General features: G+C 45.5%; 46 protein-coding genes, 1 tRNA gene, 1 pseudogene and 1 riboswitch (1 of these 49 running past the window's edge). Of the genes and pseudogenes, 25 read left to right on the plus strand and 23 right to left on the minus strand.

Translation table 11 applies throughout. The features are described 5' to 3' along the window. Positions 1–373 (plus strand): annotated as a pseudogene (locus tag OH455_RS16170) (hypothetical protein); the annotation flags it as partial. Between the two features lie 114 nt (positions 374–487). On the opposite strand, the gene OH455_RS16175 reads toward OH455_RS16170, so the two are convergent. Further along, positions 488–1,420, minus strand: coding sequence for a LysR family transcriptional regulator (locus OH455_RS16175; RefSeq protein ID WP_269982080.1), 933 nt, complete (start codon positions 1,418–1,420; stop codon positions 488–490). Between the two features lie 117 nt (positions 1,421–1,537). On the opposite strand from OH455_RS16175, the gene OH455_RS16180 reads away from it, so the two are divergent. Both OH455_RS16180 and OH455_RS16185 read left to right on the plus strand, forming a co-directional pair. Then, on the plus strand, positions 1,538–1,756 hold the full coding sequence (locus OH455_RS16180) for a hypothetical protein (protein WP_206375350.1): 219 nt from the start codon (positions 1,538–1,540) through the stop codon (positions 1,754–1,756). Positions 1,757–1,759: 3 nt separating this feature from the next. Next, positions 1,760–2,692, plus strand: coding sequence for a sodium-dependent bicarbonate transport family permease (locus OH455_RS16185; protein WP_045974978.1), 933 nt, complete (start codon positions 1,760–1,762; stop codon positions 2,690–2,692). Between the two features lie 312 nt (positions 2,693–3,004). Here the strand turns inward: OH455_RS16185 and OH455_RS16190 are convergent, their stop codons facing one another. From OH455_RS16190 to OH455_RS16200, 3 genes are all read right to left on the minus strand, one after another. After that, positions 3,005–5,401: a phosphoethanolamine transferase gene (locus OH455_RS16190; protein WP_269982081.1), complete on the minus strand. Its 2,397-nt coding sequence runs from the start codon at positions 5,399–5,401 to the stop codon at positions 3,005–3,007. A gap of 300 nt (positions 5,402–5,701) precedes the next feature. After that, a complete protein-coding gene (locus tag OH455_RS16195; protein ID WP_269982082.1) occupies positions 5,702–6,184 on the minus strand; it encodes an NUDIX domain-containing protein in 483 nt (160 codons plus the stop codon). 9 nt (positions 6,185–6,193) lie between these two features. Next, positions 6,194–7,120 carry a histone deacetylase family protein gene (locus OH455_RS16200; protein WP_206371169.1) on the minus strand — a complete coding sequence of 309 codons (927 nt, stop codon included), beginning with the start codon at positions 7,118–7,120 and terminating at the stop codon, positions 6,194–6,196. A gap of 258 nt (positions 7,121–7,378) precedes the next feature. Here OH455_RS16200 and OH455_RS16205 point away from each other — a divergent pair, with 258 nt between their 5' ends. Next, positions 7,379–8,059, plus strand: a complete 681-nt coding sequence (locus tag OH455_RS16205; RefSeq protein WP_269982083.1) for an SDR family oxidoreductase — start codon at positions 7,379–7,381, stop codon at positions 8,057–8,059. A 266-nt stretch (positions 8,060–8,325) separates the two neighbouring features. Then, complete coding sequence (locus OH455_RS16210; protein ID WP_269982084.1) at positions 8,326–8,493, plus strand: helix-turn-helix domain-containing protein; 168 nt, start codon at positions 8,326–8,328, stop codon at positions 8,491–8,493. Here OH455_RS16210 and OH455_RS16215 read toward each other — a convergent pair. Together OH455_RS16215 and OH455_RS16220 are read right to left on the minus strand one after the other, a co-directional pair. Further along, positions 8,490–10,454, minus strand: coding sequence for a DNA topoisomerase III (locus OH455_RS16215; RefSeq protein ID WP_269982085.1), 1,965 nt, complete (start codon positions 10,452–10,454; stop codon positions 8,490–8,492). The two genes, OH455_RS16210 and OH455_RS16215, sit on opposite strands and share 4 nt — an antisense overlap. Positions 10,455–10,547: 93 nt before the next feature. Further along, positions 10,548–10,883, minus strand: coding sequence for a Grx4 family monothiol glutaredoxin (locus tag OH455_RS16220; protein ID WP_045974984.1), 336 nt, complete (start codon positions 10,881–10,883; stop codon positions 10,548–10,550). Between the two features lie 254 nt (positions 10,884–11,137). Between OH455_RS16220 and sodB the strand changes: the two genes are divergently transcribed. The 3 genes from sodB (at position 11,138) to OH455_RS16235 (ending at position 13,225) form a co-directional block, all read left to right on the plus strand. Then, positions 11,138–11,722 (plus strand): superoxide dismutase [Fe], encoded by a 585-nt coding sequence (gene sodB, locus OH455_RS16225; protein ID WP_269982086.1) that lies wholly within the window; start codon positions 11,138–11,140, stop codon positions 11,720–11,722. Between the two features lie 132 nt (positions 11,723–11,854). Continuing rightward, positions 11,855–12,364, plus strand: coding sequence for a VC2046/SO_2500 family protein (locus OH455_RS16230; protein WP_269982087.1), 510 nt, complete (start codon positions 11,855–11,857; stop codon positions 12,362–12,364). 198 nt (positions 12,365–12,562) lie between these two features. Then, a complete protein-coding gene (locus OH455_RS16235; RefSeq protein WP_206375341.1) occupies positions 12,563–13,225 on the plus strand; it encodes an SDR family oxidoreductase in 663 nt (220 codons plus the stop codon). A 1-nt stretch (position 13,226) separates the two neighbouring features. On the opposite strand, the gene OH455_RS16240 is transcribed toward OH455_RS16235, so the two are convergent. Continuing rightward, positions 13,227–13,691: a low molecular weight protein-tyrosine-phosphatase gene (locus OH455_RS16240; protein WP_269982088.1), complete on the minus strand. Its 465-nt coding sequence runs from the start codon at positions 13,689–13,691 to the stop codon at positions 13,227–13,229. Between the two features lie 493 nt (positions 13,692–14,184). On the opposite strand from OH455_RS16240, the gene folK reads away from it, so the two are divergent. The 5 genes from folK (at position 14,185) to cobO (ending at position 17,187) form a co-directional block, all read left to right on the plus strand. Further along, entirely contained in the window at positions 14,185–14,697 is a 513-nt protein-coding gene (gene folK / locus OH455_RS16245; protein WP_269982089.1) for a 2-amino-4-hydroxy-6-hydroxymethyldihydropteridine diphosphokinase, read from the plus strand. Between the two features lie 89 nt (positions 14,698–14,786). Further along, entirely contained in the window at positions 14,787–15,158 is a 372-nt protein-coding gene (folX, locus tag OH455_RS16250; RefSeq protein WP_206371160.1) for a dihydroneopterin triphosphate 2'-epimerase, read from the plus strand. Positions 15,159–15,160: 2 nt separating this feature from the next. After that, positions 15,161–15,799, plus strand: coding sequence for a GTP cyclohydrolase I FolE (gene folE, locus OH455_RS16255; RefSeq protein WP_045974991.1), 639 nt, complete (start codon positions 15,161–15,163; stop codon positions 15,797–15,799). Continuing rightward, positions 15,796–16,509, plus strand: a complete 714-nt coding sequence (gene folM / locus OH455_RS16260) for a dihydromonapterin reductase (RefSeq protein ID WP_269982090.1) — start codon at positions 15,796–15,798, stop codon at positions 16,507–16,509. Before folE ends, folM begins: the two co-directional genes overlap by 4 nt. 72 nt (positions 16,510–16,581) lie before the next feature. Further along, on the plus strand, positions 16,582–17,187 hold the full coding sequence (cobO, locus tag OH455_RS16265) for a cob(I)yrinic acid a,c-diamide adenosyltransferase (RefSeq protein ID WP_045974993.1): 606 nt from the start codon (positions 16,582–16,584) through the stop codon (positions 17,185–17,187). Between the two features lie 175 nt (positions 17,188–17,362). On the opposite strand, the gene OH455_RS16270 is transcribed toward cobO, so the two are convergent. From OH455_RS16270 to apbC, 3 genes are all read right to left on the minus strand, one after another. Further along, the gene (locus tag OH455_RS16270) at positions 17,363–19,555 is read right to left on the minus strand and encodes an AsmA family protein (RefSeq protein ID WP_269982091.1); all 2,193 of its coding nucleotides are present in this window, start codon (positions 19,553–19,555) and stop codon (positions 17,363–17,365) included. Positions 19,556–19,702: 147 nt separating this feature from the next. Beyond that, positions 19,703–20,344 carry a uridine kinase gene (udk, locus tag OH455_RS16275; RefSeq protein WP_045974995.1) on the minus strand — a complete coding sequence of 214 codons (642 nt, stop codon included), beginning with the start codon at positions 20,342–20,344 and terminating at the stop codon, positions 19,703–19,705. Between the two features lie 232 nt (positions 20,345–20,576). Next, on the minus strand, positions 20,577–21,650 hold the full coding sequence (apbC, locus tag OH455_RS16280; RefSeq protein ID WP_269982092.1) for an iron-sulfur cluster carrier protein ApbC: 1,074 nt from the start codon (positions 21,648–21,650) through the stop codon (positions 20,577–20,579). Between the two features lie 155 nt (positions 21,651–21,805). Between apbC and metG the strand changes: the two genes are divergently transcribed. The 4 genes from metG to OH455_RS16300 all read left to right on the plus strand — a co-directional run bounded on the left by metG (position 21,806) and on the right by OH455_RS16300 (position 28,058). Beyond that, on the plus strand, positions 21,806–23,866 hold the full coding sequence (gene metG, locus OH455_RS16285; protein ID WP_269982129.1) for a methionine--tRNA ligase: 2,061 nt from the start codon (positions 21,806–21,808) through the stop codon (positions 23,864–23,866). Positions 23,867–24,056: 190 nt separating this feature from the next. Further along, entirely contained in the window at positions 24,057–25,139 is a 1,083-nt protein-coding gene (locus tag OH455_RS16290; protein ID WP_269982093.1) for a hypothetical protein, read from the plus strand. Then, positions 25,136–27,043: a DUF3857 domain-containing protein gene (locus tag OH455_RS16295; protein WP_269982094.1), complete on the plus strand. Its 1,908-nt coding sequence runs from the start codon at positions 25,136–25,138 to the stop codon at positions 27,041–27,043. Before OH455_RS16290 ends, OH455_RS16295 begins: the two co-directional genes overlap by 4 nt. Positions 27,044–27,245: 202 nt before the next feature. After that, positions 27,246–28,058, plus strand: a complete 813-nt coding sequence (locus OH455_RS16300; protein ID WP_269982095.1) for a hypothetical protein — start codon at positions 27,246–27,248, stop codon at positions 28,056–28,058. 83 nt (positions 28,059–28,141) lie between these two features. On the opposite strand, the gene udp is transcribed toward OH455_RS16300, so the two are convergent. The 10 genes from udp to moaA all read right to left on the minus strand — a co-directional run bounded on the left by udp (position 28,142) and on the right by moaA (position 36,767). Then, a complete protein-coding gene (udp, locus tag OH455_RS16305; RefSeq protein WP_045974999.1) occupies positions 28,142–28,900 on the minus strand; it encodes a uridine phosphorylase in 759 nt (252 codons plus the stop codon). Positions 28,901–29,167: 267 nt separating this feature from the next. Further along, entirely contained in the window at positions 29,168–31,474 is a 2,307-nt protein-coding gene (locus tag OH455_RS16310) for a zinc/cadmium/mercury/lead-transporting ATPase (RefSeq protein ID WP_269982096.1), read from the minus strand. Between the two features lie 57 nt (positions 31,475–31,531). Continuing rightward, complete coding sequence (locus OH455_RS16315; RefSeq protein ID WP_269982097.1) at positions 31,532–32,998, minus strand: MATE family efflux transporter; 1,467 nt, start codon at positions 32,996–32,998, stop codon at positions 31,532–31,534. 81 nt (positions 32,999–33,079) lie between these two features. Further along, on the minus strand, positions 33,080–33,496 hold the full coding sequence (locus OH455_RS16320; RefSeq protein ID WP_045975002.1) for a CBS domain-containing protein: 417 nt from the start codon (positions 33,494–33,496) through the stop codon (positions 33,080–33,082). 114 nt (positions 33,497–33,610) lie between these two features. Next, positions 33,611–33,808, minus strand: coding sequence for a nitrate/nitrite transporter NrtS (gene nrtS, locus OH455_RS16325; protein ID WP_420896012.1), 198 nt, complete (start codon positions 33,806–33,808; stop codon positions 33,611–33,613). A 176-nt stretch (positions 33,809–33,984) separates the two neighbouring features. Then, positions 33,985–34,440: a molybdopterin synthase catalytic subunit MoaE gene (moaE, locus tag OH455_RS16330; RefSeq protein ID WP_269982130.1), complete on the minus strand. Its 456-nt coding sequence runs from the start codon at positions 34,438–34,440 to the stop codon at positions 33,985–33,987. After that, complete coding sequence (moaD, locus tag OH455_RS16335; protein ID WP_269982098.1) at positions 34,440–34,685, minus strand: molybdopterin synthase sulfur carrier subunit; 246 nt, start codon at positions 34,683–34,685, stop codon at positions 34,440–34,442. Before moaD ends, moaE begins: the two co-directional genes overlap by 1 nt. Further along, on the minus strand, positions 34,682–35,161 hold the full coding sequence (moaC, locus tag OH455_RS16340; protein WP_269982099.1) for a cyclic pyranopterin monophosphate synthase MoaC: 480 nt from the start codon (positions 35,159–35,161) through the stop codon (positions 34,682–34,684). The genes moaD and moaC overlap by 4 nt, the downstream gene beginning before the upstream one ends. 16 nt (positions 35,162–35,177) lie before the next feature. Next, entirely contained in the window at positions 35,178–35,690 is a 513-nt protein-coding gene (gene moaB, locus OH455_RS16345; RefSeq protein ID WP_269982100.1) for a molybdenum cofactor biosynthesis protein B, read from the minus strand. A gap of 87 nt (positions 35,691–35,777) precedes the next feature. Then, positions 35,778–36,767: a GTP 3',8-cyclase MoaA gene (gene moaA, locus OH455_RS16350; protein WP_269982101.1), complete on the minus strand. Its 990-nt coding sequence runs from the start codon at positions 36,765–36,767 to the stop codon at positions 35,778–35,780. Next, positions 36,756–36,893, minus strand: a riboswitch (molybdenum cofactor riboswitch). Its footprint overlaps the gene before it by 12 nt. Before the next feature lie 179 nt (positions 36,894–37,072). On the opposite strand from moaA, the gene yvcK reads away from it, so the two are divergent. After that, the gene (yvcK, locus tag OH455_RS16355; RefSeq protein ID WP_269982102.1) at positions 37,073–37,960 is read left to right on the plus strand and encodes a uridine diphosphate-N-acetylglucosamine-binding protein YvcK; all 888 of its coding nucleotides are present in this window, start codon (positions 37,073–37,075) and stop codon (positions 37,958–37,960) included. Here the strand turns inward: yvcK and luxU are convergent. The 3 genes from luxU to uvrB form a co-directional block, all read right to left on the minus strand. Then, the gene (luxU, locus tag OH455_RS16360; RefSeq protein ID WP_269982103.1) at positions 37,946–38,287 is read right to left on the minus strand and encodes a quorum-sensing phosphorelay protein LuxU; all 342 of its coding nucleotides are present in this window, start codon (positions 38,285–38,287) and stop codon (positions 37,946–37,948) included. The two genes, yvcK and luxU, sit on opposite strands and share 15 nt — an antisense overlap. A gap of 6 nt (positions 38,288–38,293) precedes the next feature. Next, positions 38,294–39,688: a quorum-sensing sigma-54 dependent transcriptional regulator LuxO gene (luxO, locus tag OH455_RS16365; protein ID WP_045975011.1), complete on the minus strand. Its 1,395-nt coding sequence runs from the start codon at positions 39,686–39,688 to the stop codon at positions 38,294–38,296. Positions 39,689–39,937: 249 nt separating this feature from the next. Then, complete coding sequence (gene uvrB, locus OH455_RS16370; protein ID WP_269982104.1) at positions 39,938–41,968, minus strand: excinuclease ABC subunit UvrB; 2,031 nt, start codon at positions 41,966–41,968, stop codon at positions 39,938–39,940. Between the two features lie 553 nt (positions 41,969–42,521). Here uvrB and OH455_RS16375 point away from each other — a divergent pair. The 7 genes from OH455_RS16375 to OH455_RS16405 all read left to right on the plus strand — a co-directional run. Then, a tRNA-Asn gene (locus OH455_RS16375) sits at positions 42,522–42,597 on the plus strand. A 719-nt stretch (positions 42,598–43,316) separates the two neighbouring features. After that, positions 43,317–44,294, plus strand: a complete 978-nt coding sequence (locus OH455_RS16380; protein WP_269982105.1) for a helix-turn-helix transcriptional regulator — start codon at positions 43,317–43,319, stop codon at positions 44,292–44,294. Between the two features lie 158 nt (positions 44,295–44,452). Then, on the plus strand, positions 44,453–45,415 hold the full coding sequence (locus OH455_RS16385; protein WP_269982106.1) for a helix-turn-helix transcriptional regulator: 963 nt from the start codon (positions 44,453–44,455) through the stop codon (positions 45,413–45,415). A gap of 260 nt (positions 45,416–45,675) precedes the next feature. Further along, a complete protein-coding gene (locus tag OH455_RS16390) occupies positions 45,676–47,643 on the plus strand; it encodes a TonB-dependent receptor (protein WP_269982107.1) in 1,968 nt (655 codons plus the stop codon). A gap of 4 nt (positions 47,644–47,647) precedes the next feature. Next, positions 47,648–48,907, plus strand: a complete 1,260-nt coding sequence (locus tag OH455_RS16395) for an MFS transporter (protein ID WP_269982108.1) — start codon at positions 47,648–47,650, stop codon at positions 48,905–48,907. A gap of 108 nt (positions 48,908–49,015) precedes the next feature. Next, positions 49,016–55,165 carry a non-ribosomal peptide synthetase gene (locus tag OH455_RS16400; protein ID WP_269982109.1) on the plus strand — a complete coding sequence of 2,050 codons (6,150 nt, stop codon included), beginning with the start codon at positions 49,016–49,018 and terminating at the stop codon, positions 55,163–55,165. Between the two features lie 55 nt (positions 55,166–55,220). Further along, positions 55,221–57,671, plus strand: partial view of a non-ribosomal peptide synthetase/type I polyketide synthase gene (locus OH455_RS16405; RefSeq protein WP_269982110.1) — the start only. 9,528 nt of this gene lie beyond the right edge of the window; 2,451 of the gene's 11,979 nt are visible here — the first part of the coding sequence; the start codon lies at positions 55,221–55,223; its stop codon lies beyond the right edge, outside the window.

Below are 57,671 nucleotides of genomic sequence, written 5' to 3' on the forward strand. Positions count from 1 at the left end.
TTACGTGGGCGTAGCTATTTCGATTATTGGGGTGGTGCTGGTAGGGCCGATGATGTTTGTTGGTGCCGGCGCCGGGCTGTTATTGTCGTTTAAAATGGCCGGAGTGGTCAATAGACCTAGGCAGCGAGTGTTGCCATTTCACTCTCTGCTTAACTATCAATTCTACATTGCAGGCATCCGATATAAAAACAACCTTGTTCAATGGCATATGTTCCCAATGATCGAAATGGATTACGGTGATGATGAGAAAGCAAGAGACCTTTACAACCTTAAACAAAACTTTTACTTCTTAAGTTATGCCGCTTCGCATGAAGAGCAAGCTCAAATAGTGAAACTCCTAGCCTCCTTTATTACCATTGTCGAGGAAGAGTAAATTTTCACAGGTTCCCTAAACAGGGAGCCTGTGTGCGTACTGGGGGTTCAGCGATTGTTGGTGAATCACAAAGCCGGAACCTTAATTGAATTAATTTATCAGCTTTGTAACAGTTTAAAGCTGACTGACTTTCTGCATTATCTCTCTGCCTTCAGTCTCTACATAGTTGAGGAAAACTTTAGCGAGTGGTGATAAAGGTGTATTTTTCGCCCAGTAAAACGACCATTTAGTTTTAATGGGTAAGGATTCCACGTTAACCACTTTTACATTGTAGACGTTACCAAAAGCCAAAGTATGTGCCGACAGAATCGAAACACCCAGTCGCGATAAGACCGAGTGAATGATGGCTTCGTTACTGGCTATAGTCATTTTAATGTTGGGCTGATACGGGTGGTCTTTAAAGAATGCTTCTGTTGCATATCTTGTCCCTGAGCCAACCTCACGAATGAGAAAATCCTCCTCACAGAATTCTTGCAGCGAAACGTTCTTTTTTTGGGCAAAAGGATGACTGGCTTCTGCGATCGCAACGAGATCGTTTGACATGAATTCTATCTTTTCAAGCTCCTGGCTGTCTGGTAAATGGCTAAACACGTAAAAGTCATCGACTCCATTTTCAAAACGATCAATAACTTGCTGCCTGTTGGCTATCGTGAGCTGAATATCTATCCCCGGATAGCGCTCACGAAATGGCCCCAGTAGGTGCGGTGTGAAATACTTGGCCGTCGTGGTAACAGCCAACCTCAGGGTTCCTGATTCCAGTCCCCTCAAACTGGAAAGAAGCATGTCCAATTCTTCGCAACTGTGTAGTATTTTTTTTGCCGTTTCTACCGTTGCCAGACCAGCATCGGTAAACTTCATTTTTTTGCCTACCTGTTGATAAAGTGGCAAACCGATCGCTTCTGTTAGCTTTTTTAGCTGCATAGAAACCGTCGGCTGAGTTAAAAACAGCGTCTCTGTTGCCGATTTTATGCTGCCCCCTTCATAAACTGCGAGCAAAATTTCCAACTGACGAAACGTTCCGATATATGCGTGTAGCCTGGACGCCATAATCCCTCCGACAACAACTGACAATATAGATAAAAGTAGATTATTTTCATTAATATTATCTATTTTAATCTATTAAAGTTTAAAAGTAACATGCTCTGAAAATTTAAGGAGACTGTTATGAATTATCGAAATATGGCCCTGTCAGCGATCACTATTGTTATGTTGACTATGTTTTATTTTTACGGTGTATCAATAGGTTATAAGCCATCTGGCTTCGTCGCTATCGCCGTAGCACTGATGGGGTTCACCTCGTTGAACGCAGTCATATCTTGTATACGTAAAATGGGGTTCAGTACTCACACAGTAGCTGTGCCGTACTTGAGCAAGGGCAAATAAATTATGGTCATAGATGCGGTCGTTGCATTTTTCATTCTCGGTATCGTCATTCAATTGGTGGGAGCTAAGATCCCATTCCCCGAAAATCTGTATAAAGCGCTCAGTCTGGTTTTAATGATCGCCATTGGTCTCAAGGGAGGCATAGCGCTGCAAAAGCATCTTGACCCCGACCTTCTCACTATGTCAGTGGCGGTAGTGGCATTTGGCCTTACTATTCCATTAGTGGCTTATCCAATACTTAGGTTTTTCGGTCAGTTGGATAACATCAATGCTGGTGCGATTGCAGCCCATTACGGTTCTGTAAGTGTCGCAACCTATGCCGTCGCAGTCGCCTTACTAGAGGCAGGAAACATCAGTTATGAAGCTTACTTCCCACTTTTTGTCGTTTTACTCGAAATGCCCGCCATTCTGGTCGGTCTTTTATTAGCAAAAGGAAGCCTGAGGCATATCAACACGACCTTTATCCGCAAGGAACTAATCGCTAACCCAAGTATTCTTCTTATGATGGGTAGCTTAATCATCGGCTATATTGGAGGGGAAAGTGTACACAAACTCTCTCCATTGTTTATAGAACTGTTCTCTGGTGTATTAGCTTTGTTCCTGTTGAAAATGGGCCTAACGGCTGGCAAACAGTTAACTGCGTTGAAAAAAAATAGCCTGTTTTTAATCAGCTTTGCGGTTTTGATGCCAATGCTCGGAGGTATCGCAGGTACAGCCCTTGGCCTAGCACTACAATTAAGTGCCGGAGGCATTACCCTAATGGCAGTATTGGGAGCCAGTGCTTCTTATATCGCCGTACCAGCAGCGATGAAAGAGAGTTTACCGGAAGCGAACTCGGGCATGTCGATTACCGCGTCACTTGGGATCACTTTCCCTTTCAACGTTTTGTTTAATGTCCCTTTCTTTATTGCCGTTGGACAGCACTTGGGCAGCTAATTTGTGCGTGCTTTAACCTGAGGTGATGAGGGTTTTCATCACCCTGTTTCAATAGACCAAGACGGCGGTAAATCTAAAACTTTGCGCGCCGCTTGGTCGGGCTGTATGTTCGAAGGGTTTCAGGCCACCTACTATCATCCACACAATACCACCCAATCTATAGCTGATTGAGTTCTTCCTGATCGCCATGATAGCGGGAAGTGAGATAGAAGAATGCGGCAGTTCTTTAGGTGTATGTCCTTAATTTCCTAATTTCCTGCAATCGAATCTGTAAGTGTATTCGCCCTCGGATAGGAGCCTATTAAATATCGGTTAAAGTCGAAACCGGGTAGTATGAATGACGATCACATTCTCAAACCCTTGGTTTGCTCCAAGCTTTTCGAGCTTTTTCAATAAAGCGCTGTCCTTGGCCTTAAGGGGGGTCCAAGTATTCATCTTAAGCCCCAACGGTTTAATGATGCTATCAAGCAAATACTTGTCTACAAACTCAAACAGAGATATATCATAGCTCAAGGATCGCATCTGCTGAGACTTTAGTTGGTCTTGAAGTTGGCTCACATAAGCTAGGGTCTGCTCTTGGCTAGTTAGTCTCTGAGGTAATGAGGTTGGTAGGTAATAACTGGTTTTCCACCCCTTTTCACTAAGCTCTGAGATCCTAGGAGAAATCGAAGAGGTTTCGATCAGAGTTCTTCTTTTAAGCTGATATCGGCTATCAAGGTTTTCCAGAGTCTCAAGTACGAAAGAGAGGTTCTGCTCATTAATATTCTTGATGTCAAACCAGAGCGCTTCAAAATATCGACTTTCATACGCTAAATACGCTTCTAGACTCTGACCAGTTAAGGTTTCATGATCATGCCCAACTTGCATGATTCCATCACTAATAATTAAATCTAATTCTATACGTTGAAAGCCTTGATGTTTGGCGTCGTCCATCGCCCCAATAGTATTGACTCGATGCGCCATCAAGTTTTTATTTTTGTTAAGATTAACCTTGGTTTTATGCCGTGATAAGCTCGAGATTGGCAGGCTGGCATGCAGAGTTTTCGCTTGGTGGAGCGGCAAGGAGTAGCGGTCTGACCCTATATCGAGGTGTTCTGCTTTTAGATCGCTATTGATTTTGGTGATACCAAGTAGATAGTCAAACAATAGGTCATTAGTAAAGACTTTATCTTGATTGCTTTCAAGGTTAGGCCTTGGCTCTTTGCTCCAAACCAGAAAAGGGATTTCAGCCATTGTCTCTTTAAACCGTCGAGAATCGTGACCTAACTTTTCAAATACTTCTTCTCCATGGTCGGAGAAAAAGGTCATTGAGGAGAAGTGAGGTGTATTGGAAACCAATTCATAAACCTGAGACAGGATCCGGTCGGCAAATGCTACCGTTTCATCATAGCAGTCGTTTTGTTTGCCCTTGTATAAATAATTAGGAGCTGGTGGAAGAGAACGTGCTTGCCCTTTTATTCGGTCACAATATGCAATATGACTTCCCATCATATGCAGAACGATGAAATGGTTTTTATTGAGGTCTTGCGTCGCTAGATAACCTCGCAGTTCATCTATCAAGGCATCGTCCTGCTTTCGGCTAAAGTCGGATCTACCAACATTGGTATTAATAAACCGAACATAGTCACTTTCAAAAGCAAGTGCGGATACGTGGTTGTCCCATTCACCAGCTGACATTTGATTGCTGATCCAAGCCGTTTGAAACCCTACTTGATTAAGCACATCAATAAGCGATGCACTGGCAAAGTAATCGAGTTGGTTATATTGATTACTCTGAGTAAGAGCTAGGGTTAGTACCTCCATGGTATGGGTGTGATTAGAATACGCATACTGCAATTGAATAGGCTGTGATTGTGCTATCCATGGTGTCGTTTCTCTACGATAGCCATAATTAAACATATGAAATCTAGAAAGCGATTCACCAATAACCAATAGATGCAGACTATTCTCACTACTTGTAGTAACGCTATATTTGGATGCTGAAGATTTTCGTTTATCAATAACGGCGCGAAGTTGTTCAAGCTCAAAGTAATACTGCTCGATATGACTCAGGACATTGCTAAAGCCTTTGAACGTATTTGGTTGCAAGAGTGAAAAGAAACTCAAAGGAATGAGTACCAGTGCAAACAATGGCGAGTTGGCTCGTTTCTTATTGACTGAATAGCGCAACCAGAACCCTGTCAGCACAACACTTATTGCAAGTATAATGAATGCTTTGGGCTCTGCTATATAACCAAGAAATTCCGATGCTTCTTGAGTGTTCGTTTGAAGCAGAGCAAAAACGAATTCCTTATCCAAACTGCCGTAGTAAAGACCTGTCAGTAGAATCACAACTGAGCTAATTACAAATATCGTAACAAGCACTCTACTAGCTATTCGAAGCAACCCATATTCTGATTGGCTAGATAGATACAGCAACAACCAAGTATTACTGATGATCACAAAGGAGCTGAGTTCGAGTTTGACAGCAAGTAGCTCTTTATAAGCGGATACACTAAGCAGGTTGAGCAGGAAAGTAATGAACAACAACTTAAGTTTACATGAGTAAAGCAAGCAGCAAGCAAGCCATAAAACGCCACTGCAAGCAACAAGGCCTTGCATGAATAAAGAGGCAGAATTGACGTAGCGTACATTTGTGACTAGCAACGCAGTAAACAAGATCAAGAATAACAATTGTGGCAAGCGTGAGATAAAGCTTGAAAGAGACATATCCATACATCCCGTTATTTTCTTGGCGTTTTAAGTATTGGAGCAATTTCACCCATGGGGTACATCAGCAATTGTAGTCAATAATGGCTTACACTAACTTGTGAATACACGCGTGACCAAACTTTAAACTCAATATGCTCTTTTAATACTCCTAGTTGGTTGACCTTATTGACATCTTTTATTCCATCGACAAAGCAGATGATAAGCATCATGGTTTTCATGCAAGCCAGCCTTCAAAGCCCTATCCGAAGGGCTAAGGCTTTCAGGACACCTGCTACCATCCACACAATACCACCCAATCTATAGCTGATTGAGTTCTTCCTGATCGCCTTGCGCGTAACTACCAAGATGAGTAGAAAAACTCTTGGTCTTAATCAGTTCCAGTACTTTATCTTTAAGCTCTTTCGGATACATACGTTTGTCGTTCAGTTCAGATAATGGCACCCATTGCACAGACTGGATGTATTCTTCATCGTTAAGCCCTGCAAGGTTCTCGATATGAGGCTCGCCATGATAGCGTGAGACATGATAGAAGAATTCGGAGTGATAACGGTTTCTGTGTGTTTCAAGAAACTCACGTACACAAATCAGTTCTCCGGCTTCAATATCTAGCCCAGACTCTTCTTTAAATTCTCTCACGACACAATCTTTTGAGCTTCTGTCGCCCTCTTCCATGCCACCACCCGGTGGGATCCAATACTCTCCTGTAAAGTCTCTGACTTTCAAAAGCAGTATCGCGTCATTGTCGATGAGTATACCTGCCGCCCGAATTCTCTGTTCCATTGTAAACCTTTATTGATTGCCATAGACCTGAAAGGCCGCATTAAGTAACTGCATGTGGATCGGTACCAATTCACTGTGATCCGTTCGATAACCGCCTCCAACAACACAACCTATCGGAAGTGAGTTTGTCTTTGCCAGCTCAAACATGGCAACGTCTCTTTGGTAAATAGCTTGAGTAGAAACATTGAAGTAACCCAGCTCGTCGTCTTGATGGATGTCCACGCCCGCATCATAAAGGATCAAATCCGGTTGATGCAGATTGATCGCCATTTCGACAACTGAGACAAACGAGCTAAGAAACTCTTCATCACAGGTTTCACGGGGTAAAGCCACATCCATATCTGAGTCTGGTTTGCGAGCAGGAAAGTTTTTATCACAATGAAAAGAGAGCGTTACTATGTCATCGTGATCGGCACATAATGTCGCTGTTCCATCACCATGGTGAACGTCACTATCAACAATCAGCACTTTGTCGATACTTTCATAGGTTAATGCTCGTTTCGCCGCCAAAACCAAATCATTGAGTAAACAAAAACCACTGCCAAAATCATAATGCGCATGGTGATATCCGCCACTTAGGTGGATAGCCACACCATATTCAATCGCTTTTTCAGCCGTCAGGCAAGTTCCACCTGCCGAGGTCAACGTACGTTCAATAAGGCACTCACTCCACGGAAAACCAATACGTCGCATCCGAGCTGCAGGCAAGTGGCCAGAAAACAGTTCAGACACGTATTGCTTACAATGCGTTTTAATCACTTCATCAGGGGTCAACGCTTGGGGCTTACAATAGTGAAAAAATGTTCGCCACTGCTCGTCACGAAAACGCACTTTTTCGATTTCATTGAATAACAGTCGGTACTTATGGATCGGGTATCGGTGACCTTGAGGTAACGGCAGCTCTGAGTAGATGGAGTGATAAATCAGTGGAATCATTGATATCCGTCGATATTTGAGTTTTTAGTATGGTAACAAGTTGCATCATGGTTTCAAATCACCTTAAATGATAATAATTTTCATTTAAGTGGTTTGAGATTTTGCATCGTCTGAAACTGTTTGTACTGCTAGGAGTCATCGTCGGTTCAGTAGGCGCTATATCTTTGTTTTCACTGATACTGTTCTCTGCATGGTGGCTGGTTGATTTTACGTTGACCGCTTAGCAAAATAGCCTAAATACTTTTACAGGAGTTCTCCATGAAAACTGTTCTAATCACCGGAGCTAACCGTGGTATCGGGCTGAGCTTAGTCAAAAACTATCTTGCTCAAGGCTGGCAGGTTCACGCAACCTATCGCTCAGAGAAAAGCTCGCAGGAGCTCCTTGAGCTGGAAGGTGACAACCTGACGTGTCATCTGTTCGACGTGACGGATTGTCAAGGTCTGAGTGAGTTCGCCAACGCTCTACCAGCACTTGATGTACTGATCAATAATGCCGGCTATTACGGGCCAAAAGGGTACAGCTTTGGTCATACCGATATCGACGAGTGGCGCAAAGTACTTGAAATTAACACCATCGCGCCACTCAAACTCGTTGAAGCACTTTTCCCCAATCTACAAAGAGGTCAGCTCAAAAAGATCGCCTGCCTCTCTTCTAAAGTGGGTAGCATGACGGAAAATACGTCGGGTGGTGGTTATATTTATCGCTCATCCAAAGCCGCGCTTAACTCGGTAGTGAAAAGCCTGAGTAACGACCTTTCCAGTCAAGGTTTCACCGTTTTAGCGCTTCACCCAGGTTGGGTACAAACAGAAATGGGCGGACCAAACGCGTTAATTGATACGCAAACCTCTGCCGCGGGACTGGTTGAAGTGATCGAGAGCGCCGATATCAGCCGCTCTGGTAAATTTATCAACTATGATGGCAGCGCACTTCCTTGGTAATATCTAAATCAACAAAAAGTATCACTTTTCACTAACATTAGATTGAATGTGATACTTTAAGGCCCAACAATTCAGATTGAGCTCGTTAAACTGACACTAAATCAGCCCAAGCATCACTGACACAAACTATCACCCAGTACCTTTCCATCGCTTCAGCAGACGATCATTCTCTTGAAGGAGTTGCTGATCATTTTGGTATGAGCCGGGCAACGCTGATCCGAAAGCTTAAACTGGAAGGTAGTCAGTATCGGCAATTACTGGCGTAGGTGCGCCTTAGCCATGCATTGCAATTGATGCAAAAACATCCATATGATGGCTACCAGTTAGCGCAAATGTGCGGTTATCAGTCGGAGGAGCGCTTCCGTCAGCGCTTTAGAGAAAAGTTTGGCGTCACACCAAGAAAGTATCAACGAACTATCGGCAACAAGCATTAACTGCTCTTACGACGCGTGGTCGCACGTTTCTGGCCACCAGCTTTCGCACTGCTTCTCCGCTTACGCTTAAAGGCTGGTCGTTCCACCTTAGGAAGATGACGTAGCGACTCAGGCACTTCGCCGCCTTTGACTTGCTGCATTAAACCGTCAATACGCGTTTGCAATGCCTGCATAAATGGGCTGTAGGCTTGATTACGTTCAGCCATTCCTTGAAGCTGATGTTCCCAATGTGCCGTCATATCGGGATAAGTGGACTCGGAAGGCAATGCATGCACTAGCCCTCTTCCCGCTGGTGAACTGAGGATTGTTTTGCCCTGTCGTTGCAGCAGTTGACGCTTAAACAGCGTATCCAAAATCCCTGCGCGAGTCGCTTCGGTACCTAGGCCATCGGTTTCTTTGAGGATTTTTTTCAGCTCTTTGTCTTCAACAAAACGGGCAATGCCTGTCATCGCTTGGAGTAACGTCGCTTCAGTAAAGTGCTTGGGCGGCTCAGTTTTACGGTCTTTAATCTCGCCTTCGCGACAAGTCAGCACTGTGCCTTCATCAAGCGGGGGAACCGCGTCAACGCCTGTGTCGTCATCGTCCACTTTTCCCATTAACGCTTTCCAACCAGCCGATACAAGCTGGCGACCTTTGGCAATAAAAGTCCCGCCAGCAATGTCAAACACCAGCTTCGCCTCTGCATAAACCGCAGCTGGATAAAACTGCATTAGATACTGGCGAGCAATTTGCTGATAGATTTTCATCTCATTACCTGACAGCGCATTAACGGAAGCCTTTTTAGGTGTGGGAATGATCGCGTGGTGCGCGTCCACTTTTTTATCATTCCATGCTTTGGATTTGAGGCTTAAATTGGCACCATGAACCGCCTGACCTAGCTCGTTACAGTTATTCGATATCGCATCACAGACACTGTTGGCTTGTCCATAATGTTCCAGCGGCAGGTATCGGCAGTCCGACCTAGGGTAAGTAATGAGCTTGTGCTTTTCATACAAAGATTGACAGGTATCTAAGACCTGTTGAGCACTCATACCAAAACGCTTGGCAGCGTCAATCTGTAACGCAGAAAGAGAATAAGGCAAAGGAGCCGATTGCTTAGTTTGTTTTTGCTCCGACTCGACCACCTTGGCAGGCTGATTCGTAATGCGATTGGCAACATTCTCGACCAGTTTACGATTGAGAACCCGCCCCTCTTCATCTTGCCAAGGCTTACATGCTTCACTCGGTTTCCAGCGAGCACGGATATCAAACGCACTATTGCCATCCTGATAGGGGATCAGGGCATGCAAGGTAAAATAGTCACGAGGAACGAAGTTCTCGATCTCTTCATCACGACGAACCACCAACCCAAGCACGGGCGTCTGAACTCTGCCGACTGACAACACCCCCTGATAGCCCGCTTTTTGCCCCAGTAGCGTATAAGCGCGGGACATATTCATCCCATACAGCCAGTCAGCTCGGGAGCGAGCAAGAGCGGAGACCGAAAGAGGAATAAACTCGCGGTTACTGCGCATCTGATTTAGCGCGCGCTTAACTGCTGGTAAGTTGAGGTCGCTAATCAATAAGCGTTGCGTGGCTTCTTTTTTCGTCTTACTGACTTTGCAGTAATCCAACACTTCATCCACCAACAACTGACCTTCACGATCCGGATCGCCAGCATGAACGATTTCAGACGCCTCTTTGAGTAGTTTCTTAACTACTGTCAGTTGTTTAGAAGCCGACTTGCGAGGACGTAATTGCCAGTGCTCAGGAACGATTGGCAAATCAGCCAGATTCCATTTTTTGTATCTGTCATCGTAGGCGTCTGGCTCTACCTGCTCTAGCAAGTGGCCAATACACCAGGTCACCACGTCGCCATTTCCACAACGAATAAAGCCTTGATCTTTCTTCTGCGGACTAGGCAGGGCCGCAGCGATAGCTCGACCCAAGCTCGGTTTTTCAGCAATAAACAGACGTGACATAAAACTTAATCAGGCAGATACAATAAGGGCCACATTATCGAATGTGGCCCTTAAAAATCAAGAAAAACTGTAAATTTAGACAGTGGTTTTCAGTTATTCTTCATCCGTACCAGCGCGCTCGGCTGCTTCTTTGATAAGAGGCTGAAGTTCACCTTTCTGGAACATCTCAATAATGATGTCACAACCACCAATCAGCTCACCTTCAACCCAAAGCTGTGGGAATGTCGGCCATTGTGCGTAGGCAGGTAGCTCAGCACGGATATCTGGGTTTTGTAGAATATCTACGTAAGCGAACTTTTCACCACACGCCATTAGTGCTTGTGATGCCTGAGATGAGAAGCCGCAGCTAGGTAGCTTTGGAGAACCTTTCATGTAAAGAAGGATAGCGTTCTCTTCGATTTGTTGTTTGATTTTGTCGATGGTTTCCATTACTTCCTCTTCATGGAGTGACTGCCAGTGATTCGCCCATTTTAAACCATTGGCTGAGAATAAAAAGCCTATAATATCTGCGGTTTTATAGAAGAAAGAAATTTGTCGAGGCGCTTTTATTAAAGTAAAAACTTGTTAGACTATACCCAAGTCAGCAAAATTACATGGTTGGCTTTTGGCGAGCCATGAATAATAAATAACACTGGAAGCAATCGAGAGAGTTTAACTCTTTCATATCAATGGAGAATCGAGCAATGGCATTTGAACTACCAGCTCTTCCTTACGCAAAAGACGCGCTAGAACCACATATCTCAGCAGAGACTCTAGATTTCCACCACGGTAAACACCACAACACTTACGTCGTAAAGTTGAACGGTCTTATCCCAGGCACAGAGTTCGAAGGTAAATCACTAGAAGACATCATCAAAACTTCTACTGGCGGTGTATTCAACAACGCTGCACAGATCTGGAACCACACGTTCTACTGGCACTGTCTAGCGCCAAATGCAGGTGGTGAGCCAACAGGTGCTGTTGCAGACGCAATCAATGCTGCATTCGGTTCTTTCGAAGAGTTCAAAGCAAAATTCACAGACTCTGCTATCAACAACTTCGGTTCTTCTTGGACTTGGTTAGTTAAGAAAGCTGATGGCTCTCTAGAGATCGTAAACACGTCTAACGCAGCGACACCTCTAACAGAAGAAGGTACAACGCCACTTCTTACTGTTGACCTGTGGGAACACGCTTACTACATCGATTACCGTAACGTTCGTCCAGACTACATGAATGGTTTCTGGGCACTAGTTAACTGGGACTTCGTAGCAGATAACCTAGCTAAATAATCCTTCCCTATAGGATGATAAGTTTAGTCGCTTAAAAAGCCAGCACTTCGCTGGCTTTTTTCTTTTCTAGTCAGTTATTTCCCCTAAAGTTCACCTCGATATTGCCGCTACATAGTCATCAAGCGAGGTAACATGCAAACTCAGATTCACACTCTAGACAAAGCAGGCATTATTAACGAACTTCAGTTCGGCAAGGGGATTAACCATGCTGTTCATGAAGGACGTCGCGCCGACTTCGCCTTGATTCTGTCGATGTTTTCTGACGACGTTCGTGATAACACACCTATCGAGAAAGTAAATGAACAAGACATGACAGAAGAAGCGTTGCGGCGTCGCTTCGAAATACAGCCTCCCCAGCAAATTCGTTCTGACCAAAGCTCCTACCCAATTTCAGCGATGCAAGCCGATATGTTTCATCGCGCAGGATTGCCGAGCGCCAAACTCACTCACTACCTTCACCCAGAAGTTTTGGCCTACATGCCTGAGGATACACACGACCTTCCCGAAGAGATTTACAATAATTTATCTGGGCATCAGCGCCGACAACTAGACGAAAAAGAGGCTAAGGAGCTGATACCAATCGATCTCTACAACCAGTTGATCAAAGCTCAGCGCACCTTCCAGATCCAAACGCAAGTTTAAAGATCTAGCGAGATCACATAATTCTGTGGCTTACGCCACTCAATACTCAACCTGTCACTTATAAATGTGAATGAGCGCAAATTATTTACCTTAAGCACAAGATATGCACAAGTTATTTGAGCTTATTCACACTTAAGCAACAACTAATCTACCATGCTATGTGGACAACCTTTTCAGCTATGGACGGAGGCTCTCTATATGGATATAAAAAGTGCTGTGATTTTAATCACTTCGGCAGGCTCACAGCTTGGTAGTACACTCGCTACGCACTTTGCTTCACTAGGTGCCACCGTCATTTTATGCGACAAAAGTGCAGTGCAATTGAACGAAACCTTCGTGCGTTGTAAAGCCATTTCCCCTGATATTTATCAATATGCTTTGCCGGATCATTCCATGGATTCTATCCACTCACTGTTCAGATTTATTGATCAATCGGTTCATCAATCACCCAATGTGTTGATCAATGCGTTGACCAGTCAGGCGATGCCCAAGCTCTTTGATGAGCGGGCCGGAGATGTTTTTACGCAGCATTTATCTCTAATGGCCGCAACATTGTTTAGCTTTGGCCAAGCTACGGCAGAAAAAATGCGTCAAGACAAAAAAAATGGTGTGATTGTAAATGTGATTGCTCACGCGAATTACCATGATTTATCAGGGTTTGAGAACGCAACCTCTATGGTTGCCGGCTTTACTCAGAGCTGGGCTAAAGAACTAACGCCGTTTAACATTCGCGTCGGTGGTGTGGTCCCTTGCTACGAACAAGAAGAAACACAGTGGGCTGAAATCCACGATGAACTGATCCGCAATACAGAATACATTGTCTCAAACGATTATTTCAGCGGCCGCGTGATGGCCGCCTAAACTAAAGGGACCGAAGAAGCTTTTCTGACGCTTCTTCGATCAAGTCCAGCACCAATTCAAATCCCTTGTCTCCTCCGTAATAGGGGTCCGGGATTTCCTCTTCAACGGCTTCGCCGAAACTAAGAAACAGTCGGATCTTACCTTGATGTTGCAAAGGGCATTGTGCTTTTAAATCGGCTAAGTTGTCTTTATCCGCTGCTAAAATCAGATCGAAATACTCAAAATCGTTATCGACCACTTGGCGAGAACGAATCCCTTGAAATGAGTAACCTCTTTGTTCCCCCGCAGCTTGCGAACGGGGATCTGGAGGGTTACCTTGGTGGTAGCCAATCGTACCAGCCGAATCGACTTCGACATCTACGCCCATTTGCTCTGCTTTCGCTCGCAGAATCGCTTCTCCGGTTGGAGAACGACAAATGTTCCCCATACACACTACAAGTATTGATGGTTTATTTCGATTATTCATAGTGTTACTCCTAAAGTTGTCATGCCCAACATGCACATTATTTTAGCATTAAAACCGACTATCAAACTTCGGCTTAGACGAGGCATTTTCACCTCAAGTAACCCACACCATTGTCACAAAGTCAGAGCTCATCGTCTGTTTTTGCGCACTTCGACGGTCAGTCGATGGATGATCTTTTTAGCCCAACCTTCCGTAGACCAAAGGGCAATTCAAGTCGCAACGACTGAAGAACCAGCATTGATTGTGACGCTCATAGAAGAGAGATAGCAAAATGTAGAAATCGTGTACGACTTGGTCTTAAATACATGAGTGGGTCCCGACCGGGCAATGCTAGTCGAAACGCTAAATGTCACAATATCAAGCTTTCTCACCAAGCTGATGAACATAAAATATAATCGACTTTGTCACAGTGATTGAACGTTTGCTACTTGCAAGAAAATGAACGAGTTTACCGACCCACTTTGTGACTCATAAACCGGATAGGACATCAACCATGCATTACGTCACCGTCAGTATTGGCAGCAACATCGACAGAGAGTTTCACGTTAGTCAAGCGTTGAGCGCACTTGAGCACTTTTTCGCGCCTCTAACCGTTTCCAACTTTTACGACTGTGTTCCTGTGGGTTTTAAGGGCGAAAACTTCCTCAATTTAGTCGTAGGATTTGAGTGCTCTCAATCCGTAAGCGAACTAGCAAAAATACTCAGACAGATTGAAGATGATAGTGGTCGTATACGAATTGGAGAGAAATTCGCTTCCAGAACATTGGATCTCGACATACTTACTTTCGATGATCTGGTCGGTATCATTGATGGCGTAGAACTCCCACGAGGAGAAATTACTGAAAACGCCTTTGTACTTCGCCCGCTTGCAGACATTATCCCTGATGGTATCCATCCGCTCACAACAAAGACCTATGCACAACTTTGGAGAGAGTACGACAAAGACACTCAACAGGTAACAAAGACTGAACACATATGGCATAAATCATCACTGAAGCGTGCTTAGATTCACATCTACACCTTTCCAAATGCAAACTGATCTCAGCAAGCTACTATTACGTAGAGACTACCGTAATCCTAAATTGGGAAGTTAAGATGAATCACAATGCCATAATAACAATCACCAACCTCAGACTTCGTACCTATATCGGATTCAACGAAGAAGAGAAAACCAAGCAGCAAGACATCATTATCAACGCAGAAATCCACTACCCGGCTAACAAACTGTGCTTAGAAGACAATATTGACAACGCTTTGAATTACAAGACCATCTGTAAAGGGATTATTCACCACGTCGAAAACGGCCGTTTCTTACTGCTGGAAAAATTGACCAGTGATGTTCTTGGGATCTGTGTCGATCACCCTTGGGTCTCATATGCTCAAGTAAAAATCGACAAACCTCATGCTTTGAGATTTGCAGACTCTGTTTCTCTTACCTTGAACTACAAAGCAGAAGCAGGAGAGTAAGCATGATTTCACCAGAAGCGCACAAAGTACAACAAGCGTTAATCGCACGCGGGTTGGAAACGCCACTCGTTCCATCCGACATGACGCCAGATGAAAAGTACCATCGTATTCGAGGCCTACTTACTGAAGTAGTCAGTACATTAGGGCTGGACCTTACTGACGACAGCTTGTCTGAAACCCCCCACCGCATTGCAAAAATGTACGTGCATGAGATTTTCTCTGGTCTGGATTACCAAAACTTTCCTAAGATCAGTGTGATTGAAAACAAAATGGCCGTGGATGAGATGGTCAAAGTATCAGATGTGAACCTCACCTCGACCTGCGAGCACCACTTTATCACTATCGACGGCCTAGCTCAGGTCGCCTACATCCCAGACAACAAGATCTTAGGTTTGTCAAAAATCAATCGTATCGTACGCTTCTTCGCACAGCGTCCACAGGTACAAGAGCGTCTCACCCAGCAGGTCTTAGTCGCGATTCAGACCCTGACGGAAACAGAAAATGTTGCGGTATCGATAAAAGCAACGCACTACTGCGTCAAGTCTCGAGGTGTAATGGACACCAGCTCGGAAACATCGACTACGGCACTGGGCGGTATTTTCAAAACCAATCCACAGACCCGCGCGGAGTTTTTAGGATGAAAGGAACGGTAGTGATCACGGGCGTTGGTAAAAGATTGGGGTTAGCCCTAGCACAAGATTTTCTTGCTAATGAGTACAGGGTCGTTGGTACTTATCGTACCGACTACCCTGAGCTCGAATCTTTGCAAGCGCAAGGGGCCGATTTACATCAGGTTGACTTCTATCATCAACAAAGCATCGATGCCTTTATTCAATACCTCAACAATGAATACGCCCAGCTAAGGTGCATTATCCACAATGCTTCAGACTGGTACCCTGATAAGCCAGCGGATTCTAGTAATCACGCTCAGATATTACAAAAAATGATGGCGATTCATGTCAGCGCCCCGTATCAAATGAACTTGGCACTGCAAGGCTTACTCAGTCAGGGGCCAGACAGTAGTGACATTATCCACATCAGTGATTATGTCGCTGAAAAAGGCAGTAAAAAGCATGCAGCCTATGCTGCAAGCAAAGCTGCGCTCAATAACCTAACACTTTCATTCTCAGCTATGTTAGCGCCAAATATTAAGGTGAACACCATTTCCCCAGCCCTGATCAAGTTTAATCAGCATGATGATGAAGCCTACAAACGAAAGGCCCTCGCCAAAGCGCTCATCCCCAGAGAAGCAGGCTTTGAAGAGATAGTAGAAGCCGTTCGTTTTATCATGTCTAGCAAATACATGACTGGCAGGAATATCCATCTCGATGGTGGTAGACATTTGAAATGACACAATGATTGCTGGTATTTAGCAGCATTTTTTTTGGTTATGATAAGGCTAAACTCACTTAGGGAATGATTCATGCCTGATCAAAATTCAAAGCAAGAACGACATAAAGCGCGTCAGCAAAAAGTAAAAGAGCAAATCGACGCAAAAGTAGCGGCTGCTCAGGAAGAAAAAGGTTTGCTACTGGTCATCACAGGTAACGGCAAAGGTAAATCCACTTCCGGATTTGGTACTATTGCCCGTGCTGTAGGTCATGGCCTCAAGTGTTCCGTCGCCCAGTTTATTAAGGGGACATGGGACAACGGTGAGCGTAATTTGCTAGAGAAGCTCGGGGTTGAATTCCAAGTGATGGCGACGGGTTTTACTTGGGAAACTCAGAATAAGACCACAGATACTGAGGCCGCACAAAAAGTCTGGCAAGAGTGTAAACGAATGCTGACCGATGAATCTATCGATGTGGTTCTGTTCGATGAACTAACTTATATGGTCAGCTACGGTTACGTTGAGCTTGACGAAGTCGTAGAAGCATTGAACAAGCGACCCAAAATGCAATCCGTTGTGATCACTGGTCGTGGCGCACATCGCACTTTGATCGAAATGGCAGATACTGTCTCTGAAGTGAAGAACGTTAAGCATGCCTTTGAGTCCGGAGTGAAGGCACTTAAGGGTGTTGATTGGTAATCATCTGCGGTGTTAAAAAATGAAGACTAGGTGATAGAACAACGTTTCCATTTTCCCTCCCTTAAACCTAGGCTCGTTCGTCCGGTGAATCTGCAAGCATTTATGGTAACGTTATAAACGGACACCAAATAAAAAGCGCACCCTCGGGTGCGCTTTCAACTGTTATCCAAATCGATTAGTTGAACAAACCTTTCAGTAAACCATTGATCACTTCTTTGGTCTTTTCATCTTTGATTTTCTCACCCAGCTTCTCATCAAGTTTCTTCAGACCGCGATCAATTTCTTTCTGCGCTTTTTGCTTCAGAACATCATCGAAAACCAGCTTGAATTTAGGCTGCTGCCAAGAGCCAGAAATGTTGATTGGAATCGTCACATCACGTAACTCATCAATGTCTTTGCCACCCTGCCCCTCTAAAGAACCGACAATTGAAGTACTGACGGTGAAATCAACGGTTTGGTTCAGGTAATTGGCACTACCGTTGCCACGAATACGCAACAGTGGTGATTGCATCGTTAAATCGTTGGTCGAGACATTACCCTTGTTCAGTTTCAGCGTCGCCTTCATCGCACTAAAGTCCGTCTTTTGTGTCTCATTGCTAGACTCAACTTTCTGGCCTTTTATTTTGGCGTAGTTTTCACGAATCAATTGTGCAACGTTGATACCGTTAACGGCGCCATCGGTGAAGTTAATACCTACAGTCCCGACCAAGTTTTTCTGAATACCCGTTGGGGTCAGACTGCTGCCTTTAACGTCAACATCAATGTTGCCCGTACCTTCCAGCATGTCATTGTTTGCCACGTCTTTGAGTAGTGGCAGAACTTTAACACCTTTGATTTGCTTCTTCGCTGTGTAAGACGCTGGGCTCTTACGTGCATCCAATTTAGCGGTTGCAGTAATTGAACCTTGGTACAAGTTTGACGAGAACGATGTCAACTCTGCAATCCCTCGATTGACATAGAAGCTCGCTGTGACGTTTTGCATTCTGGCGTTGCTGGCTTTGAACTTATCAATAGTGATGTCACCTTTGACGTCCAACGTCTTCAACGCTGACAAATCAGGTTCTACTTCAGCTTGTGGCGTACTTGACGATGCAGCAGCACTATTTGTGGATACAGGGTCGCTATTAGATCTTGTCGAGTCTGTATTTGCTGGAACCGATGTATCAGGTTGTGAAGCATTCTCTGCTGGCTTATTCAGACCAAGAAACTCATCCAAATCGATGTTAGGAATGTGCAGAGCAAAACGTACTTTTGGAATATCACCTAGCGTTACATCCGCTTTACCATCAAAAGCCAGAGCATTGGCGGTTAATTTCTCTAACACAAAGCTCAAGTGGCTTTTCGTCAGATCAAACGTCAAATCAGAGGCCATATCCACTTTCATTGGCGATTGAGGCAGTGCATCACCTTTGAATGTCGCATCCAAAGTCAGCTTATTCATCACCACTTTAGAAATCGCGGTGTCTATCGTCAGCGCACCTGCACCTTTCATATCGATGTCGAAACCAGCAGCTGTACCTGCAACGCTGTAAGTCAAAGCGTTTGCTTTATCAAACTCAAACGTTTCTAACCCAAGCTTGATTGAATCCATCTTGGTTGCCGGATCACTAAAGCTCGCATTGAGATCAATATTGCGCAACGCATACTCAGCAAAGCCTTTTGCTAGCTTAAATTCAGCACTGCCTTGCGCCGTGAATTTTTGCTGGTTGTTTTCGCCTTTGGCAGCAAATTCTGCTTTGGTCCAAGTGTCGATAGCAAACTCAGACAAGTTAAGCGATACGTCGTAAAGCTTAGTGTAAGAGCCTGCCTGTTTATCTTGGATTTCAACCGCAGCATTGGAGACGGTGACTCCTGCAAGATTAATCGTCCAAGCAGAGACAGGACTTGGGCTTGACTCTGACGGAGCGTTTTCCGCAGATGCTTCAGGGCTTGGTGTATCCGTTGCCGTTGCGGCGGCCTCCACCTGCGTATTTTGAGCCTGAGTCAATACATCAATGTTCTTTCGACCATCTTTGAGTGTTTCGAGGTAAAACTCAGCACCCGTGAGAGTAACATTGCCAATTTCAAGTTGTTGACTGAGTAAAGGCATAACAGAAACATCTACGCCTACCGTGTCAACTTTAAACATATTTGGCTGGCTAAAACCTTGCGGATTACGCAGTTCTGTTTTGCCTAGCTCAAAGCCGATAGACGGGTAGAATTGCCAGCTGATATCGCCTTCAATGATTAGCTCAAGGCCTGTTTGTTTTTGCGCCTGCTCAACAATGAGGGGTTTAAATTGGTTTGGGTTAACCAACAGCACCAGTGCCAATAGTGCACCGATAATGATTACTAGAGGAATCGCTATATATAGCAATAGTTTCTTCATCAGCATTGTCCTTGCTATTCGGGTATTGGTGGACAAATACCCCAATTATAAGTCTTGTCGAAAAACGTTTATGAAACATAAAAAGAAAGTGGCACTTAAAGTGCCACTTCTTGCGTAAAAAATAAAGCGTCTGAATGAGACAAAGGGTTAAGCTTTCAAAAGTTTTGCAATGTGCGCTTTCAGTACGTCGATCGCAATACGGTTTTTTCCACCACGAGGAACAATGATATCCGCGTACTGTTTTGACGGTTCGATAAACTGCATAAACATTGGACGTACCGTTTCTTGATATTGCTTCAGCACAGATTCCATAGTACGACCACGCTCTTCCACATCACGCTTCACACGGCGTAGCAGACAAATGTCGAGAGGGGTGTCCATAAACACGGTCGCGTGCATCAAATCACGTAAGCGTGGATCAGTCAGGAGAAGAATACCTTCCAGAATGATCACCTTTTTTGGTGTCATCGATGAGGTATTGTCTGTGCGTGTGTGGTGCGTGTAGCTATATTCTGGTACTTCGACAGCTTCACCACGAGTCAGCATTTCAAGATGCTCACACAAAAGATCGTGATCCAGCGCGCTCGGGTGGTCGTAGTTGGTCTTAACACGCTCTTCCATGCTCAGGTGACCCTGATCGTTGTAGTAGCAATCTTCCGTAATCACACCAATTTGATGATCGCCCACTTTCTCACGAAGTTCGTTATAGATAGTGCTGGCGATTAAACTTTTTCCAGAAGCAGACGCGCCAGCAATACCGACGATGACGCATTGATTATTATCAGACATTATTCTTGCACCCGATGAATTGAATTGGTGTCATATTCTAATACTAGCAGTGTGCATAAAGCGCATTGTGTATTAGTGTGTAATAGATAAACCGCCTGATTATAGGGAGTTCGGCTTGCAGTTACTAGTGAGTATTTAACCCAAACCTACAAATGGAATAAATAAGCTCAACGCAAACGTTTACAGGCCATAAGATGAAGAAACGAGTGCTTAAAAAGCACTCGTTTTATCGTTACTCGACCATGGTAAATTGGATAGAAGCGGGCTTTTCTTTACCATGCCAGTACATTCGAGCACAGACGGATTCAGCCAGTTGAATGTATTGAGCGGCATGTTCAGAGTCTGGGCGCGCAGCCACCGTTGGACAGCCATTATCAATGTCTTCACGCATAGAGATGTGCAAAGGAATTTGAGCTAGTAAGTCAAGACCATACTCACTCGACATTTTCTCAGCCCCTCCAGCACCAAAGATGTGTTCTTTACCACCACAGTGACTGCAAATGTGATAACTCATGTTCTCAACTAACCCTACTACAGGTACTTGTACCTTCTCAAACATAGCCGCACCTTTGCGCGCGTCGGCTAATGCGAGATCTTGTGGCGTAGTGACTATCACAGCTCCAGTCACAGGAATTTGCTGCGCAAGTGTCAGTTGGATATCTCCTGTTCCCGGCGGCATATCGATCACCAAATAATCTAGCTCTGGCCATTCCGTCTCATTCAACAGTTGAGCCAGCGCTTTGGAAGCCATCGGCCCGCGCCAGATTGCTGCTTCATCCTTCGACACCAGATAACCAATCGAATGTGTATAAATGCCATGCGCAGCAATAGGCTGCATCCACTTGTCATCGCGAACGACTGGTGTTGCTTGTTGCTGACCTAACATCATGGGTACGGACGGGCCATAAATATCCGCATCAAGTAGCCCGACTTTTGCCCCAGATTGCGCCATGGCAAGCGCTAGGTTAACTGAAGTTGTCGATTTGCCGACACCACCTTTCGCAGATGTGACTGCAATGACATTTTTGACACCTTTGACTTCATGAACAACATGAGTTTCCAATGGTTTAGGTTCAACAGCAATCTCACACTCAAAAGCGGTGACCTCACCACTTTGCTGCTGATCATGAACCCACTCTGACAACTCGCTAACCAACGCTTTGGCCGCGAAGGGAATCGCGATTTGGATAGCGTTAACTCCAACCGTGACAATATTTGCCACAGATGCCCATTGCGGAGCTAAACTCGGGTGCTCAAATTGGTTTAACCAAGTACAAAAATCTTGCTTTGAAGTGAACTGACGCATAGGTCCTCCTTATGCATCTAATCGTAGCACTGAGCGGCGAAGGACTGAACCCCGAAAAAACTAAGGTAATCACGCTGATGACTCCTTGGAGTCACTGGTGGGATAAGGTAGTATTACTCTCTATTTTTATACACCTTAAGAAGCGATTATTAAGTATGGCAAACGATCCAAGAAAACTACTGGTCACTTGTGCCCTTCCGTACGCCAACGGTTCGATTCACCTAGGTCATATGCTTGAGCACATTCAAGCTGACATCTGGGTTCGCTACCAACGCCTACGTGGCAACACTGTAAACTTCATCTGTGCTGACGATGCTCACGGCACGCCAATCATGCTAAAAGCACAACAGATGGGTATTACGCCAGAAGAGATGATCGCTGCAGTAAGTGAAGAGCACCAGAAAGACTTCGCTGGCTTCGATATTAGCTTTGATAACTACCACAGCACACACTCTGAAGAGAACCGTGAGCTGGCTTCACACATTTACCTAGAGCTGAAAAAGAATGGCTTTATCTCTAGCCGCACTATCTCTCAGCTGTTTGACCCTGAAAAAGAGATGTTCCTACCGGACCGTTTCGTAAAAGGCACTTGCCCTAAATGTAAGTCAGAAGACCAATACGGTGACAACTGTGACAACTGTGGTGAAACGTACAGCCCAACTGAACTGATTGATCCTAAGTCAGCAGTATCTGGTGCAACACCAGTGATGAAAGACTCTGAGCACTTCTTCTTCGACCTACCTCAGTTCGAAAGCATGCTCCAAGAGTGGACCCGCTCTGGCTCACTTCAAGCTGAAACAGCAAACAAGATGCAAGAGTGGTTTGAGTCTGGTCTTCAACAGTGGGACATCTCTCGTGATGCGCCGTATTTCGGCTTTGAAATCCCAGGTGAGAAAGACAAGTTCTTCTACGTGTGGCTAGATGCCCCTATCGGCTACATGGGTTCATTCAAAAATCTATGTGACAAGCGCGATGACCTAGACTTCGACGAGTACTGGAAGAAAGATAGCACAACTGAACTTTACCACTTCATTGGTAAAGACATTGTTTACTTCCACTCGCTATTCTGGCCAGCAATGCTTGAAGGCAGTGGTTTCCGAAAGCCAAACAACGTTTTTGTGCACGGCTACGTAACTGTAAACGGTGCGAAGATGTCTAAGTCGAAAGGCACATTCATCAAAGCCTCGACTTACTTGAACCACCTAGACCCAGAGTGTCTACGCTACTACTACGCCGCTAAGCTAAACAGTCGTATCGATGATCTCGATCTTAACCTTGAAGACTTCACTCAGCGTGTGAACGCGGACGTGGTCAACAAGATTGTTAACCTAGCGTCTCGTAACGCAGGCTTCATCAGTAAGCGTTTCGAAGGCAAGCTGTCTGAAAACTTCGCTGAGCCAGAGCTATACAACGAGTTCGTTGCTGCTGCTGATCGCATTGCAGAGCTTTTCGAAACTCGTGAGTTTGGCCGTGCTATCCGTGAAATCACGGCACTGGCAGACAAAGCCAACCAATACGTTGATGAAAAAGCACCGTGGGTTGTAGCCAAAGAAGAAGGTAAAGACCAAGAGCTACAAGACATCTGTTCTGTGGGTATTAATCTATTCCGCGTTCTAATGACTTACCTGAAACCAGTCATGCCAGAGCTTGCAGCACGAACGGAAGGCTTCCTAAACGAAGAACTGACTTGGGAAGGTATCGCTGCACCACTAACGGGTCACGAAATCACTAAGTTCAAAGCACTGTTCAACCGCATCGATCCTAAGAAGGTTGAAGCCATGGTTGAAGCTTCAAAAGAAGATGCAGCAGCAGAAGTTGCAGCAAAAGAAGCGGCAGAAGCAGCAAAGAACCAAGCAAGCCAGACTGAACTTGATAAAGAGCCAATTGCAGACGAAATCGAATTCGATGACTTTGCCAAAGTTGATCTTCGTATCGCTAAGATCGTTGAGTGTGAAGAAGTGCCAAAAGCAAACAAACTTCTCAAATTGAAGCTGGATATCGGTGGTGAAGTCCGTCAGGTATTTGCGGGTATTAAGTCAGCTTACAAGCCTGAAGATCTGATCGGTAAGCACACGGTTATGGTGGCAAACCTTAAACCACGTAAGATGAAGTTTGGTATGTCTGAGGGCATGGTACTGGCAGCAGGCCCAGGTGGCAGTGATCTTTGGATCCTTGAGCCGCACGAAGGTGCGCAGCCAGGCATGCGCGTCATGTAAGTCAGCTGACTTTTAGTTACTCAAGCCCCGCTTTTATAGCGGGGCTTTTTTGTTAATGTAGCCATAATAAGTGCATCACAATACGCAAAGCCATGAATTAACATACAAAATACAAATCAATAAATAGCTTAATATTGATATATATAAAATAAACCTTTAGCTTTGGGGTAAATAACAAGGATTTGCTCTAATGTCTGACACCGCGATTACAATTGAAAACAATACCGACTCTTCGGTACACCATACAACGTCTAAAAACAATATAAGGCTTAATCAAACTCGCTCTTTTATATGGGAATTTTTACTCAGCTTTGCTACTTTCGGCAGTTACTCTAGCTTCTATTTCATATTTCGAACACACGAATTTAATAAGCTAGGAAAGAAAAGGTTTACACCGTGGTTGTGGTTGTTTTCTTTAACACCTGTCATTTCATTGTTTAGCCTACCGGCATTGCATACAGCTTTAAATGAGCTCGAAGCTGAATATCGCTCTCCTCATAGTAAGAAGTTCAACGTCCTAATCGTGATTTTGATGTTACTAAGTAGTACTTACTTGGCAATATCATCAAGTTTACATAGCCCAGTATGGCTCGACGTACTGATACTCACCATTTTTTCCGTTAGCTTCTCTTTGTTTGCGAAGCGTATATCGACCCTGAAACATGCGATACCTTATGTTAACTGGACTAAAGAGCACAATATTAAAGTTGTCCTCAAATGGCTGTTTACCGTTATCTTTGTGCCTCTCTACATCATCGCAATTGCTTCCGAGCTTATTGATATATACAAATATAAAGATACGCCAAGACTTGAAAAAAACACTTCCATTTCCATATCTCAAGATCAAATAGCGTCACTCAGTTTCTTTGAGGACGGATGGTATCAGGATGAAATAGGCACCTACTCTGACGGTAGCGCTGAGGCTGAGTTTAGTAACATCAATACATCGAGCTATCTAATGTTGTTTACTTATGACGAAAAGTTTGGCCTGCTTGATGAGCATATTCACGCTAGACGAAGTTGGGTAGAAAACGATCTATCGAAAACAAAATGTCACCAGGATAAATACCTGTTAAGTGACCAACTGTCTGTAAAGGTTGACCTTATTTGTAGCGGACAAGTAAATGGTGAAGAACAAATGGGGTTTGTTAGTGTTATTGAAACCGCAAACAAAACGTATGAAATTTTAGGTATGTACGCAGGCTCACCCTATTCTTTTTCACAAAGTAGTCAAGAGATCACTCAGATGGTCAGGGAGTTCAAAACACAATGAACAAGTTCATTATCTTCACTTTAGCGAGTTTTGGGGCGATTGCAGCAGACGACAAGGAAGGTGTTGTGTGGCAACAAGATATAACTGCAAATCGAATACTAATAGAACAAGCAAATGCGTTGAAGGACTCAGTGGCTAACACCGATACTATGACAAGGTTGTTGTACCAACAATATTTCGATATACAAGCCAGAAAAGTCGAACGTACCGTAACTATTGTCGACTATTACCCAGACTTTATAGGCACTGAAGAATATGGGTCAAAGTCGATCTATTTCGACAGATATGAACAACAAGTAGATATCATTGCTGCCACGACCATTTCTCCACAAGGTGAACTCGTCAATGTCGACCCTAAGTTAACAAAGCTACTTGATACTCATAGTGAAAATACTTTCACAGACCAACAAAAGCTGCTCATTCCACTTCCATCTCTAAAAAAAGGCAGCATTTCAATTATTAAGTATAGGACCACAACTACACGCTCAGAGCAAAACGACCACTGGTCAAATCAAAGCTACACTCGACGCTCATACCCAATACTTAAATACCTGTTGGAAGCCAATTGGCTTCCTGAAGAAGTCATTCAATGGAAAGCGAATACAAAGGATGTTGTTTGTAAAGACCAAGCGCAAGGTATGCAATGTCGTGGTGAAAATATCGAATCATATCAGCATGATAACTCTACTCGGTGGCAGGACCACATCGGTCGAATAGAAATATCAAACTTTTCCAATTGGCAGCAAGTAATAGATCAAGCAAATGCAGCTATGTCAGAAGCGGAAAATGACGTTAGAGGCCTAGATTCCTTGTACGCAGAACTTTCGCAAAAAGCGAAAAACACGGATGAACTCATAGCCAAAATACTAGAATTCGTCGCTCGTGATATTCGCTACGTATCAATGTCTGAAGCTGAGCACTCCATTACCCCACACACATTTTATGAGACCATCAATAATCGCTATGGAGATTGCAAAGATAAGTCAACGCTACTTAAAGCGCTGTTAGCGAAAGCTGGTATAGATTCAAGACTTGTCTTAGTTGATACAGATCGCTTTAATCAAAGCTCCATGTTGCTTCCTGCGATGAATCACTTTAATCACGTCGTAGTGTGCTTCGACTTATCCGGCAAAAAATACTGCCTCGATCCGACAGATAATTATACTAATTGGCAGTCGACACCTACCTGGATTCAAGGTAAAGCCAGTTTAGTCCTCGAAAACAACCAGCGCCCAAAAAGCATCAACGCAAGTCCTTATCGTTGGAAGGTTGATTCTGAGGTCACATTGCAATTCGACCAACAAGGCGGGCAACTGGAACAGCAGTCTCGTATCTACAAAGGGGAGTATGCGTCCTACTACCGTCAAAAATTGCTATCACGAAGTAAGGAGGAACAACAACAGTTCCTTGAAGAAGAGTACGATGCTGAGGTTAGCTCACTGACAATACCGAATTTCTGGATTACTCACATTAACGATATGAACGCGTTACTTAAAATCAACTCAGATGCTGAATTCGAGCCTTTCCTCGATCCTACAGAAAAGAAGCTCAGCTACTATGAAAATGATGCTTGGTTAGCGTATGAACTCAGTTCGATGAAACTTGAAAATGAGTGGCATAGCGAAACTTTTTCAGGCATTAGTGTATCCAGTAAATATACGTTTGATCTAACTAACAGCCCATGGCTTATAAAGTACCTACCTTCAACAGTAACATTTCAACACAAGTACGGTAGTATGATACGCACTGTAGAAATGAAGTCAGACAATAAGCTCAACGTAACCACTCAGGTGAAGATACGTGCTCAAACGGTTCCAGGGGAAGAGATTGAATCGTTTAACAACTTTATCCAGATACTAAAAGACCATTCTCAGATTCAGTTTACGGCTTTTAGCAAAGCTTAGTTCTTATCAAGCTCGTTCTCGAAGCCCCGCTTTTATAGCGGGGCTTTTTTGTGTCCTATTTCACACTTTTGGTGAATTCGTGCACCTTCTGAGAGCATAACTGCACACCTAAAAACAATAAGTAATTGAAATATAATAGATAAAATTCTGGCATCAAAGCTGCTCCTAGCATTGAGAGGTATCAAGCAACAAGGAGTCAGTCATGTTTGTACTCATTTCTCTCGTTATATCCATTGGCATTTTGCTGGCGATGTTTCACTTTTCAAAACACCGTCAAACGACACTACAGAGAAAATTCGACATTCTCGTATTACTTAGGCAAGTTTTGCTGCTGAGTCGACAGCACAGATCGTTCACTCATCAAGCACTGTCCCTTCAACATCAATCTCAGAGCTTTCCTGAGTTAGAACGAATCTATGACCAAATGATGGAAAAATCGGGTGAGCTTATCGCTGTGGCACAGTTTGAAAACAAACCTATGTATCGAATACTGCAGCTCAAACTGAAAGGACTGCATAAAGAATGGTCACAACGTTCTGTTGCGCGCAATCAAGTCATTCATGGGCATGCCATCCGTCATTGTATGTTCATGATGGATGAGGTGGCTATTGCATGGCTGATTGAATCCGGAAGAGAAGAATTGAGTGACGAATACCATCTAAACTGGCAACAAGTGTTAGATAGTATGGAAGTGCTTACTCAGTTACGCGTATGCATTCAAGAAGCACACTACCCGGAGGGAATGCTAAGAGTTAAATACTATTGTGAGAAGTCGAGACGAAAACTTAATCAACTCTCCTTAATTTGTCCAATGTCGATTGCCTCACCGCTAAGCTCAAAGTCCATGCATACTTTGTCCGAAATAGGTGCTTCTGATGATATGGCGCTTTCAGTGGAAGAGCTCTACCAACTGACGACAGATATCTCCCTGATTATTTCTCAGGTGTATGACCAAATGTTGTCGAACATGACAGAAAGTTTGTATTTACCTCTCCCTAAAGTGGCTTTTAGTTAGCCGAACATCCCGTTACAGGTGTATTGCGAGATAAAAAAAGCCCTGCTCAAAGAGCAGGGCTTTAGAAAGGGAAAAGTTTGCTATTAAAGCATCTTGCGTGCAGCTTCAACCACAACTTTGATTGAACGCGCTTCTGTCTCTTTCAGCGTTGAATGGTCTGGGATCTCTTTCTGAGTACGGTTGATGATAACACCCGCAACACAGCCCGCTTTCAAGCCTGAGCTTGCACACATGGTAAGTAGCGTCGCAGACTCCATTTCAAAGTTCAGCACGCCCATATCTTGCCATTCTTTCATCGAGCCTTGGAAACGCTTCACGACGCGACCTGAGAATGTATCGTAGCGTTCCTGACCAGGGTAGAAAGTATCACTAGATGCAGTAACACCCATGTGTACATTTGCACCAGACTCTTCAACAGCGGCTTTCATCGCTGTCGCCACTTCAAAATCAGCCACTGCTGGGAATTCCATCGGAGCAAAGTGAAGACTAGCGCCATCTAGGCGTACAGAACCTGTTGAAACAATCATGTCACCAACGTTAACGTGTGGCTGAATTGCACCCGTTGTTCCTACTCGTAGGAAAGTACGTACACCTAGTTGCGCCAACTCTTCGACAGCGATCGAAGTAGAAGGACCACCAATACCAGTAGAACAAACAACAACCGGCTTACCATCTAACTCAGCACGGTAAAGTGTGTATTCACGGTGGCTCGCCAAAAATACCGGATTCTCCATTTCTTCTGCGATCTTTTGAACGCGTGCAGGGTCACCTGGGATGATCGCCAACGTGGCACCAGCAAGATCAGCTTCAGTAACGCCTAAGTGAAATACGGCTTGAGACATAGGGGGCTCCTTAGTTTGACGAAACTTGATTCAACACACGAACCTGTTCGTTCTATAAATTTCATTGGGTACTGGAATACTTTATCTGACTCACGCCCACCAAAGAGTGATAAAACTCACATTGATGAGCGCAAACAGTATTAACATTACACATAAAATCGTTTGGCATCACACTTTTATACAAATAGGCTACTCATGTTGCATAAAAAACAGCCTCTATACCATGGATACAGAGGCTGAGAGTTTAGTCAGGCATGTAGTGACTCGCTATTCCTGATGGGACTTAAATTTCAATAGTCGAAGTGCATTCAAGGTCACAATCGCAGTTGCCCCACTATCCGCTAATACCGCCACCCAGAGACCAGTAATCCCCAATAAACTCGTGACTAAGAAGACACCTTTCAAACCCAGAGCCAAGAATATATTCTGACGAATATTGTTCAGTGTCGCCCGCGACAGCTCTATCATACCTGCTAACTCCATCAAACGATTGTGAGTAATTGCAGCATCCGCGGTTTCAAGAGCCACATCTGTTCCGCCCCCCATAGCGATACCGATACTTGATGCCTTCATCGCAGGTGCATCATTGATACCGTCACCGACCATAGCAACGTTTGCATTAGCGGAAAGCGCCTCAACATAGGTGACTTTGTCCTGAGGCAGGAGGCTGGCTTTGAAATCAATGTCGATCATTGAACTGATCGCTTGCGCGCTGCGAGGGTTATCACCTGTTAGCATAATCGAATTGATACCTAAACCTTTCAGCGCTTTCACCGCTTTGGCGGAATCTTCTCTTAAAGTATCTTGCCAAGCAATCAAGCCCAGTACTGTGTCTTCGTTTTGGACAGCAACTACCACTGTCTTACCTTGCTCTTCCATCTGCTGAATAAGAGACTCGATGTCACTGCTCAACTCAAACCCAAGCTTACTTGGTGCAATCGCTTGATACACAACTCCATTCACTACACCTCGAACACCACTACCAATCAACGCCTGTTTGTCCGAAGCCTCTGGTAAGTTAATGCCCGTTGATTTTGCTTTGTTCACCAGCGAGACTGCCAGAGGATGGCTTGAACCCACCTCAATAGCCGCGATACTTTCGAGCACTTCCGACTCTCGAACCTCACCCAAGGTGATGATGTCGGTCACTTCTGGTTTGCCTTTAGTCAAAGTACCCGTCTTATCGAAGGCGATGGTTTCGATCTTTCCGAGCTGTTCTAGCGCCGCTCCGCCTTTAATTAGAGCCCCACGTTTTGCTGCTGCAGCCAGCCCCGATGTAATCGCTGCTGGTGTGGAGATCACCAGAGCACAAGGGCATGCAATCAATAGCAACGCCAGACCACGGTAGACCCAAGTCTCCCAAGGCTGAGCAAAGAACATTGGCGGTACAATGATCACAAACAGTGACACTAGCATCATGAGTGGTGTGTACCAGCGGCTAAATTTATCTAAGAAACGTTCCAGAGGTGCTTTGCGTGACTCCGCTTCTTCAATTAAATGAAGAATACGATCAATGGCGTTCTCTCCTTGTTTGGAGGTAATCGTAAAACGTACAACCTTATCGACCACAACAGCCCCAGCCATCACAGATTCATTTTGATAGCGCTCGACTGGAATCGCCTCACCGGTGAGTGCACTTTCATCGAAACTGGCGACATCACCGATCAATTTACCATCTGCAGGCAATCTTGCTCCGGGCGAGACCTCGATGATATCGCCAGGTTGCAGCTCACTAGCAGAGACTTCAACACGTTGGTCGTCAATAATTTTGGTCGCAGTTTCCGGCACCAATTCCATCAAAGCTTGCACGCCGCTGCGGGCACGAGAAGCTGCAAAAGCCTCTAACTGCTCACCAATCAAGAACAGCAGTAACACCATGGCCGCTTCAACGGTCTCCCCCAGATAAAGAGCACCAAGTGCTGCCACACTCATCAGAGTTTCAATGGCAAAGGGTGTACCTGATTTGGCTAATACAATCGCTTTCTTACCGATGGGATACAGGCCAGCCAAACACGTCAGGATAAACATCCATTCGCTGACTAGAGGAAGAGCCGGTTTGAGCACTGCCGCAACCGCCATCGCCGATGCAATAGCAATAATCTGGGCGTTTTGCTTGAAGATATGTTTCCAACCAGAAGTCGTTTTTTGATTAGAAGAAGAGTTGGGACTGGCAAAGCTAAAGCCAGTATCAAGAATAGTTTGTTCAACCAGTTGCGCCACACCAGAGTGGTCTACTTTTACAACCAATTTTTCTGTCGCAAACAGAACTTTTGCTTCAACAACACCATCAACTTTGTTAACGGCAGTTTCAATTTTTCGCGCGCAGGATGGGCAGTCCATACCACCGATTTTCCAGCTTTGTGTCATTCGAGGGTTTTGTGACAGACCGGAGTCACTTTCCTCATCGGCTGGATCAGTGCCACTGCCACAGCGGTCTGAGCTACAGCAGTCCGAATCTGACGTTTCAACGCCTGCCATCTTAATGGTCGAAAATTTTGGACTGGCACAAGAGTGAGTATTTGATGGGTTAACCGCTACTTTGTCTGAACGACATGCTTGATGTTTAGTGCACATAAACTTATCTCCATTGAATGTACACCTTAATCATAAACCTTGGAGTCAGCTCCAAGGTCAACTATTTTTTATGTCTTGAGGAGAAATTTTTTTCTGTCTCGCCACTTCATCAATCAAGACAGCGTCATGAGTACAAAACGGTTGCGAATTAATACTGGTGATCGAGGGGTCCTCCTCCACTAGCTCTGCAGTCCCACCTTTGATTAAGTCGGCTAAATGCATGCGCAATGCCAAGGTGGCTAGGATGCCGAACACAATCGAACCAAGCGCTTGACCATACAGCACGCCCAATGCCCCGAACCAATTCGATCCTAAATAGACAAACGGTAACGTCCCTAACGTCGCTTTACCTAAGTTTAGCGCTGTAGAATAGAGCGGTTTACCGAGATTGTTAAATGAGGTGTTGGCCACAAATTGAGCGCCATTGAAAATAAAGCTTGCGGCCACATAAGTACAAAAGGCAGAGACAATAACCGCCGCATCTCCTATTAAACTGAACCCAGAAATCACTAAAGGTTGTGCGAAGTAGAGAATGAGACAAACCAAAATCGTGTAAGTGGTCGTAACAATCAGCGAGTTGTTTAACGTATCTCGTACCCGGTCAATCCGCTCCGCTCCGAAGTTTTGACCTATGATAGGCCCGACCGCACCCGACAAAGCAAAAATCACAGCAAAGCACACTGGGATCAAGCGTCCGATTACCGCATAACCTGCAACAAAGTCTTCGCCGTATTGTGCAATCGATGTAGTAACAATCGCGTTACCAATCGGAGTAGCGATATTAGTAATCACGGCCGGAATTGCAATCGTCAGAATAGCTTTAAGGTTGTTGCTCCACGCAGATAGCGAAAGTGGTGCCACCAACCGATGAATACGAATTAAAGGGGTGATGGAGAAAAACAGTACGGTAAAACGAGCAAAAACAGTGGCAATAGCCGCACCTTCCACATTCCAGCCAAAACCAAAAATGAAAATCGGATCGAGAATGGCGTTTGCAATACCGCCAGCCAAGGTCGCCCACATTGAACGTTTCGCATCTCCCGCGGCTCTTAAGCCCGCGCCCGCGGACATAGCAATCGCTATTACTGGCCCACTCGGAATAAGAATCCTCAAATAAGCTTCTGCACGCTCTGCTACGTACCCTTTTGCACCAATCGCGTGCAGCAATTCAGGAATGTAGAGAAACATAACCACGCTGACCACACTGCTGATAACAAAAGCCGTGGCAATAATACTGCTACTCAATCGCCTTGCATGATCACGCTGTTTAGCCCCTATCGCTTTAGAGACTAATGCCCCCATAGCGATCGAGGTACCAATAGAAATAGAGGTGGAGAAAAACACCAATGTACCAGCAAAACCGACCGCAGCAGCTAATTCAACTTGCCCTAACATGCTGATAAACAACATATCCAGTAAGTCGACAACAAACAGGGCCATTAAACCCACAGAGCCTGCCCCTGACATCACTAGTATGTGGCGCATGGTTGAGCCTTCAACAAATTTAGCGCTCTGATCCTGCATGCTTCTCCTAAGGATTTTGCTGATATCAATAACAACAAGAGGCGCATCGTTGCGCCTCTTTCTAAAATTTATAACACACCACTATACTGGATGTTTAAAGCAATCGTCGAGATTCTTCGCCACCGCTCTGAGTACATCACGACGTGTAATAATGCCGACGAGTTTGCCGTTATCAATCACCGGATACACTTTCGGTTTACCCACTTGCATCATATCTGCCAGCTCAATAATTGAGGTATCGGGTCCAACCGAAATAACATCAGGATGCATGCAGTCCGACACAATGTGAGTATCCTGACAGTAGTAACTGACCTTAACCAGTTTATCTAGCAAGTCATGCCCTGAAAGAAAACCAATCACTTGTTCTTTTTCATTAATAACCGGTCCACCGAGATAACTCGACTTCATCACTTTTTCCAGCGCAGCACTTAGTGACATTTCAGGTTTAAACGTCACGGCTTGCAGTGTCATGTAATCTCTTACTTTCAATGATTCCATTTGTATCTCCTTAAAGAGCAAGTCACCCTTGCCATATTGTAATTGTTGTCTAATTTCTTGATTTTACTAAATTGAAAACAACAATTTTTCCAATAGACGTTACCTATCACAGAACTAGTCGCCGGGACAGTTGGACTGCGCATCACGTGTGGCCAGCCAACTACTGAACAGTGAGACACAAAACGGGACACAATAGGTCAAAGATGCTTTGGCCCAGTTGACAGAGCCTTCCCCAAGAATCGCATCATACTGGTTGATGAAATTGAGTAACGTGCCGACTACGGCCGCAATGATCAGCGCTCTTTTGGTCATTTGTGCATTCATATGAGCAAGCCTTATGTTTGTATCAATACTTGGTGACCTAACTAAACTATAGTTAGAAGATTTAAAGCAGTTAAAGATTCCCCCTCGCCCAACATGCCAGCGCGACACCAAACATATAGATTGATCAAATACAAAACAGGCCCATCATCAAGAGGGCCTGTTTTTTATGATTTCCAACGCTCAGCAGCTTTCGTATCTGACTCTCGGGATTCAACCCAGCGAGTTTCTTCTGTTGTGCGTTCTTTTTTCCAAAACGGTGCTTGGGTCTTGAGATAATCCATGATGAATTCGCAGGCTTCAAACGCCGCACCTCGGTGAGCACTTGAAACACCAACGAAAACTATCTGATCGCCAATATCTAAATCACCGACACGATGAATGACACGAACATCAAACAAAGGCCAGCGCTGCTCAGCTTTCTGGCAAATTTCGTCGAGTGCTTTTTCTGTCATCCCCGGATAATGCTCCAGAGATAGCCCAGTGACCTTGTCGCCAAGGTTCATGTCTCGTACTTTGCCAACAAATGTAACGACGGCGCCAGAGGTTGTGCCCTGTGCGAGAGCTTCGTACTCAGTGCCAACAGAAAAATCTTCGAACTGAACAGACACACGTTCCATGATTAACCTCCTGTCACAGGAGGGAAAAAAGCCACTTCATCACCATCACTCAAAGGGTGCCCAAGAGACACAATAGACTGATTCACTGCTGCCAGTAGTTTGCCCGGTTCCAAAGCTAAGTCCCATTTACCTTCGCGGGCTGCAAGGTCTGCTCGTAGTGCTTCTACGGTCTCAAAACGAGCTTCTAGTTCAAGTTCATCAGTATCAACCAATTCACGGGTTTGAGCAAAAAACAGAACTTTAATCATGCATCCACCTTAAAATTACCTGACTTACCACCCGTTTTCTCCAGCAGACGAACTTGGCCTATCACCATGTCTTTTTGTATAGCTTTACACATGTCGTAGATAGTTAATGCGGCCACTGATGCAGCGGTTAGGGCCTCCATTTCAACACCGGTCTTACCTGCTAACTTACACACAGACTCAATACGAACTATATTTTCAGCTTCGATCGCTTCTAGCTGCACTTCAACTTTAGACAGCAATAAGGGGTGGCAAAGTGGAATTAAATCCCAAGTTTTCTTCGCGGCTTGAATACCAGCAATACGCGCGGTCGCAAACACGTCACCTTTATGATGAGAACCAGACACGATCAATTGCAAAGTCTCAGGTTTCATATGAACAAAAGCTTCAGCGCGAGCTTCTCGTACCGTTTCTGCTTTGGCCGATACATCAACCATGTTTGCTTCACCAGAAGCGTTGATATGAGTGAATTCGCTCATTAACTACTCCTGAAGGTTAAACCGTTAGGTGAGGCATAAAATTACATGGGCGATGGGTTGCATCGAGTTGCTGCTTAATGATCTTTGTCCAACCTGTACGACACGCACCTGTCGAACCCGGCATGGCAAAAATAACGGTATGGTTAGCAAACCCTGCAATCGCACGTGACTGAATGGTAGAGGTACCAATTTCTTCGTATGACACCTGACGGAACAGCTCACCAAACCCTTCCACTTCTTTGTCAAATAAAGGTTTTAGTGCTTCTGGTGTGCTATCGCGAGAGGTAAAACCTGTCCCACCAGTAATCATCACAGCTTGAACACTTTCATCCGCAATCCATTGAGAGACCAACGCACGGATTTTGTACATATCGTCAATCACGATCTGCTTATCCACTACGTTGTGACCCGCCTCTTTTGCGTTCTCAACCAGATATGCACCAGAAGTATCATTATCTTCTGTACGAGTATCAGAGACGGTTAACACAGCGATGTTTGCTGGTTGGAATTTGCTTTCTGCGTGACCCATTTGTTCACCTACCTATTTCGATTTGTTTAGATTGCGCCAAGTCGACTTAGCCCAATAAAGTATGATTTGAGAATTGAGAGTCAGCGTTTAGCCGCCAATCGACGCCAGATGCGGTGTCATGCCCGCATTGCCATCATGAAGGAAGTGGCTCACTGATTTCGTCTGTAATTGAGCCTGAATACGCTCAATCAACGCATTTTCTTGCGAGTCTTGCTGCAATAAGTCACGGAGTTCAACACCATGTTCACCAAACAGGCACAAGTGCAATTTTCCTTTAGCCGAGACACGTAAGCGGTTGCAGCTCTCACAGAAGTCTTTTTCATAAGGCATGATTAGGCCAATTTCACCTCGATAATCAGGGTGAATAAAAACCTGAGCAGGGCCATCATTGTTTGCACGGGCTTTAAGTAACCAACCATTGGCGATGAGCTGGTTGCGTATCGCCACTCCCGACACGTGATGATTATGGAAAAGTTCATCCATCTCACCAGTTTGCATCAGCTCAATAAAACGCAACTGAATTGGACGGCTTTTAATCCAACCTAGGAACGCTGGCAACTCATGAGAATTGAGGTCCTTCATCAATACCACGTTAACCTTGACCTGCTCATAGCCGACTTCAAAGGCGCGGTCGATACCAGCCATCACTTGTGCAAACTTATTTTCGCCAGTAATTTGATGAAACATTCGTGGTTCAAGACTATCGACACTGACATTAATGTGGGTCAATCCAGCTCGTTGCCAATCCGCGACCTGCTTTTCCATCCGGTAACCATTGGTGGTGGTGGCGATCTTATCAATACCTTCGGTCTCCGAAACGGTACGAATAATATCGGTAAAATCTTTACGCAAGCTTGGCTCACCGCCAGTGATACGGACTTTCGACGTACCACAGTCAGCAAACGCTCTAACCACACGTTTGATCTCTGGAAGCGTTAAAAAAGACGAGTTTTTCTGTCCCGAGGGTTGATAACCATCAGGCAGACAATATGTGCATTTAAAGTTACAGACATCTGTAACAGAGAGACGCAAGTAGTAAAACTTGCGTCGAAATCTATCTTCGAATTGTTGCGCCACGGAACACCTTTCCAAACACGGGAGGCGATAATCATTTCCAATTATGCCCTGGTGACAATCAGTCACTGGCTCAGCACGCATATTCATTATGAACTTAGCCCGATGAGCTCGGAGTTATGGCAACTGCCTATTAAGATCTGCGCTTAAAGACAGCAGCTGACGATAAAATACTTAATAATTGTGTGTGTTTCTACCCTAAACAGAAAAAAATCACACCCAGCGCCCAAAATACCTCGTATTGAGTACTTTCAGCAGTTCAATTATTCTAGATTGTAGATGAATATGATCAAATAAGAACAAAATTGATGACTCTGTACTGTACAAAAAAAGTGGTCGCCATTGGTGGTGGCCACGGCCTAGGACGTATGTTGGCGGCTTTGAAAGACTTTGGTGGAAATGCGACAGGCATTGTTGCTACTACAGATAATGGAGGCTCGACCGGAAGGATCCGTCACTGTCAGGGAGGCATAGCTTGGGGTGACACCCGAAACTGTATCAACCAATTAATTACCGATCCTTCAATCAGTTCGATGATGTTTGAATACCGCTTTAAAGGTTCAGGCGAATTAGATGGTCACAACTTAGGCAACTTAATGCTAACTGCACTCGACAACCTTTCGGTTCGGCCTTTGGATGCAATTAACCTTATTCGTAACATGCTGAGAGTAGACGTGAATATCATTCCAATGACAGAGCACCCCGCTGATTTGAAAGCACTAGCTCCAGACGGCCAGTGGGTGACTGGAGAGACGAGTGTCGATGAAATGCCAGAGAAACTGGTACGCCTCGACTTAGAGCCCGAAGTTCCAGCGACCACTGAAGGCGTGCTGGCAATAGAGCAGGCTGACGCAATCATTCTTGGTCCGGGCAGTTTTCTAACCAGTATTATGCCGCCATTGTTATTACCTGAAATTGGTCGAGCCATTGAGAATAACAAAAAAGCTCAACTGGTTTTCGTTGAAAACCTCTCTCCAGAACAGGGGCCTGCCAGTAAGCTGACCCTTAAAGAAAAGCTAGAATGGTGTCAGCGTGCTTGCCGCGGGCGTAAAATTGATGTGGTACTGGGTGAGGAATCGCATCCCGAATTAAACGATTGGAATTGCGTGACGACGCCTCTGGCTTCACCGAATCGAGACTGGCGACACGACAGAAGCAAATTGCAATCTGCCGTAGAATCGCTATTTTGTCAGTAATGCTCTGTAACGCTGTTGGGTTTCACTCAACAGCGCGACCATTTGCAGCTGCGTCGCTGAGACATCGAGTTGCTGACCCGATTTAGCCTTGGCATCCACTTCAACAGCGTATGCACAGAGAGATTCAGCGCCAAAGCTCGCTGCACTACTCTTTAGCGCATGACTAATCTCTTTTAGATAGGCATCCTTATCCAAATCTTCGTCAGTGCTCAGCTTCTCAATGTATTGCACCAGCTCCCCGAGAAAGATATCGAGTAAAACGGGGACATTATCGGCACCAATTTCACTGGCCAATCTGTCTATTTTGGTTTGATTTAAGACTTCCATGATCGATTACTGTGTTTCCTTAGTGTTCCAGTTTTGTAGCTTACGATAAAGCGTTGATGGGCTGACATCTAAGTAACCCGCCGCTTTAGGAATATTTCCTTCACATGCCTTAATCGCTTGCTCGATGGCTTTCTTCTCTGTTAACCACAGAGGGAAAATGTCATGCACAGAAAAGCTGTCTTTGTCCTGCAGTTCAATCCTTATCTGCCTCTCAACTGGCTGGTTAAGTGGTGGTGGCAACATATCCATCGAGATATTTTCACCATTGTTGAGCACCACGACATTTCTCAGCACGTTTTGTAACTGACGCACATTGCCTGGCCACTCGTATTGGGCAAAACGACTAACGACTTCTGGTGCCAATCGGACAAAGTCCTTTCCTTCCTCTTTAGACATAAAGCCTAGCAGAGAGTAAGCAATTTCTATGACATCATCACCACGCTCTCTCAAAGGAGGTAAGTGCAATGGGATCACGTATAAACGATAGTACAGATCTTCACGAAAGCGCCCTTCCTGCACCTCTTTCCATGGATCGCGATTGGTCGCACAAACAAAACGTACATCGACACTCTTCATTTTCGAGGAGCCCACTTTTTGAAATGTGCCCGTTTGGATAAAGCGTAGCAACTTAGTCTGCAGATCTAAATCCATTTCACACAGCTCATCGAGAAAGAGAGTACCACCATCGGCAAGTTCTGCTGCGCCTTGACGATCAGTAGCAGCCCCCGTGAACGCGCCTTTCACGTGACCAAACAACTCGCTTTCAATCAGATCTTTGGGAATGGCTGCACAGTTGATCGCAATAAAAGGTTTGTCACCACGCTTACTAGCAGCGTGAATAGCTTCAGCACACACTTCTTTGCCCGTACCGCTTTCTCCAGTAATAAAAATACTGGCTTTACTCGCTGCAGCGGAGTCAATGGTGCGATAGACAGCCTGCATAGTGTGGCTACTGCCGATAAAGCCTTGATAGTTCTGATTACCAGGATTATCTGCTTCATTTTTCAACTTCGTCGCTTTGCGAATAGCGTTGTTGACCGTGACACGAAGCCGGTCAGCTTCACATGGTTTGATAAGGAAATCCTGTGCACCATGACGCATCGCTTCTACTGCCGTGTCAATCGAGCCGTGAGCCGTCATGAAAATCACTGGAACATCAGGGGTTTTCTGTTTTACTGCGTGTAAGACATCCATACCAGTCATGTCTGGAAGTCGTAGATCCAACAAAATTAAATCTGGAGTGCGAAAGTTGAGACTCTCGATAGCATCACGCCCAGTGCCAACGATATTAATATCGATGCCCAATGGAGTGAGATAAGAACGGTACAACGCCGCGACTGACGCTGTGTCTTCCACCATCAAAAGATATCTTGACTTTTGTGTTTGCGTATTTTGTTGCATAACCTAGCCGAATTTTTCTTCGCAATTTGTATAAATGATTGCATTGCGCTTTGCATTTTGCAAATTTATTGTTCAAAAAACGAGAAACGCCCTAAAATTGGCGTAAAAAAATTGGCACGTTAAATGCTGCTCAAATAATGACCCTTTGGGTCACCTAGCCAACTGACGTTGTTAGTGAACTTAGTTTTCACAACTTACAGCCAATAGGATGTTACCTACTGGCTATTTTTTTGTCTGTCAGAAGTTCATTCAGCTATTCACTATGAACTGCTGGCGCAATTTCTCTATCTGATCTCGTTTTTCAGCTGCCGCTTCGAACTCCAGATCCTGTGCATGCTGATACATCTGCGCTTCCAACTTGCTGATCTCTTTTTCAAGCTGTTGGGGTGTCATCGCATTATAGGACTGGGAGGGCTCAGCAACTTCAGACAACGGGACCTGTTTATTAGTTCGTTGTTTTTTGCTCTTAGCAATATCACCAAGTTCCATAATATCTTTGATATTACGCTTTAGTGCCTGCGGCTCAATGCCCATCTTAGCATTATAGGCTTGTTGTTTCTCTCTACGCCGATTGGTTTCTCCCATCGCCTTATGCATAGATTTCGTTACAGTATCGGCATAGAGGATCGCTTTACCACTAATATTCCGTGCCGCACGGCCTATGGTCTGAATTAACGAGCGTTCCGAACGTAAGAAGCCTTCTTTGTCGGCATCAAGAATAGCCACCAGCGAAACTTCTGGCATATCCAAACCTTCTCGCAACAAGTTGATACCAACCAAAGCGTCAAACTTACCTAGTCGTAAATCACGGATAATTTCCACACGTTCGACCGTATCGATATCAGAATGGAGATAACGAACGCGAACATCGTGTTCCGTTAAATACTCAGTGAGATCCTCTGCCATTCGCTTTGTCAACGTTGTTACAAGGACACGTTCGTCTTTGGCAGAGCGAAGGTGGATTTCAGACAATAGGTCATCTACCTGTGTCGCTACAGGGCGAACTTCTAATTCGGGGTCTAATAAGCCTGTCGGGCGCACAACTTGATCGGCAATTTCACTATCCGATTTTTCCAGTTCGTAGTTACCGGGTGTAGCAGAGACAAATATCGTTTGGGGTGCGAGAGATTCAAACTCTTCAAATTTAAGTGGACGATTATCCAGCGCTGAAGGCAATCGAAAACCAAATTCCACCAAGGTCTCTTTACGAGAACGGTCTCCTTTATACATGGCGCCAATCTGCGGTACCGTCACATGAGACTCGTCAATCACTAACAAACCATCATCGGGCAAATAGTCAAACAAAGTTGGAGGCGGCTCACCTTCACTACGACCACTGAGATAACGCGAATAGTTTTCGATACCAGAGCAAAAACCAAGCTCGGTCATCATCTCAATATCAAATTGAGTCCGCTGTGAGATGCGCTGCTCTTCAAGTAACTTGTTGTTGTCCAATAAGTATTTCTTGCGACTTTCCAATTCAACTTTAATGTTCTCTATCGCATCGAGGATCTTATCTCTGGGTGTGACGTAATGCGTTTTGGGGTAGATAGTAAAACGCGGCAAATCACGCTGTTTCACTACCCCAGTGAGAGGATCGAAAACACTGATACAGTCGATTTCATCATCAAACATTTCAATCCGGACAGCATCTTGATCAGATTCTGCTGGGAAAACATCAATCACTTCACCACGGACACGGAACTGACCTCGTTCAAAAGCGACATCATTGCGGCTGTACTGCAACTCAGCCAGTCGACGCAGGATATCGCGTTGATCCATCACGTCACCGCGACGCACATGCAGCATCATTTGTAGGTAAGACTGAGGGTCACCCAAACCATAAATCGCGGAAACAGAAGCCACTATGATAGCGTCTTTGCGCTCAAGTAAGGCTTTGGTCGCTGATAGACGCATTTGTTCAATGTGGGCGTTCACAGAGGCATCTTTCTCTATAAACGTATCCGTTGTCGGTACGTAGGCTTCAGGTTGGTAATAGTCATAGTAAGAAACAAAGTATTCAACCGCATTGTTAGGGAAGAATCCCTTCATCTCTCCATAAAGCTGTGCTGCCAGTGTTTTATTCGGTGCAAGCAGGATGGCCGGACGCTGTGCCTGTGCGATAACATTAGCTAGGGTAAATGTCTTGCCTGAACCTGTTACACCCAACAAGGTTTGATGCGCGAGCCCCGAATCTAATCCGTCCAACAACTGGCTAATCGCGGTTGGTTGGTCGCCTGATGGCTGGTAATCCGACACTAAATCAAAAACTTTGCTCATTGGCACCTCATCCGTACATGAAGAATAAATCGGGTCTATTTTGACTGTATGAATATACAGAAACAATAGCTAAAGAAAAAATAACCGCCTGTTTTAAATATTTTGTCCGCATAACGCTAGATCCTAATATTCAATCCTGCTACTATTTCTGGCCCTAAACTGTGTGCGCTCTAATCTTCGCGTAGAAACTCATTCACAGCTTACTCACATCTACGGTTAATCAACCAGTTTATCCACACAATTCAAAAAAACCTCTACCATCATCAGTTATGTTCTAGCCTGCTACTGAAGCTTTAATGTACAACAAGTTATCACTGAACTTTTATTGGTCACTTTTTCATCTAAAAATCGATTGCTTCGACGTTATTTCATTTATCAAGTTTAATTAACACACTTATCCACAATTTTGGTGGATAAGTAAACCTAACCTTTACGCTTCAAGGGCTAAAAAAAAGTAAAGCACTTTCTAACAAAAATATTTAGCTCAATGAGGCGATTTTGAGGTTGACAGAGTCTCATCCCGTCGATAAGATTCGCAGCGCTTAAACGCAATTCCCCCTTAGTTCAGTTGGTAGAACGGCGGACTGTTAATCCGTATGTCGCAGGTTCGAGTCCCGCAGGGGGAGCCAAATTCATAAAAAGCTCAATCGAAAGGTTGAGCTTTTTTTCGTTTTCAACTGCGACTTGCTTGTTCCAAGCAAATGTCTCAGAGCTAGCCGCCCGCGTTGAGTCCCGACAGGGGGAGCCAAATTCAGAAAAAGCTGAATCGAAAGGTTGAGCTTTTTCGTTTTCAACTGCGACTTGCTTGTTCCAAGCAAATGTCTCAGAGCTAGCCGCCCGCGTTGAGTCCCGACAAGGGGAGCCAAATTCAGCAAAAAGCTCAATCGAAAGGTTGAGCTTTTTTTCGTTTTCAAGAAGATTGCACGCCCTAACGATCGTTTCCCAACGTTTTGCGCAAACATTACCCACTTAGCAGTACTTACTCGTCCCTGTTGTTTATTGTCATGCCTATAGGAGCGATGGCTGGTCATTGTTGGCGGCCTGCGACAACCATCGAAATTTCATCTGCATATTTATTTGCCAAAATAATTTTGGTTTTCCTGTACTACAAGCACTACTCAATTGCGGTGCAAAGCGAAGAAAAATGACTTCCGATCCGAGTAGACAGAAATCGACAAGCTCAACAGAATGAAGCACTCGTTTATAAAACCAATAATACGAGTTTCAAAAAATAAAAACATGAGACAACGTGCGGAAAATAAATACTTTGCCCTGTGGCCCGCTTCTCAATACTCCAATGAAACATGTGTGCATTTAGCTGACTAAGCCGTATTGAAGGGTACCAACTATGAACTGCGTTGACTCAAAATTTCAATCTGATTGCTCTCAAGCCACATCGTGTGCAACTAGCCAATCTTTACGCTCACCGATAAAACCGACCTGCCAATCATTCGGCGGGTGCCTGGGGTGTCAAATTCATACCTTATCTGGATATGGTGGTTGCACAGCCTACGAGACTCAGCCTGCGGAACCTACCTGTTGCCTACGCATATTAACCGTTTTGCGCGGTGAACGATTGCTTTGGCACAATGGTCAAGATCAACCACTTGAACTGGAACCCGGTAAGAGTGTTCTTATTTTATCCACCGACCAGTTCAATGACGTTTTTATAAGTACAGAAGAAACCTTTGTTGAGATCGCCGACATTCGGTTTGAATGTCACTACTTGGGCAAGATTCATCACCAAATTCAAGAAGTGCTAAAAAATCGTAGCCTTGAACCTCTCGCTGACAATCGACCTTGGGTATTTGATACAAGCTTTGATATTCAGCGCTTTCTCAGTCAGCTCGATATCAATGAAACAGCCCATACACCAGAGACAACAACACCCCTGTACACTGTTTCACAAGCCTATCAATGTTTGTCAAAGTTACTAGGGCAGCTGGAGATGATTCAGCCCAACCGAAAGACTGATGATAGCGCATGTTTATCCAATCGAACTCTGAACAAGATCCGTAAAGCACATTCTTTAATCGAGCAAGAACCTGGCAAAAACTGGAGTATTGCAGAGCTATGCAAAGAAGTGGGTACCAATGAAACGAGCTTTAAACGAGGATTCAAGTTGCTCTTCAATACGACATTCTCCAAGCGGCTACAACAAACACGAATGGATATCGCTGCAACAGAACTCGAGTTCACTGACCAGCCTATTATAGATATTGTATACAAAGTAGGCTACTCAAGCCCTTCTCACTTCACCAAACTGTTTAAGCAACACTTTGGACAAAACCCTCTTCAATATCGTAAGTGCCGCCAAAGAGCCTGATATTAACCTTCTGTCTTTCCCTCTGGTAGCAAGTTGAGACCAGCCCCGGCGTACGTCGGGGTCTTTTTACTAGAGTGTTTGTACTAATGCAATAATAGACATAATAGCCAATAAGTGATAATGTTTCTCATTATCAAAAAATAATTATTAATAAAACTATGGCTTACTACCGTATTCCTTTCCACTTAGATCTCATGGAGGAGTCTATCCAAACCAATGGAAACATTGTATTTAAACATCCTAGATGTGAATTTTCCCTAAGGTGTAATCAACTTAATGATGATGTGGTGCTGAGCGAGTTCCATGGCCACTTCAGCTCTCCTATCCAACTCGATACACAAGACAAAACTGAGTTCGATTCTGTTACCATCATGCTTAACTTTGGCAATGCGGTTTACTATTATATCGACAGTTTAGCCACCCCTCGTATCCTCCCCAGCCAAGCATTGGCCTTGTGTTATTCTGATGCGAGAACAGGCATGTGCCGATACCAACCTCAACAAACCCATCTATTTGCGATACAGATGCCGAGAAAAGTGTTGATGGAATATCTGGATGTCATGCAAATCGGCGACGACATTCAAGACAAGCTTCGACGTAGGGAACCCTTTCTGACAATGAAGCCCGCAACGGAGACATTCAAACGATTCGCGGATCGCCTATCTCTAGCATCTACGTTCAATGACACGCTGCACCATCACTTATCCTACTCGTTTATACCGGAAGCCACCCGATACCTGTTTGCCAATGATGATGTCCGATGTACACGTATAGACAATTGCAATGGTCTCGAAAGAGCCATCGATATTCTTGATAAAGAATACATGGTGCCCACGACTATCACACAACTGGCCCGACGAATTGGCACCAACGAAACATCACTCAAGCAGTGGTTCCGCAAAGAGCTAAATACCACAGTGCACCAATACATTGTCCAACAACGTATGGCCAAAGCAGCCGAGTTGTTAAGTATGCATGCACTCTCCATTTCACATGTTGCGCAAGAGGTAGGCTATGCCAATCATGGCCATTTTGCCGCGGCATTCAAAAAAGAGTTCGGCTGTGCTCCCTCGGCTTATCCGTCAGAGTCCCCCTCGACACAGTATCACCACACACTGTAAGTAACGCTTAACACAATAATCATGCCCGTTTGAAATCTAGACAAAGAACAACAGTTCTATTAAAAAGTGCTTTAAATACAGCATGTTAAATACAAAACCCAAGATATAGGCAAATTTTCTCTAAAAGCTCGCGTTTGAATTTTACTCATTCATTGTCGAAAACGCCTATTCGCGCGTTTTTTTCCCCTGATTGAGTTAGCGCCTCGACGATGAGATTTGCACCATAGACGATAAAATCATAAATAGAAGGATTCCGTAAAATGTTCAGGCACCGTTTCTCACTTTCTCCGCTCTCACTCGCAGTGTTGACGGCAATACTAAGTCCAGCCGTTGTTGCCAGTAACCAGGGTCAGGAAGTGATGATCATCGAAGCGACTAAGCAGGACATTCCCTTAGAACGTGTCGACAATGCCATCTTAATCAAAACTGGTGAAGAGCTTGAGAAAGCGGGGATCCACGAAGTGAAAGATTTAGAGAAAGCATTTCCGGGGCTGATGATTCAGACACGAGGTAACCGCACGTATGCCAATACAACCGTACGAGGCGTTAGCTCACCAGACTATTATTCACCCACAATTAGTATCTACGTTGATGGTGTACTGCAAGACAGTGCATTCCTTACCCAACAGTTATTGAACGTAGAACAAGTCGAATTACTCAGAGGTCCTCAAGGCACGCTATACGGAGGTAATGCTCAAGGTGGTGTCATCAACATTACGACCAAAAAGGCTACCGATGAAACCCTAGCTTCAGCAGGTGTTACCTACAGCAATCGAAGTCAACAGCTTGATGGCTCAGCCGCCGTCGCGATTAGCGAAACAACCTATGCTGATATTGCAATCCGCTCATTAAAAGACGAAGGAAACATTCGTCATATTCCAAGCAATACGGATGATGCCAATAAAACCGAAGACTTTAGCGGTACTGCCCGATTCCACTATCTGCCTGAACAATCACCACTCTCCCTCACCTTTTCAGTATCTTCTGCGCACTTAGACAGCCATGAAGAGTGGTATTTAACTCAAGAGGAATATAACAACAAAGCGACCAGCCAAGACATCCCTGAACTTAAACGTGTCGTCAATAGCTATGCTTTAAATGTGGGTTACGATTTTGGGGCTACCCAGTTAACCAGTATCACAGCGTACCAGAACCGCAACGTTGACCGTCAGTTTGTCGGTGGAAAATGGTTTGAAGATCAAAACACCTTCAGCCAGGAGATTCGTGCCAACACTCGATTCAACGATGACCTTTCTGCACTCATCGGCGGCTACTACGAGAATAGACGCTTTGATGTTAACGCGGGTGCTCACAATGACATCAAGACCGATACCTATGCTCTATTTGGCCAAGCAACTTATGCGCTAACACAAAGTGTCGACCTCACTGGCGGATTACGCGCATCTAGATTCTCCTCCGAGTCCGACTTTGGCGGTAACTCCCTCAGGAAGATTGATAGTTACCAATCGGAAACGTCGGAAAGTGTGGTTTCACCAAAAGCGGCGCTTGGCTGGCAAGTGGATGAAGACTCGCGAATATTTGCTTCAATAACCAGCGGTTACAGGCCTGGTGGCTTTAGCCCTGTTCCAAGCAGCTCAGATGCTAAGAATGGTTATGATGCAGAGAAGTCTCTAAATGGTGAATTGGGGTGGCGAACCATCTTGCTCGATCAAACGCTACACTTTAGTGGCGCTCTATACTGGATCGACACCAAAGATATTCAATTGTACACCGGCACCCCCAACAGTCAGGTCCTAAGCAATATGGGCGATGCTCAAAGTAAAGGCATTGAACTCGACCTTGCTTACTACCCAACTGATGATCTGACGCTGACACTAGGTGCCACCTTCGGTCATTCAACATTCGAATCGGGCAACAATGGTATTCAAGGCAACACTCTGCCGTATGCACCGGATACAACCGCTGTAGCTGGGCTTGAGTATTACTTGCCTCAAACCTGGGTAGAGGGTGATATTTCAATCATTACCAACGCACGATACACCTCAAAAATCTACTTTGATGAAAGCAACACGGTGGCACAAGACGGCTATGCTCTCGTTGACTTAGCTATTCAGTATGCCATCAATGACAACCTCTCTTTCCGCTTGTTCAGTCATAACTTGACCGACAAAGAGTACGTCACCTATGCGTATACTCGAAACAACACGCGCTACAGCAACTACGGTACAGCGCGAGAGGTTGGCTTGAACATGAAGCTGGAGTGGTAATACCATGAACACCGCTCAAACAACGCTGGGCCTCAAACCACTACTGGCGGTTCTTGCTGGCGTATACACCATACAAAGCCTCGTTGGGATGTTTACACTGCAAGGGCTACCTGCCGTGTTGCGCTCTGAGGGTATCTCAACCTCTCAAATCGGCTTGTTTTATTTAGCGATGCTACCATGGGCGTTGAAATTCTTATGGGCACCCTATGTGGAAGCAATGCGAAAGCGCCGCGGACTGATGAGCCATGGGAAACTAATTGGTTTTGCCCAATTAGGCGTTGTTGTCATCCTCACTGGAATGGCTTTAACTTCTGCGATACAGCTCCCTGCCCTGTTGTTTATCAGCGTGTTTGCTCTGGCTTTATTCTCTACTATTGCAGATATCAGTACGGATGGCTTAGCGGTCGATCGATTGCCGCAAAGAAGTCGTCATTTAGGCAATTCAATGCAAGTCGGAGGCGCTTACATCGGTGCTCTATTTGGTGGTGGACTTTTCATCTATATGATGGGGGTCTACCAATGGCAAACGGCGCTGTATGTTCTGATGACACTCATTGTTGCGATGTCACTACCAACAATTGCATTGTTTCGTAAAGAGGTGCCTTCACCACAACTTCAAATCGAATCGTGTCACCCTTCATTGCGCAGGGCCTGGAACAGTTCCAGCGTTCGTTTGGGGTTACTCATGGTAATAGTATGCCAAATAGGGACACGAGGCGTGCAATCAATGATGATGCCTTACCTGTTTGATCAAGGTCTTCAATTGACCGATCTAGGTGTACTTGCCGCAGGAGGTGGTGCCGTCACTGGACTGATCGGGGTGCTAGTCAGTGCCATATTAATGAAACACTTTTCTGCTCGTACCATGCTGCTGACCTGTTTAAGTTTAGAAGCCTTGGTCTTTGCCTGCTTCTTCCTCGATACACAAGAGCTCATCATAAGCGCATTCCATTTACCGATCCTCTACGTGCTCAGCTCAGCAGTAGCCGCCGCGAAGTTTGTGGCCCTTTACACCCTGATGATGGAATGGGCATACGGCAAGCAAGCTGGTGTTGACTTCACCCTCTTCCAGTCCACAGACATGGCGGTTGCCATTCTGATGGCACTGGCAAGTGGCATTGTCATCGCCAACTTAGGTTATGGCGCCCACTATAGCATTGCGGTTATTGCAACGGTCATTGCTTTTGGGCTTGGTTTTCTTCGCCTCTCTACACCAAGGTCATCACCTCAACCTCAACCTCAACCTCAACCTCAAGTTACCTAATCCCATAACGCCCACTAATGGTGGGCAAATTTACCCCTCCCATCAGCCACATGAACGCATGTGGCTTAGGGAGGCTCAACCTAAATTTGATAAAAGTAAGATGCCAACATGTCCAATAACACTGATCTAATTACCCAGTTTGAACAGGCGCTCTGCGATACTTATGCACTCTCTCATGCTGCTCTCAATGACGAAGAAAACATGTTCTCACTAGGCGTGGATTCAATGTTTTTAATGCGTATGGTCAGTCAGTTTAGGCGGGCAGGCTGTAAAGTTAGCCTCAAGCAGCTCTATGCCAGTCCAACACTAGGTGATGTGCGCGATCTACTTCGTTTACACGCAAGCGGTAAAAAACACCAACAGGCGCAATCAGAAGTCTCGCCTGCCCGTTTGCCTAGTATGCTCGATGGTCAGCCGTTTCCGATGACACCAGTGCAGCATGCGTATTATGTCGGTCGCGACCCGAATCAGCCGCTGGGAGGCAACGGCTGTCACCTTTATCAAGAGTTTAATGGACGACAGCTCGATACTGTTCTCTTAGAACGCGCTCTAAACACTTTAGTCAAACGCCATCCGATGCTGAGCGTCGCATTTCAAAGCGATGGTATGCAACGCTGGCAAGCACCAACGAGTCCGATAAAGGTCATTTGTCATGATTTGACAGACATGCCTGCTGAGCAGGCAGACAGTGCCTTGCTCGACTTGAGAGCGAAACTTAGCCACCGTCCGTTAGACGTACAAAATGGCCAAACGATAGAATTTCACTGTTCTTTACTGCCTCAAGACCAATTCAGAGTGCATGTCAGCATCGATCTCTTGGTTATGGATGCCGCGAGCTTTAGCCTGTTTTTTAATGAACTGTCACAACTATTACAGGGCATGCCGTTATCGCCTCGCTCAAAGCACTATGATTTTTGCAGCTATCTGGCACAGGAGAAAGCGGAATTGGCTACTGTGCGCCAAGCCGCCAAACAATTCTGGTCCGAGCAAATAGACTCGCTACCTGCAGCGCCAAAGTTTCCTTTGACAAATGAACCGCATCAAATTGGTAAGCCCCAGTTTCATCGTCGTCGCCATACTCTAAATCATGAGCAATGGGCGATATTTCAGAAACATGCTTCGGCACATCAAGTCACACCAACCATGGTATTGGCAACCGCTTATGCAGCCGTTCTCTCTAGATGGAGCGGTCAAACCGATCTCCTACTCAATCTAACCTTGTTTGATTGCTACCCATTTAACGAAGATGTACAGCACTTACTTGCCGACTTCACCAACATTCTTTTGTTGGATATGCGCCTCGAAGAGAAAAGCATTGTCGAGTTGGCTCAAACACATCAACAACGCTTCGCTGAAGTCTATGAACATAGGCATCATTCTGGTGTAGAGGTTCTTCGAGAGCTGAAAAAAAAGGGAACCCATCCGCACGGCGCACCTATCGTCTTTACCAGTAACCTGAACCACTCCCTGTTCGGTGACGATGACTCATCGCCTTTGGGCGAACCTGGTTGGGGCATCTCACAAACACCTCAGGTCTGGCTCGATTTTGTCGCCTTTAAGCACAAAGACGGCATCATGTTGCAATGGGATAGCGTGGACGCACTGTTTCCGTCAGGCTTTATGGATAGTCTATTTGCAGCTTTTGTTCAGGTTGTCGAACATCTGGTTGCCAAAAACACAAACTGGTCAGAGCCTTTCCCTGATCTCTTACCGCAGCAACAGAAACGACAAAGGCAAGCTCGTACTCCTCTACCGACTCAACTGCCTGACGGGCTGCTTCACCAACGCATTTTTGATGTTGCTTCGCGCCACCCAAATGCGATTGCAGTCGTGCACGACGGGGAGACGATTAGCTTTGAAGCACTGACATTTCGTGCTCAATGCCTCGCCAACCTATTAATCAAAGCAGGCTTAGAAAAAGACGAACGTGTCGCGATCAGTATGGAGAAAGGTCCTGGCCAAATCATTGCTGCACTTGCCATACTCTACGCAGGAGGCATTTATGTGCCTATTGCCCCCGACCAGCCTTTGAGCCGCCGACAAACTATATTAGATAGCGCGAACATCCGATTTGTATTGCGTTGTCAGAACACACTCTCACGCTACGATTGGACAGATGCCGATCATATCGAGTGGCAAACCGCTATCGAGTCTCCGTTGCTATCTCCCCCTCATCAATGCACACCTGATGACACCGCGTACATCATCTATACATCAGGCTCTACGGGGATCCCTAAGGGTGTCGTGATCTCTCATCAATCGGCTCTGAACACATGCATTGATATCAACCAACGGCACCAAATTAGCACAAAAGATCGCGTCTTGGCATTATCTGCTCTGCACTTTGATCTGTCTGTTTATGACATATTTGGCGTGCTTTCAGCGGGTGGTGCATTAGTCGTTCCACTTGAAACGCAACGACGAGATCCTATGGCTTGGGCAGCTCTAGCTGCTAAGTACCATGTCACGCTTTGGAATACTGTACCCGCTCTGTTTGACATGTTTTTGACCTACTGTGAAGGTATGGGCCTCACGACTCCATCTCATCTCAGAACTGTGATGCTCTCAGGGGATTGGATCGATTTGTCTCTCCCTGAGCGCTACCGTAAGTTTCGCCCGCAGGGGACGTTCAGTGCCATGGGAGGCGCAACGGAAGCAGCCATTTGGTCAAATGAGTTTTTGGTCGCTAAGGTTGACCCAATGTGGCGTTCCATTCCCTATGGCTACCCTTTAAGTAATCAAGCCTATCGAGTCGTTGATCGTGCAGGTCGTGATTGCCCTGACTGGGTAGTGGGTGAACTCTGGATTGGTGGCGTGGGGGTTGCGCAAGGTTACTGGAACGATCCTGAACGTACCGAAGCACAATTTGTTGAAACTCATGACTCAGTCAGTGGTGAACGTCAGCGATGGTATCGGACCGGCGACATGGGATGCTACTGGCCTGACGGCACACTTGAGTTTTTAGGACGTCAGGACACTCAGGTCAAAGTCGGCGGCTATAGGATAGAGTTAGGTGATATTGACGCCGCACTTAATCGCATAGATGGTGTTCGTCACGGTGTGAGTTTAGCCCTCAGCCCTTGTGGGGGAAAAGATCGTCAATTAGAAGTGTTTGTTGTCGCTGAAGGTAATCAACTTTGCGCTAGTTCAGCCCCAGACAACAGACTGCCCAAAAGCTACAGCGATCTATTTCCTGCGTCGAGTCGTCCGGCGAACCAGCTTGGGGCAAACGAAGTCGCTCATTTTCTGCTCTATCACCTTTGCACCAGCATCCCTGCAAGTGAAGCATCACGCTCATTCGAGTCTTGGTGTCATGCTTATGGAGTAGCAGAAGGCTACCAGCCACTATTCAAGCAATGGTGGGCGTTACTCTGCCAGCAAGGTTTAGCAACGCAGTCAGAAACCCATTACCAATTGCACAACCCAACCGGTCAGTGTCCAAACTGGTTTGAAACACCTTCCGAGTTTACGCACAACAGCGAATTGCTGAAAGCCATCATCACAGGAAGCAAGCCAGCGCCAGCCCTGTTAGATAGTATACTCTCTCCTGAAGCGTTAATGACTCAAAGCCCTGCGTTTCAGGCGCAAATTGGTGCTCTTGCTCAATGCATATCTAATCTGTCATCTCAACTTGGTCGCCCTGTCGTTCTCGCAGAGTATGAAGCCAGAAGCGGTCGAGTCGCGCACGCACTATTGGAACTGTGTGGTCCTGACACCCTTCACTATCACGCAATGGACACGTCTTTGTCCCTCGTTCAATCAGCCCAATCAAGATTGGCGCGCTTCTCTCATGCCAGCGTGCATCATTGGGATAACAAGGACAACCAGGAGTTGTTCGGTCAATCAGACATCGTCCTGCTCAATAACGTTCTTCACCGACTCAAAGAGCCACAAGCAGGGCTCACCAACGCTCAAAAACTGCTGACGCCACAAGGCTTGATGCTGGTACTTGAAACTTCCGCGCTAGGAGAAGGTGCACTTATCAGCGCTTTGGTCATGGACCCTGCCCTGTCAACACTCCCCACTCAGCGCGAACTGCTCACTTGGTTCCAAGATGCTGCCCTGCGTCTCGAGCATAAGCTAGATCAATGGCCTTTGATGGGTTATGCCCTACGTAATTTATCTCAGGTCCTAGTTCCTGATAGTGAAATTCTAAAAGCAAAACTGGCAGAGCTTTTACCTCAATATATGCTGCCCAAACGCGTCCATTTCCTGACATCAATGCCACTGAGTCCAAATGGCAAGGTGGATCGCAAGCGATTGGCGCAAAACAATACATCAATGGACGAAGCGCAACCACTTGAATCACCGCTGCAAACTGAGAACGAACGCGTTTTGGCTCAAGTCTGGCAATCGCTTTTCCCCAAACAGACTTTTGACCGCCACAGTGACTTTTTCTTGCTCGGTGGCGACAGCCTGATGGCTACCCGCTGTATTGGCGCGTTGCAAAAGCTCGGATACATTGCCGATCTCACTGATCTTTTCACTCACACAAGGTTAGAAAGCTTTGCCGCCAAATTGACTCACGCTGAAGCTCAGAAACAGCCGGCCCAACTGATACCAAACCCAGAAGATCGCTACAGGCCATTCCCAATGAACGAAGTACAAGAAGCCTATTGGATTGGCCGACAATCTGGTTTTGCTTTAGGGAATACAAGCGCGCAGTTCTTCGTCGAATTTCGTGTGTCTGAGTTTGATGCACTAAGGTTTAATCAGGCATTTAACCAACTGATTAACCGCCATGATGCACTGAGAACGGTCGTACGCAATCATCAGCAGCAAGTCTTAAGTGACGTTCCTGCTTTCTCAATCCAATGCCATACCTTCGCTGATATTGACTGTCATGAAGCCAACCTAATTCGCACTGAATTATCTCACCGAGTGAATGACCCCGCATTGTGGCCACTGTTCACAGTGGAAGCCCTTGTATCGCCAGAACACTCCGATGCTCGACTCTGTATCGGATTAGACAACATGATGTTGGACGGGCTGAGCATGCAGATTTTCTTCTCAGAGCTCGAAACTTTGTATCTGAACCCAAGCATTCAGCTTCCGGCGATCGAACTGACATTCCGAGATGTGCTTCAGTGGCAGAGCAATCACCGCTCGCCTCAAGCAGAAGAGCATGCCAAGACCTATTGGCAGCAGCAACTGACTAATCTTCCGCCGGCAGCAACACTTCCATTGCAAGCCGACCCTGCAACTTTGAATCGCCCGAAGTTTATACGAGCAGCTGGAACTTTATCGCCACATGAATGGCAAGCTCTCAAAACACAAGCAAGCCGGCATCAGGTAACACCATCCGTTATTTTAATGGGTGCATACGCTGCAACGTTAGCAGCATGGGGACGCCAGTCATCGCTAACCCTAAACCTGACTCTGTTTGATCGCCCTGATGTACACCCACAGATTAATCAGGTGATGGGTGATTTCACTACATTGCTCCTATTGGCTTGGCATCAGGAGTCTAATTGGCTCAGTAGTATCAAACGTCTGCAACAACAACTGGCTCAAGATTTAAAACACAGCAATGTCTCCGCCGTTTGGGTAATGCGAGAGCTCGCTCGTCAACAGCACTTATCCAGTGCAAGCATGCCAGTCGTGTTCACTAGTGCGCTGGGGACTTCCGATGGCGACTTTTTGTCGGATAAAGGCTGGCTAAAACCTGTCTGGGGTATCTCTCAGACACCTCAAGTCTGGCTTGACCATCAAGTCTATGAGTCCGAAGGAATGTTGTGTCTAAACTGGGACGCGGTTGAAGCACTATTACCTCAACCACTGCTAGATCAGATGTTTGGACACTATGTCGCATTGTTAAAAACACTGGCTAATCAACCTCAGAGCTGGTCCCAATCTTTGGACACTCTGCTGCCTGAACATTCGGAGTCGGTCACTTCTCCGATCCCCCATGCTACAGGTCAACCGTTGGTCTCTCAATCTAAGAGTAACCGAGGCAAACCAGAAAATGTGCAACGGATTCAGGCAGCCTTTGGTCAAATTGTCTCGACACCGATTGGTGAAAACGACAACTTTTTCGATGCCGGGGCAAGTTCATTGCAGTTAGTCCAACTGCATGGGTTACTCACCCAGCAAGGCGATACGATCTCGGTTACAGACCTGTTTACTTATCCTTCACCAGCCTTACTTGCTGGCGCGTATGAGGTATCAACAAAGGGTTCTGAACCTCACTCTGCACGCACCCAACGTCAGCAGAGACAGACTCAACGCAAACTCACACGCCGACAACGCGTTAACTAAAGACTAGCTCGAGGTGAGTGCTATTGAGCTCTCACCTCGAAATGAGAGAATAACCATGGACAACAACCACTTATATGACAATTGTGACCCAATCGCGGTCATCGGAATGGCGTGTCGGTTCCCTAAAGCTCCAAACATAGACGCTTTTTGGCACAATCTGACCAATGGCATTTCAGGTCAATCTTTCTTCAGTATTCAAGAGTTGCAAGCAGCAGGGGTCAATGCTGAGGTTTGCAATAGGGAGCACTTTGTTCCAAGCGGTGCCGTTATTGATAAACCCGAGTACTTCGATGCCGCGCTTTTCGGCTATTCGCCTGCAGAGGCAACCTCTATTGACCCACAGCAACGCCTCTTCTTGCAAAATGTATGGCATGCGCTAGAACACGCAGGTTATGCCCCAACGCAAGCGCCATCCAGAACAGGGGTCTTCGGCTCGATAAGAACCAGTACCTACCCTTCTTTTGAAGCATTCGATGTCACCCAGGTAGGTCAAGTAAAAGGATTGCAAGCTTTACTGGGCAACGACAAAGATTATCTCGCAACCCGAGTTGCCCATAAATTCAATTTCACAGGTCCCGCTTTTACTGTTCAAACCGCCTGTTCCAGCTCGTTGGTTGCTGCGCACCTTGCTTGTGAAAGTCTCAGGTCTGGTGAGTGTGATATGGCTATCGCTGGTGGCGTAGCGGTGTCGTTCCCGCAAATTTCAGGTTATGAATATCAGCCGGGTATGATTTTCTCACCTGATGGCTTATGCCGTCCTTTTGATCAGCAGGCCAACGGTACTTTTGGTGGTCACGGCGTTGGCAGTGTTGTGTTGAAGCGCCTAGATGACGCTATCGAAGCTGGAGATACTGTCCTCGCGGTACTGCGTGGTAGCGCCATCAATAATGATGGGCAGGATAAAGTTGGCTTCACCGCTCCTTCAGTGAATGGCCAATCTCAGGTTCTGGCAGAGGCACTCCACCTCGCAGATGTTCAACCTGATGAAGTGGAGATGATCGAGACTCACGGAACAGGCACAAAACTCGGCGATCCTATCGAAGTCACTGCCATAAAGAATGCTTACTCACGTAGCTCTGGAGCACCAGTATGTCACTTGGGCTCAGTAAAAAGCGGGCTGGGACATCTAGATACCGCAGCAGGTATTGCTTCACTCATTAAAACGGTATTGTCGGTATCACGAAAAAAGATCCCGATGTCACTGAATATTGCTCAAGCCAACCCTGAACTTGGCTTAGTTGGTTCCAGCTTTGACTTAGCAACACAAACACTGGACTGGCAAAGTCCAGTGCGCACCGCCGCAGTCTCCTCTTTTGGCATTGGAGGCACTAACTGCCATATGTTGGTGCAATCTTCGTCACAGCCAAACCAAACTTCTCAGCCAACCAGAGCAGAAGACAAAGATATTCCTTTGTTCCTGTCGGCCAATTCTCCTAAATCTCTTGGTGACATCGCTCGTCGTTACTCTGAGCATTTGGAGCAACACCCTAATTGTGCCGACATTGCTTACTCGGCCTTGAGCACTCGTTCATTAGACTTACCGTATCGATTGGCCGTTTTAAATGCTAATCAAGCTAAACCAGCACTGCGTGCATTTGCAGAATCGGGGGAGGCTTCCGATCAGATTCGTATAGGCCATGTCCAATCGCGCACCAAGCTGGCATGGACATTTACCGGACAAGGTAGCCAGTTTGAAGGAATGGGTGAAACTTGGTACCAAACCAGTGAGGCTTTCCGACACAGTATCGATCTCAGCCAGTCCTATACAAAAGGCAAGCTTGAAGTACCGCTAACTGAGATCATGTTTGGCTCAGAAAGAAAGTGGCTTTCACGCACCGATGGCGCTCAAGTTGCCATTGTCGCCTTTGAGCTCGCTTTGGCGGCGCATTGGACGTCGAAGGGAATGACTCCAGACGTTGTTTTAGGCCACTCAGTCGGTGAGATTTCAGCGTGTGTCATTGCTGGCTATCTGAGTCACCAGCAAGCGATCGAACTGGTGATCGAGCGTGGTCAGCGAATGCAGCAATGTACTCAAAACCAACATGGCGCCATGCTAGCGGCTTTCGCGCCATTGGAGCAACTGAACACCATTTCATCACTAGCAGAGCTGGATCAAGCGGCTCATAACGGCGCTGCGCATTGGGTGTTCTCTGGAGATATCGAGAAGGTCGAACAGGCGAGCAAAGAACTCGAGGCTGCCGACATTACTTACCATCAATTGGATGTTCCTTGCGCTGCACATTCAAGGCATCTCGATTCGATGTTGTCATCTTACGCCAACTTCACTCAACACCTGACTCCGACTCAAGGTGAGATCACGCTGATTTCAAGCGTAACAGGCCAAGTCATCCGTTCATTGAGCGAGCTTAATGCTGACTATTGGACACGCCATGTTCGAGAGACCGTCCAGTTTCAACCGGCGATCGAACAAGCACTTGCGTTAGATTGTCATACCTTTATGGAAATCGGTCCTAAACCTCACCTTACGTCCATCGGTCGCCGTGAA

This window comes from Vibrio sp. T11.5 (assembly GCF_027587155.1).
Lineage (GTDB): Bacteria > Pseudomonadota > Gammaproteobacteria > Enterobacterales > Vibrionaceae > Vibrio > Vibrio neptunius.

Coding starts and splice junctions, on each gene's coding strand:
- OH455_RS16175 (WP_269982080.1), bottom strand. CDS start 1,420: ATGGCGTCCAGGCTACACGCATATATCGGAACGTTTCGTCAGTTGGAA.
- OH455_RS16180 (WP_206375350.1), top strand. CDS start 1,538: ATGAATTATCGAAATATGGCCCTGTCAGCGATCACTATTGTTATGTTG.
- OH455_RS16185 (WP_045974978.1), top strand. CDS start 1,760: ATGGTCATAGATGCGGTCGTTGCATTTTTCATTCTCGGTATCGTCATT.
- OH455_RS16190 (WP_269982081.1), bottom strand. CDS start 5,401: ATGTCTCTTTCAAGCTTTATCTCACGCTTGCCACAATTGTTATTCTTG.
- OH455_RS16195 (WP_269982082.1), bottom strand. CDS start 6,184: ATGGAACAGAGAATTCGGGCGGCAGGTATACTCATCGACAATGACGCG.
- OH455_RS16200 (WP_206371169.1), bottom strand. CDS start 7,120: ATGATTCCACTGATTTATCACTCCATCTACTCAGAGCTGCCGTTACCT.
- OH455_RS16205 (WP_269982083.1), top strand. CDS start 7,379: ATGAAAACTGTTCTAATCACCGGAGCTAACCGTGGTATCGGGCTGAGC.
- OH455_RS16215 (WP_269982085.1), bottom strand. CDS start 10,454: ATGTCACGTCTGTTTATTGCTGAAAAACCGAGCTTGGGTCGAGCTATC.
- OH455_RS16220 (WP_045974984.1), bottom strand. CDS start 10,883: ATGGAAACCATCGACAAAATCAAACAACAAATCGAAGAGAACGCTATC.
- sodB (WP_269982086.1), top strand. CDS start 11,138: ATGGCATTTGAACTACCAGCTCTTCCTTACGCAAAAGACGCGCTAGAA.
- OH455_RS16230 (WP_269982087.1), top strand. CDS start 11,855: ATGCAAACTCAGATTCACACTCTAGACAAAGCAGGCATTATTAACGAA.
- OH455_RS16235 (WP_206375341.1), top strand. CDS start 12,563: ATGGATATAAAAAGTGCTGTGATTTTAATCACTTCGGCAGGCTCACAG.
- OH455_RS16240 (WP_269982088.1), bottom strand. CDS start 13,691: ATGAATAATCGAAATAAACCATCAATACTTGTAGTGTGTATGGGGAAC.
- folK (WP_269982089.1), top strand. CDS start 14,185: ATGCATTACGTCACCGTCAGTATTGGCAGCAACATCGACAGAGAGTTT.
- folX (WP_206371160.1), top strand. CDS start 14,787: ATGAATCACAATGCCATAATAACAATCACCAACCTCAGACTTCGTACC.
- folE (WP_045974991.1), top strand. CDS start 15,161: ATGATTTCACCAGAAGCGCACAAAGTACAACAAGCGTTAATCGCACGC.
- folM (WP_269982090.1), top strand. CDS start 15,796: ATGAAAGGAACGGTAGTGATCACGGGCGTTGGTAAAAGATTGGGGTTA.
- cobO (WP_045974993.1), top strand. CDS start 16,582: ATGCCTGATCAAAATTCAAAGCAAGAACGACATAAAGCGCGTCAGCAA.
- OH455_RS16270 (WP_269982091.1), bottom strand. CDS start 19,555: ATGAAGAAACTATTGCTATATATAGCGATTCCTCTAGTAATCATTATC.
- udk (WP_045974995.1), bottom strand. CDS start 20,344: ATGTCTGATAATAATCAATGCGTCATCGTCGGTATTGCTGGCGCGTCT.
- apbC (WP_269982092.1), bottom strand. CDS start 21,650: ATGCGTCAGTTCACTTCAAAGCAAGATTTTTGTACTTGGTTAAACCAA.
- metG (WP_269982129.1), top strand. CDS start 21,806: ATGGCAAACGATCCAAGAAAACTACTGGTCACTTGTGCCCTTCCGTAC.
- OH455_RS16290 (WP_269982093.1), top strand. CDS start 24,057: ATGTCTGACACCGCGATTACAATTGAAAACAATACCGACTCTTCGGTA.
- OH455_RS16295 (WP_269982094.1), top strand. CDS start 25,136: ATGAACAAGTTCATTATCTTCACTTTAGCGAGTTTTGGGGCGATTGCA.
- OH455_RS16300 (WP_269982095.1), top strand. CDS start 27,246: ATGTTTGTACTCATTTCTCTCGTTATATCCATTGGCATTTTGCTGGCG.
- udp (WP_045974999.1), bottom strand. CDS start 28,900: ATGTCTCAAGCCGTATTTCACTTAGGCGTTACTGAAGCTGATCTTGCT.
- OH455_RS16310 (WP_269982096.1), bottom strand. CDS start 31,474: ATGTGCACTAAACATCAAGCATGTCGTTCAGACAAAGTAGCGGTTAAC.
- OH455_RS16315 (WP_269982097.1), bottom strand. CDS start 32,998: ATGCAGGATCAGAGCGCTAAATTTGTTGAAGGCTCAACCATGCGCCAC.
- OH455_RS16320 (WP_045975002.1), bottom strand. CDS start 33,496: ATGGAATCATTGAAAGTAAGAGATTACATGACACTGCAAGCCGTGACG.
- nrtS (WP_420896012.1), bottom strand. CDS start 33,808: ATGACCAAAAGAGCGCTGATCATTGCGGCCGTAGTCGGCACGTTACTC.
- moaD (WP_269982098.1), bottom strand. CDS start 34,685: ATGATTAAAGTTCTGTTTTTTGCTCAAACCCGTGAATTGGTTGATACT.
- moaC (WP_269982099.1), bottom strand. CDS start 35,161: ATGAGCGAATTCACTCATATCAACGCTTCTGGTGAAGCAAACATGGTT.
- moaB (WP_269982100.1), bottom strand. CDS start 35,690: ATGGGTCACGCAGAAAGCAAATTCCAACCAGCAAACATCGCTGTGTTA.
- yvcK (WP_269982102.1), top strand. CDS start 37,073: ATGACTCTGTACTGTACAAAAAAAGTGGTCGCCATTGGTGGTGGCCAC.
- luxU (WP_269982103.1), bottom strand. CDS start 38,287: ATGGAAGTCTTAAATCAAACCAAAATAGACAGATTGGCCAGTGAAATT.
- luxO (WP_045975011.1), bottom strand. CDS start 39,688: ATGCAACAAAATACGCAAACACAAAAGTCAAGATATCTTTTGATGGTG.
- uvrB (WP_269982104.1), bottom strand. CDS start 41,968: ATGAGCAAAGTTTTTGATTTAGTGTCGGATTACCAGCCATCAGGCGAC.
- OH455_RS16380 (WP_269982105.1), top strand. CDS start 43,317: ATGAACTGCGTTGACTCAAAATTTCAATCTGATTGCTCTCAAGCCACA.
- OH455_RS16385 (WP_269982106.1), top strand. CDS start 44,453: ATGGCTTACTACCGTATTCCTTTCCACTTAGATCTCATGGAGGAGTCT.
- OH455_RS16390 (WP_269982107.1), top strand. CDS start 45,676: ATGTTCAGGCACCGTTTCTCACTTTCTCCGCTCTCACTCGCAGTGTTG.
- OH455_RS16395 (WP_269982108.1), top strand. CDS start 47,648: ATGAACACCGCTCAAACAACGCTGGGCCTCAAACCACTACTGGCGGTT.
- OH455_RS16400 (WP_269982109.1), top strand. CDS start 49,016: ATGTCCAATAACACTGATCTAATTACCCAGTTTGAACAGGCGCTCTGC.